This window comes from Pseudomonas sp. NY15463 (assembly GCF_048068415.1).
GTDB lineage: Bacteria > Pseudomonadota > Gammaproteobacteria > Pseudomonadales > Pseudomonadaceae > Aquipseudomonas > Aquipseudomonas mosselii_C.
The window spans coordinates 1-55,622 of sequence record NZ_JBLUQD010000011.1; the positions used below are offsets into that span (position 1 = coordinate 1).

General features: G+C 59.6%; 52 protein-coding genes, 1 other RNA gene and 3 pseudogenes (1 of these 56 running past the window's edge). 30 read left to right on the forward strand and 26 right to left on the reverse strand.

All coding sequences use genetic code 11. The features are described from left to right. The first annotated feature begins 119 nt into the window (after positions 1-119). Positions 120-599 (forward strand): NYN domain-containing protein, encoded by a 480-nt coding sequence (locus ACNFIC_RS22855; RefSeq protein ID WP_138221426.1) that lies wholly within the window; start codon positions 120-122, stop codon positions 597-599. Positions 600-603: 4 nt separating this feature from the next. Here the strand turns inward: ACNFIC_RS22855 and ACNFIC_RS22860 are convergent, their stop codons facing one another. Continuing rightward, the gene (locus ACNFIC_RS22860; RefSeq protein WP_138221427.1) at positions 604-1,071 is read right to left on the reverse strand and encodes an Lrp/AsnC family transcriptional regulator; all 468 of its coding nucleotides are present in this window, start codon (positions 1,069-1,071) and stop codon (positions 604-606) included. A 155-nt stretch (positions 1,072-1,226) separates the two neighbouring features. On the opposite strand from ACNFIC_RS22860, the gene yedA reads away from it, so the two are divergent. Further along, on the forward strand, positions 1,227-2,123 hold the full coding sequence (yedA, locus tag ACNFIC_RS22865; RefSeq protein ID WP_138221428.1) for a drug/metabolite exporter YedA: 897 nt from the start codon (positions 1,227-1,229) through the stop codon (positions 2,121-2,123). Positions 2,124-2,201: 78 nt separating this feature from the next. Beyond that, a complete protein-coding gene (locus tag ACNFIC_RS22870) occupies positions 2,202-3,527 on the forward strand; it encodes a DEAD/DEAH box helicase (protein WP_416782128.1) in 1,326 nt (441 codons plus the stop codon). Positions 3,528-3,643: 116 nt separating this feature from the next. On the opposite strand, the gene ACNFIC_RS22875 is transcribed toward ACNFIC_RS22870, so the two are convergent. The 3 genes from ACNFIC_RS22875 to ACNFIC_RS22885 form a co-directional block, all read right to left on the reverse strand. Next, positions 3,644-4,918, reverse strand: coding sequence for a TIGR03862 family flavoprotein (locus ACNFIC_RS22875; protein WP_416782130.1), 1,275 nt, complete (start codon positions 4,916-4,918; stop codon positions 3,644-3,646). 116 nt (positions 4,919-5,034) lie between these two features. Next, on the reverse strand, positions 5,035-5,949 hold the full coding sequence (locus ACNFIC_RS22880) for a histone deacetylase (RefSeq protein ID WP_138221671.1): 915 nt from the start codon (positions 5,947-5,949) through the stop codon (positions 5,035-5,037). Positions 5,950-6,126: 177 nt separating this feature from the next. Further along, complete coding sequence (locus ACNFIC_RS22885; RefSeq protein WP_416782132.1) at positions 6,127-6,813, reverse strand: histidine phosphatase family protein; 687 nt, start codon at positions 6,811-6,813, stop codon at positions 6,127-6,129. A gap of 184 nt (positions 6,814-6,997) precedes the next feature. On the opposite strand from ACNFIC_RS22885, the gene ACNFIC_RS22890 reads away from it, so the two are divergent. The 6 genes from ACNFIC_RS22890 to ACNFIC_RS22915 all read left to right on the forward strand — a co-directional run bounded on the left by ACNFIC_RS22890 (position 6,998) and on the right by ACNFIC_RS22915 (position 12,215). Further along, positions 6,998-7,567, forward strand: coding sequence for a GNAT family N-acetyltransferase (locus tag ACNFIC_RS22890; RefSeq protein ID WP_416782134.1), 570 nt, complete (start codon positions 6,998-7,000; stop codon positions 7,565-7,567). An 87-nt stretch (positions 7,568-7,654) separates the two neighbouring features. After that, complete coding sequence (tesB, locus tag ACNFIC_RS22895; RefSeq protein ID WP_138221668.1) at positions 7,655-8,524, forward strand: acyl-CoA thioesterase II; 870 nt, start codon at positions 7,655-7,657, stop codon at positions 8,522-8,524. Next, complete coding sequence (locus tag ACNFIC_RS22900) at positions 8,521-9,111, forward strand: HAD family hydrolase (protein WP_416782136.1); 591 nt, start codon at positions 8,521-8,523, stop codon at positions 9,109-9,111. The genes tesB and ACNFIC_RS22900 overlap by 4 nt, the downstream gene beginning before the upstream one ends. A 175-nt stretch (positions 9,112-9,286) precedes the next feature. Next, positions 9,287-10,399: an ABC transporter substrate-binding protein gene (locus tag ACNFIC_RS22905; protein ID WP_138221666.1), complete on the forward strand. Its 1,113-nt coding sequence runs from the start codon at positions 9,287-9,289 to the stop codon at positions 10,397-10,399. After that, entirely contained in the window at positions 10,396-11,457 is a 1,062-nt protein-coding gene (locus ACNFIC_RS22910; protein ID WP_416782137.1) for a FecCD family ABC transporter permease, read from the forward strand. The genes ACNFIC_RS22905 and ACNFIC_RS22910 overlap by 4 nt, the downstream gene beginning before the upstream one ends. Further along, complete coding sequence (locus ACNFIC_RS22915) at positions 11,454-12,215, forward strand: ABC transporter ATP-binding protein (RefSeq protein WP_416782139.1); 762 nt, start codon at positions 11,454-11,456, stop codon at positions 12,213-12,215. The genes ACNFIC_RS22910 and ACNFIC_RS22915 overlap by 4 nt, the downstream gene beginning before the upstream one ends. A 118-nt stretch (positions 12,216-12,333) precedes the next feature. Here ACNFIC_RS22915 and ACNFIC_RS22920 read toward each other — a convergent pair whose 3' ends face one another. After that, positions 12,334-13,032, reverse strand: coding sequence for a FadR/GntR family transcriptional regulator (locus ACNFIC_RS22920; RefSeq protein ID WP_138221663.1), 699 nt, complete (start codon positions 13,030-13,032; stop codon positions 12,334-12,336). 257 nt (positions 13,033-13,289) lie between these two features. On the opposite strand from ACNFIC_RS22920, the gene ACNFIC_RS22925 reads away from it, so the two are divergent. Together ACNFIC_RS22925 and gudD are read left to right on the forward strand one after the other, a co-directional pair. After that, positions 13,290-14,642, forward strand: a complete 1,353-nt coding sequence (locus ACNFIC_RS22925) for an MFS transporter (RefSeq protein WP_416782140.1) — start codon at positions 13,290-13,292, stop codon at positions 14,640-14,642. Between the two features lie 19 nt (positions 14,643-14,661). Beyond that, positions 14,662-16,017 carry a glucarate dehydratase gene (gene gudD, locus ACNFIC_RS22930; RefSeq protein WP_138221661.1) on the forward strand — a complete coding sequence of 452 codons (1,356 nt, stop codon included), beginning with the start codon at positions 14,662-14,664 and terminating at the stop codon, positions 16,015-16,017. A gap of 344 nt (positions 16,018-16,361) precedes the next feature. On the opposite strand, the gene ACNFIC_RS22935 is transcribed toward gudD, so the two are convergent. Next, entirely contained in the window at positions 16,362-17,249 is an 888-nt protein-coding gene (locus tag ACNFIC_RS22935; RefSeq protein ID WP_138221660.1) for a LysR substrate-binding domain-containing protein, read from the reverse strand. 100 nt (positions 17,250-17,349) lie between these two features. On the opposite strand from ACNFIC_RS22935, the gene ACNFIC_RS22940 reads away from it, so the two are divergent. The 3 genes from ACNFIC_RS22940 (at position 17,350) to gabP (ending at position 21,693) form a co-directional block, all read left to right on the forward strand. Continuing rightward, positions 17,350-18,300 carry a 2-hydroxyacid dehydrogenase gene (locus ACNFIC_RS22940; RefSeq protein ID WP_416782142.1) on the forward strand — a complete coding sequence of 317 codons (951 nt, stop codon included), beginning with the start codon at positions 17,350-17,352 and terminating at the stop codon, positions 18,298-18,300. A 158-nt stretch (positions 18,301-18,458) separates the two neighbouring features. Then, positions 18,459-19,802, forward strand: coding sequence for an MFS transporter (locus tag ACNFIC_RS22945; RefSeq protein ID WP_416782144.1), 1,344 nt, complete (start codon positions 18,459-18,461; stop codon positions 19,800-19,802). A gap of 499 nt (positions 19,803-20,301) precedes the next feature. Then, positions 20,302-21,693: a GABA permease gene (gabP, locus tag ACNFIC_RS22950; protein WP_138221657.1), complete on the forward strand. Its 1,392-nt coding sequence runs from the start codon at positions 20,302-20,304 to the stop codon at positions 21,691-21,693. A 66-nt stretch (positions 21,694-21,759) separates the two neighbouring features. On the opposite strand, the gene ACNFIC_RS22955 is transcribed toward gabP, so the two are convergent. Beyond that, positions 21,760-22,725 carry an alpha/beta fold hydrolase gene (locus ACNFIC_RS22955; RefSeq protein ID WP_416782145.1) on the reverse strand — a complete coding sequence of 322 codons (966 nt, stop codon included), beginning with the start codon at positions 22,723-22,725 and terminating at the stop codon, positions 21,760-21,762. Positions 22,726-23,295: 570 nt separating this feature from the next. Between ACNFIC_RS22955 and ACNFIC_RS22960 the strand changes: the two are divergent. The 9 genes and pseudogenes from ACNFIC_RS22960 to ACNFIC_RS23000 form a co-directional block, all read left to right on the forward strand. Next, positions 23,296-25,056 (forward strand): annotated as a pseudogene (locus ACNFIC_RS22960) (TonB-dependent siderophore receptor); the annotation flags it as partial. A gap of 2 nt (positions 25,057-25,058) precedes the next feature. Beyond that, a pseudogene (locus ACNFIC_RS22965) lies at positions 25,059-26,396 on the forward strand (TonB-dependent siderophore receptor); the annotation flags it as partial. Positions 26,397-26,590: 194 nt separating this feature from the next. After that, positions 26,591-26,824: pseudogene (locus ACNFIC_RS22970) on the forward strand (winged helix-turn-helix domain-containing protein); the annotation flags it as partial. A 183-nt stretch (positions 26,825-27,007) separates the two neighbouring features. Continuing rightward, positions 27,008-27,484: a restriction endonuclease gene (locus ACNFIC_RS22975; protein ID WP_416782216.1), complete on the forward strand. Its 477-nt coding sequence runs from the start codon at positions 27,008-27,010 to the stop codon at positions 27,482-27,484. 573 nt (positions 27,485-28,057) lie between these two features. Beyond that, positions 28,058-29,269 (forward strand): ImmA/IrrE family metallo-endopeptidase, encoded by a 1,212-nt coding sequence (locus ACNFIC_RS22980; protein WP_416782146.1) that lies wholly within the window; start codon positions 28,058-28,060, stop codon positions 29,267-29,269. A gap of 11 nt (positions 29,270-29,280) precedes the next feature. Next, entirely contained in the window at positions 29,281-30,411 is a 1,131-nt protein-coding gene (locus ACNFIC_RS22985; RefSeq protein ID WP_416782148.1) for a beta family protein, read from the forward strand. Positions 30,412-30,508: 97 nt separating this feature from the next. Then, positions 30,509-30,775, forward strand: a complete 267-nt coding sequence (locus tag ACNFIC_RS22990; protein WP_416782149.1) for a hypothetical protein — start codon at positions 30,509-30,511, stop codon at positions 30,773-30,775. A gap of 104 nt (positions 30,776-30,879) precedes the next feature. Further along, positions 30,880-31,050, forward strand: coding sequence for a hypothetical protein (locus tag ACNFIC_RS22995; RefSeq protein ID WP_416782151.1), 171 nt, complete (start codon positions 30,880-30,882; stop codon positions 31,048-31,050). Positions 31,051-31,117: 67 nt separating this feature from the next. Then, complete coding sequence (locus ACNFIC_RS23000; RefSeq protein WP_416782217.1) at positions 31,118-31,282, forward strand: HNH endonuclease; 165 nt, start codon at positions 31,118-31,120, stop codon at positions 31,280-31,282. A 140-nt stretch (positions 31,283-31,422) separates the two neighbouring features. On the opposite strand, the gene ACNFIC_RS23005 is transcribed toward ACNFIC_RS23000, so the two are convergent. Then, positions 31,423-31,668, reverse strand: a complete 246-nt coding sequence (locus ACNFIC_RS23005) for a helix-turn-helix domain-containing protein (protein WP_416782153.1) — start codon at positions 31,666-31,668, stop codon at positions 31,423-31,425. Between the two features lie 222 nt (positions 31,669-31,890). Here ACNFIC_RS23005 and ACNFIC_RS23010 point away from each other — a divergent pair, with 222 nt between their 5' ends. The 3 genes from ACNFIC_RS23010 to ACNFIC_RS23020 are packed head-to-tail and all read left to right on the forward strand — an operon-like array spanning position 31,891 to position 33,884. After that, complete coding sequence (locus tag ACNFIC_RS23010; protein ID WP_416782154.1) at positions 31,891-32,796, forward strand: hypothetical protein; 906 nt, start codon at positions 31,891-31,893, stop codon at positions 32,794-32,796. A 13-nt stretch (positions 32,797-32,809) separates the two neighbouring features. Then, entirely contained in the window at positions 32,810-33,271 is a 462-nt protein-coding gene (locus tag ACNFIC_RS23015) for a hypothetical protein (RefSeq protein WP_416782156.1), read from the forward strand. 13 nt (positions 33,272-33,284) lie between these two features. After that, complete coding sequence (locus ACNFIC_RS23020) at positions 33,285-33,884, forward strand: hypothetical protein (RefSeq protein ID WP_416782158.1); 600 nt, start codon at positions 33,285-33,287, stop codon at positions 33,882-33,884. Between the two features lie 41 nt (positions 33,885-33,925). Here the strand turns inward: ACNFIC_RS23020 and ACNFIC_RS23025 are convergent, their stop codons facing one another. The 3 genes from ACNFIC_RS23025 to ACNFIC_RS23035 are packed head-to-tail and all read right to left on the reverse strand — an operon-like array spanning position 33,926 to position 36,040. After that, on the reverse strand, positions 33,926-34,174 hold the full coding sequence (locus ACNFIC_RS23025; protein WP_416782159.1) for a hypothetical protein: 249 nt from the start codon (positions 34,172-34,174) through the stop codon (positions 33,926-33,928). Between the two features lie 34 nt (positions 34,175-34,208). Then, positions 34,209-35,666: a hypothetical protein gene (locus ACNFIC_RS23030; RefSeq protein ID WP_416782161.1), complete on the reverse strand. Its 1,458-nt coding sequence runs from the start codon at positions 35,664-35,666 to the stop codon at positions 34,209-34,211. Further along, the gene (locus ACNFIC_RS23035) at positions 35,666-36,040 is read right to left on the reverse strand and encodes a hypothetical protein (protein WP_416782163.1); all 375 of its coding nucleotides are present in this window, start codon (positions 36,038-36,040) and stop codon (positions 35,666-35,668) included. Before ACNFIC_RS23035 ends, ACNFIC_RS23030 begins: the two co-directional genes overlap by 1 nt. Positions 36,041-36,514: 474 nt before the next feature. Between ACNFIC_RS23035 and ACNFIC_RS23040 the strand changes: the two genes are divergently transcribed. Further along, positions 36,515-37,150 (forward strand): hypothetical protein, encoded by a 636-nt coding sequence (locus ACNFIC_RS23040; protein WP_416782165.1) that lies wholly within the window; start codon positions 36,515-36,517, stop codon positions 37,148-37,150. Between the two features lie 540 nt (positions 37,151-37,690). Here the strand turns inward: ACNFIC_RS23040 and ACNFIC_RS23045 are convergent. From ACNFIC_RS23045 to ACNFIC_RS23100, 12 genes are all read right to left on the reverse strand, one after another. Then, positions 37,691-39,520 carry a replication endonuclease gene (locus ACNFIC_RS23045; protein WP_416782166.1) on the reverse strand — a complete coding sequence of 610 codons (1,830 nt, stop codon included), beginning with the start codon at positions 39,518-39,520 and terminating at the stop codon, positions 37,691-37,693. Between the two features lie 126 nt (positions 39,521-39,646). Then, positions 39,647-41,548, reverse strand: coding sequence for a site-specific integrase (locus ACNFIC_RS23050; protein ID WP_416782167.1), 1,902 nt, complete (start codon positions 41,546-41,548; stop codon positions 39,647-39,649). A gap of 129 nt (positions 41,549-41,677) precedes the next feature. After that, positions 41,678-42,069, reverse strand: a transfer-messenger RNA (tmRNA) gene (gene ssrA, locus ACNFIC_RS23055). A gap of 99 nt (positions 42,070-42,168) precedes the next feature. Next, on the reverse strand, positions 42,169-42,459 hold the full coding sequence (locus ACNFIC_RS23060) for a hypothetical protein (RefSeq protein WP_138221872.1): 291 nt from the start codon (positions 42,457-42,459) through the stop codon (positions 42,169-42,171). Positions 42,460-42,554: 95 nt separating this feature from the next. After that, positions 42,555-42,803, reverse strand: a complete 249-nt coding sequence (locus tag ACNFIC_RS23065) for a hypothetical protein (protein ID WP_416782169.1) — start codon at positions 42,801-42,803, stop codon at positions 42,555-42,557. Between the two features lie 396 nt (positions 42,804-43,199). After that, the gene (locus ACNFIC_RS23070) at positions 43,200-43,451 is read right to left on the reverse strand and encodes a DUF3077 domain-containing protein (RefSeq protein WP_416782171.1); all 252 of its coding nucleotides are present in this window, start codon (positions 43,449-43,451) and stop codon (positions 43,200-43,202) included. Further along, the gene (locus ACNFIC_RS23075; protein WP_416782172.1) at positions 43,448-43,687 is read right to left on the reverse strand and encodes a hypothetical protein; all 240 of its coding nucleotides are present in this window, start codon (positions 43,685-43,687) and stop codon (positions 43,448-43,450) included. Before ACNFIC_RS23075 ends, ACNFIC_RS23070 begins: the two co-directional genes overlap by 4 nt. A gap of 399 nt (positions 43,688-44,086) precedes the next feature. Continuing rightward, positions 44,087-44,335: a hypothetical protein gene (locus ACNFIC_RS23080; protein WP_138221491.1), complete on the reverse strand. Its 249-nt coding sequence runs from the start codon at positions 44,333-44,335 to the stop codon at positions 44,087-44,089. A gap of 11 nt (positions 44,336-44,346) precedes the next feature. Then, positions 44,347-44,844 carry a hypothetical protein gene (locus ACNFIC_RS23085; RefSeq protein WP_416782174.1) on the reverse strand — a complete coding sequence of 166 codons (498 nt, stop codon included), beginning with the start codon at positions 44,842-44,844 and terminating at the stop codon, positions 44,347-44,349. 346 nt (positions 44,845-45,190) lie between these two features. Continuing rightward, a complete protein-coding gene (locus tag ACNFIC_RS23090; protein ID WP_416782176.1) occupies positions 45,191-48,001 on the reverse strand; it encodes an FAD-binding and (Fe-S)-binding domain-containing protein in 2,811 nt (936 codons plus the stop codon). 77 nt (positions 48,002-48,078) lie between these two features. Then, positions 48,079-49,224 (reverse strand): FMN-dependent L-lactate dehydrogenase LldD, encoded by a 1,146-nt coding sequence (lldD, locus tag ACNFIC_RS23095; RefSeq protein ID WP_138221489.1) that lies wholly within the window; start codon positions 49,222-49,224, stop codon positions 48,079-48,081. Positions 49,225-49,287: 63 nt separating this feature from the next. After that, positions 49,288-50,958: a lactate permease LctP family transporter gene (locus tag ACNFIC_RS23100; RefSeq protein WP_416782178.1), complete on the reverse strand. Its 1,671-nt coding sequence runs from the start codon at positions 50,956-50,958 to the stop codon at positions 49,288-49,290. Positions 50,959-51,216: 258 nt separating this feature from the next. On the opposite strand from ACNFIC_RS23100, the gene ACNFIC_RS23105 reads away from it, so the two are divergent. Beyond that, on the forward strand, positions 51,217-51,984 hold the full coding sequence (locus ACNFIC_RS23105) for an FCD domain-containing protein (RefSeq protein WP_416782180.1): 768 nt from the start codon (positions 51,217-51,219) through the stop codon (positions 51,982-51,984). Between the two features lie 168 nt (positions 51,985-52,152). Here ACNFIC_RS23105 and smpB read toward each other — a convergent pair whose 3' ends face one another. Further along, positions 52,153-52,635: an SsrA-binding protein SmpB gene (gene smpB, locus ACNFIC_RS23110; protein WP_011532120.1), complete on the reverse strand. Its 483-nt coding sequence runs from the start codon at positions 52,633-52,635 to the stop codon at positions 52,153-52,155. Between the two features lie 161 nt (positions 52,636-52,796). On the opposite strand from smpB, the gene ACNFIC_RS23115 reads away from it, so the two are divergent. Further along, the gene (locus ACNFIC_RS23115; RefSeq protein WP_138221486.1) at positions 52,797-53,231 is read left to right on the forward strand and encodes a type II toxin-antitoxin system RatA family toxin; all 435 of its coding nucleotides are present in this window, start codon (positions 52,797-52,799) and stop codon (positions 53,229-53,231) included. A 58-nt stretch (positions 53,232-53,289) separates the two neighbouring features. Here ACNFIC_RS23115 and ACNFIC_RS23120 read toward each other — a convergent pair whose 3' ends face one another. Next, positions 53,290-53,811: an outer membrane protein assembly factor BamE gene (locus ACNFIC_RS23120; RefSeq protein ID WP_138221485.1), complete on the reverse strand. Its 522-nt coding sequence runs from the start codon at positions 53,809-53,811 to the stop codon at positions 53,290-53,292. A gap of 97 nt (positions 53,812-53,908) precedes the next feature. On the opposite strand from ACNFIC_RS23120, the gene fur reads away from it, so the two are divergent. Further along, positions 53,909-54,313 (forward strand): ferric iron uptake transcriptional regulator, encoded by a 405-nt coding sequence (gene fur / locus ACNFIC_RS23125; RefSeq protein ID WP_138221484.1) that lies wholly within the window; start codon positions 53,909-53,911, stop codon positions 54,311-54,313. Positions 54,314-54,534: 221 nt separating this feature from the next. Here fur and recN read toward each other — a convergent pair whose 3' ends face one another. Beyond that, positions 54,535-55,622, reverse strand: the 3' portion of a protein-coding gene (gene recN, locus ACNFIC_RS23130) for a DNA repair protein RecN (RefSeq protein ID WP_138221482.1). The gene runs 586 nt beyond the window's last position; 1,088 of the gene's 1,674 nt are visible here — the last part of the coding sequence; the start codon falls outside the window, past its right edge — the gene reads right to left on this strand; it ends in the stop codon at positions 54,535-54,537.

The following is a 55,622-nucleotide window of genomic DNA, read 5'->3' on the forward strand; positions in this document are numbered from 1 at the left end:
TGGTACGACTAGTTCTTCGTTGGGCTCTGGATTAGTGGGTGTGTTGGGGGCGGGGCGCCCCGCCCCCTGTTTGGCGGGGGCTGCCCCGCGATTCATTGACCGCCAGACAGGTGCCCAAGGTGAAGAAAATCGCGCTGTTCGCCGATGTGCAGAACCTCTACTACACGGTTCGCCAAGGCCACGGCTGCCATTTCAACTATGCCGCGCTGTGGGCCGAGGTCAGCCGCGCGGGCCAGATCGTCGAGGCCAAGGCCTATGCCATCGATCGGGGTGACGCCAAGCAGCAACAGTTCCAGCAGATCCTGCGCAACCTGGGTTTCGAGGTGTGCCTCAAGCCCTATATCCAGCGCGCCGACGGCTCGGCCAAGGGCGACTGGGACGTGGGCATCACCCTGGATGTGATCGAGGCCGCCGCGCGGGTCGAGCAGATCGTTCTGGCCTCCGGTGACGGCGACTTCGACCTGCTGCTGGAGCGGGCGATGCAGCGTCATGGAGTTGAGACTGTGGTATATGGCGTGCCGGGGCTGACCGCGTTGTCGGTGATTCGCGCGGCCAGCTGCTACGTACCCATCGAGGGCAAGCTGCTGCTGCGCCATTGAGCGCTCAAGGCTTTCTCGCATTGCCCTCCAGATGCCCCAGCGGCACCCGCCGCTGTACCGCGCTGGAGAGCACGATCGAGGTCTTGGTGAAGCCCAGTTGCGCCACCCGATTGATCAACGCCTCCAGTTCCAGCATCGACACCACGGCGGCGCGGATGATCACGCAGGGGTCGCCGGTTACGCGGTGGCATTCGGTGATCTGCGGGATGCTCGCCAACTGGGCATAGGCGTGGTGGGTGTCATGGCTGCCGTGGCTGGCCAGGCGCAGCTCGATCACGCATTGGATCGGCAGGCCGATCTTTTCCAGGTCGATGTTGGCGGTGTAACCGGTGATCACGCCACTGGACTCGAGCTTGGCCACCCGTTCGGCCACCGCCGGGGCCGACAGGTTGACCTGGCGCGCCAGTTGCGCGTAGGTGGCCCGGCCGTTTTCGAGCAGGGCGGCTAGGAGCATGCGGTCGTACTTGTCCATGGTGATTCCTGGTGACTTTGTAATCGATGGCAAACCTGCTGCATAAGCATGCTTTGCAAAGTGTTCGAGTGATTTAAAGCTGTTTTGCAACTTAAGTTTGCGCAGGGGCCTTTCTAAACTAAGCCACCCGTAAACGGATTTCGAGCCCTTCTGCCATGCCTGCCTCCCGTCGCTTCCCGCTGCTGCTCATTGGATCGTTCCTCGCCTTGTACCTGGTGTGGGGTTCGACCTACCTGTTTATCCGCATTGGTGTCGAGTCCTGGCCGCCGATGCTGATGGCCGGGGTGCGCTTCATGATCGCTGGCAGCCTGTTGTACGGCTTCCTGCGCTGGCGCGGGGTCCCGGCACCGACCTGGACGCAATGGCGCGCGGCGGCGGCGATTGGTTTTCTGCTGCTCAGTTGCGGCAATGGCGGTGTAACCCTGGCCGAACATGCTGGCGTCGCCTCGGGCGTGGCGGCGTTGGCGGTCGCCACCGTGCCTCTGTTCACCTTGGTGTTCGGCCTGCTGTTCGGGCATCGCAACTCGCGCCTGGAGTGGGCGGGGATCGTGCTCGGACTGGTCGGCATCGGCCTACTCAACCTGGGTTCCAACTTGCAGGCCAGTCCAATGGGCGCGGCGCTGATCCTGTTCGCCGCAGCGGCCTGGGCCTTCGGCTCGGTGTGGAGCAAAAGTTTGCCGCTGCCCCAGGGGCCGATGGCCAGCGCCGCCGAGATGCTGGCTGGCGGCGCCGCGCTGTTGATCGGCAGCGCCCTGAGCGGCGAACGCATGACCCAAATGCCCACCGCCGCCGGTTGGGGCGCACTGGCCTACCTGGTGTTCTTCGGCTCGATCCTGGCCTTCAGCGCCTACATGTACCTGCTCAAGCACGTGCGCCCGGCGGCGGCCACCAGCTATGCCTACGTCAACCCAGCGGTGGCGGTATTGCTGGGAATTGCCTTCGCCGGTGAGCGGATTGGCGCCGAAGAGTGCATCGCCATGGGGGTGATCATCGGTGCGGTGGTGCTGATCGGCCTGCCGCAATGGCGCAAGGCGCCTGCCGCCGTCAGTTGAGGGTGCGCGCGTCGCGCCCCGGCATGCCGTGCATTGCGGTAAACTTGCTGGCTTCGCTGAACCCCTGACGGTACCACCATGAATTTCGCCAAACTCGGCCTGATCGAACCGCTGCTGCGCACCCTGCAGAAGCTGGACTACACCACCCCCACCCCGATCCAGGCCAAGGCCATCCCTGCCGTGCTTGCAGGCCGCGACCTGATGGCCGCAGCCCAGACCGGCACTGGCAAGACTGCCGGCTTCGCCTTGCCGGTGCTGCAACGCCTGGTGCTGGAGGGCGAGAAGGTCGCCAGTAACTCGGTGCGTGCGCTGGTGCTGGTGCCCACCCGGGAGTTGGCCGAGCAGGTGCACGCCAATGTGCGCGAGTACGCCGAGGACCTGCCGCTGTCGACCTATGCGGTGTATGGCGGTGTCAGCATCAATCCGCAGATGATGCGCCTGCGTCGTGGCGTGGATGTGTTGGTGGCCACTCCAGGGCGCTTGCTCGATCTGTTCCGCCAGAACGCCATCAAGTTCGGCCAGGTTCAGACCCTGGTGCTCGACGAAGCCGACCGCATGCTTGACCTGGGTTTTGCCGAAGAGCTGCAGGCGGTGTACGCGGCGCTACCGCGCAAGCGCCAGACGCTGCTGTTCTCGGCCACGTTCTCCGAGCAGATCCGCCTGCTCGCGGGGCTGGCGCTGAACGATCCGCTGAGCATCGAAGTGAGCCCGCGCAACACCACCGCGACCACGGTCAAGCAGTGGCTGGTGCCGGTGGACAAGAAGCGCAAGGCCGACCTGTTCTGCCATTTGTTGCGCAAGCAGCGCTGGAAGCAGGTGCTGGTGTTCGCCAAGACCCGCAATGGCGTGGACCAGTTGGTCGAACGCCTGCTCAGCGAGGGCATCAACGCCGATGGCATCCACGGCGATCGGCCACAGGCCACGCGCCAGCGTGCCCTGGACAGCTTCAAGGCCCGCGAGATCCAGGTGCTGGTGGCCACCGACGTGGCCGCGCGCGGCCTGGATATCGACGACCTGCCGCTGGTGGTCAACCTCGATCTGCCAATCGTCGCCGAAGACTACGTGCACCGCATTGGCCGCACGGGCCGGGCCGGCAACAAGGGCGAGGCGATCTCGCTGGTGTGCGCTGACGAGGTGAACCTGCTGGCGTCGATCGAGACGCTGATTCGCCAACAGTTGCCGCGCCATGAAGAGCCGGATTTCATCCCCGATCATCGGGTGCCGATGATCGATGCCAGCGGGCAGGTGGTAAAGAAGCCGAAGAAACCGAAAAAGCCCAAGGAGAACAGCGCCAAGCGCGGTCTGGGGCGTTGGATGGACAGCAGCGAATCGGCGGCGCCAGCGGTCAAGGCCGTACGCAAGGTGCCGAGCTTTGGCGGCAAGCCGGCCAAGCGCAAGCCGTAAAAGCCAAGACGCGTCCCCTTAGGTCAACACGGTGCCTGGCACGGGCTTCGCCCGTGTTTCGCGGTGGTCCGGCACTCCGGCAAGCCCGCTTCCACAGGGCTATGCAACGCCTGAACCTAACGGGTGCGGGTCAGCCAGTCTGCCGCAGCTTGGCCAGCTTTCAAGCCGCTGGCAAAGCACGCCGTCAGCAAATAACCCCCGGTCGGCGCCTCCCAGTCGAGCATCTCGCCGGCGCAGAACACCCCCGGCATCCCGCGTAGCATCAACCCCTCGTCCAGCCCCTCGAAACGCACCCCACCGGCACTGCTGATCGCCTCGTCCAACGGCCGTGCGCGCACCAGCTCGATTGGCATGGCCTTGATCGCGGCCGCCAGGCGCGCAGGGTCGGCGAACGTCGCTGGGTCGGTCAATTCGCGCAGCAGCGCGGCCTTGACGCCGTCGAGGCCCAGTTGGCCTTGCAGGTGCTTGGCCATCGAGCGTGACCCCCGGGGCTTGGCCAGGGCTTGGACGATGTTGTCCACAGGCCGGTCAGGCAACAGGTCGAGCAGCAGGGTGGCGCGTGCGTCGCGGTTGATCGCCTCGCGCAGCGCCGCCGACCAGGCATACACCAAGCTGCCTTCCACGCCTTGGGCGGTAAGGATGAATTCACCCTTGCGCGGCGTAGCGCCGGGCACGCTCAGGGCTATGTTCTTCACTGGCGCGCCGGCAAACTTGTCCTTGAGCAGCGTGCTCCAACCTTGCACCTCGAAGCCACAGTTACTGGCCTGCAATGGCGAGATATCCACACCCTGCGTGCCCAGCAGTGGCACCCAGGCGCCGTCCGAGCCCAGGCGCGCCCAGCTGCCGCCGCCCAGGGCCAGGATCACGGCGCTGGCCGCGACGCGCTGTTCGCCCTGTGGATAAGTGATCCGCAAGGTCCCGTCGGCGTTCCAGCCCTGCCAGCGGTGACGGGTGTGGATAACCACGCCGGCCTCACGCAGGCGCTTGAGCCAGGCGCGCAACAGTGGCGCGGCCTTCATGTCGCGGGGGAATACCCGACCGGAGGTGCCGACGAAGGTTTCGATGCCCAGGCCGTGAATCCACTGGCGCAGGGCGTCGGCATCGAAGCCTTGCAACAGCGCGTGGATCTCGCCCTGGCGCTGGCCGTAGCGGGCCACGAACGCGGGGTAGGGCTCGGCGTGAGTGATGTTCATGCCGCCGACCCCGGCCAACAGAAACTTGCGGCCCACCGATGGCATGGCGTCGAATACCTCCACGGCCACCCCGCGCTGTGCCAGGGCCTCGGCTGCCATCAGACCGGCGGGGCCGCCACCGATCACGGCAACGGGAGGGCGAGCAGGGGAGCGGGAATCGGTCATGGTGGGCAGCAGGCTGTGGAAAAGGTCGCGCATTCTACCCCAGCGCGGCACCTGGAAACACTGTGCAAAAAATAACCAGGTTCTTGCAGGTCAGGCCGTTAAAGGGCTGGAGCGGCTTTCCCGCAGGTTATCCACAGGCGGTTCCACAGTCATTGTGCACAACCGAGCACCTTGGCGGCGCTGTGGTGCAGGATGCCGTGGCGCCGGGCCAGTGCCACGCGGTCCTTGCTGTAGCCGCCACCGATCACGCCGACCACCGGGATGTCCCGGCCCAGACATTGGCGCAGTACATGCTCGTCGCGGGCGGCCAGGCCCTCATCGGTCAGTTGCAGGTAGCCGAGAGCATCGTCCTTGTGTACATCGACGCCGGCGTCGTAAAGCACCAGGTCCGGCTGGTACAGCGGCAGCAGGTAGTTCAGCGCGTCTTCGACCACCTTGAGGTAGGCCGCGTCATGCATGCCGCGGGGCAGGGGGATGTCCCAGTCGCTCTGCGCCTTGCGCGCCGGGAAGTTCTGCTCGCAGTGCAGCGATACGGTGATCGCCTCCGGCGTGTCGTGCAGGATGCGTGCGGTGCCGTCGCCTTGGTGCACGTCGCAGTCGAAGATCAGTACCCGTTGCACCCGACCGGCTTCAAGCAGGTAGCGGCTGATCACCGCCAGGTCGTTGAAGATGCAGAAGCCGGCTGGGTGATCGTAATGGGCATGGTGGGTGCCGCCGGCCAAGTGACAGGCGATGCCATCGCGCAGTGCCATTTCTGCGCTCAGCAGCGAGCCGCCGACGGCGCGCACCGTGCGCCGGGCCAGCGCCTCGCTCCAGGGTAGGCCCAGCCGGCGCTGGTCCTCGCGGGACAGTTCGCCGTGCATGTAGCGCTCGATGTAGTCGCGGTCGTGGGCCAGGGCGAGGATGTCGTTGGGACAGATCTCGGGGCGCAGCAGCGCCGCGTCGGTGGTTAGCCCGCTGTCCACCAGGTAGTCGCGCAGCAGACGGAACTTGTCCATCGGGAAGCGGTGGTCGGGCGGGAACTCGGGGCTGTAGTCGTCGTGGTAGATCAGCGGCAGGGGCATGGCGAGGTCTTGGTGAGGGCCTGCGCCGATTATGCCAGCTGTGCTGGGCCTGTCTTCCCCTGTGGACGCGGCTTTAGCCACGAAGCAAGCGACGCGGTGGATGGAACCGGCTGCGCCGGTGTTCGCGGGGCAAGCCCGCTCCTGAAAAAGCCCGCTTAGTCAGTGGCATCGCTTGGATCATTGCGCGGTCGATGCCAGCACTCGCTGCCATTGCGGCTCGTTCATGCGCCCGAGGATGCGTGCCTTGCCGTTGCCGTCCACCGACACGAACAGCGCGCTGGCGTAGTCGCTGGCACGCTCGCCCCCCGGCACCCGCTGCTGGCGCTGGAAAAAGTCGATGCAGCCGTTGTGGGTCACCAGTACCAGATTGTGCCCAGGGCGTTTGTGCGCCAGGGCCTCGGTGGCGAACTGCGGATCACAGGTCTTCAGCCAGTCCTGGCTCGCTGCCTCCTGGCCGAGCAAGAAGTGCGCGGTCTGCCGGGTGCGCAGGCGTGGGCTGCTGAATACATCGGTTTCGGCCACCCCCAGGCGCTGCAAGCCCAGGCCCACCCGCGCGGCGGCTTCGCTGCCTGCCACGGTGATGCCGCTCTTGTCGCCCAGGCACGGCCCGGGTGCGCTGTCGCAGCGTTCGGCATGCCGAATCATGACCAGCACGGCACCGTCCTTCCAGGCTTGTAGCAGGCCGCTTTTGCTCAACTGTTGTTCATTGCCAAGGTCCACGATGTGAGTCCTCGTCGCTAGCCAGACGGCCAACGCGGCCAGCACGATCAGCACGCCAAGGGCGACGCTGCGCATCCGGCGCGAAGTGCGGCGTCGCTGGGGGCGGGCCTGGCGGGCCAGGTTGTCCAGGGTGTTGGAAAACATGTGTCACTCCGATGGCAGTGCGGCGTCGACGTATGGCCGCTGTGTTTGCCGGCATTCTCGGCAGGTGCCCGTCGGAGGGCGGTGAAACCGATGTGAAAAAAGCATCAGCGCCTGACACGCGACGGTGAAATTTCCTTCATGGGCCTACGCTGTAGACTGGAAGACCGCCCATTCGGAGCCCGTGATGACCCCGATCCTCCACCTGGAAAGTGCGCGCCTGGTGCTGCGTCAGTGGCATGACGACGACCTGCGCGAGTTCGCCGCGCTGTGCGCCGACCCACAGGTGATGCGCTATTTCCCCGCGCCCATGACGCGCCTGGAGACTGCCGCGCTGATGGGCCGTATCCGCGGCCATTTCAATGAATTCGGCTACGGCCTGTGGGCCCTGGAGCGCAAGGACAGCGGGGCGTTCATCGGCATGACCGGGCTGCTCAAGGTCAACTTCGACGTACCCTTCGCACCGGCAGTGGAGATCGGCTGGCGCCTGGCCCGGCGCCACTGGGGGTTGGGTTTTGCCAGCGAGGCGGCGTGGACCTGCCTGCGTTGTGCGTTCGCCCAGTTGCGCTTGGAGGAGGTGGTGTCGTTCACCGCCGAAGGCAATTTGCCTTCGCAGAAGGTCATGCAGGCCATCGGCATGCAGCAGGATGTCGAGGGCAGCTTCGAGCACCCCAACCTGGCGCAAGGCCATCCCCTGCGCCGCCATGTGCTGTACCGCATCGACCGCCCACGCTGGGAAAGCACCCTGCGCGGATGACCGGTATGCCCCTGGACGGCGACGCTGACAAACCCTGTATCATCTGCCGGCATCACCGCGCGTATTGCCTTGCCAGGAGAAGCTTTCATGAGTCATGTGCTGGACGACCTCGTCGACCTGTTGAGCCTCGAACCGATTGAGGAAAACCTGTTCCGTGGCCGCAGCCAAGACCTGGGTTTCCGCCAGTTGTACGGCGGCCAGGTGCTTGGCCAGTCGCTGTCGGCGGCCAGCCAGACGGTCGAAGACGCCCGCCACGTACATTCGCTGCACGGCTACTTCCTGCGCCCGGGCGATGCCAGCATGCCGGTGGTCTACTCGGTGGACCGCGTGCGTGATGGCGGCAGTTTCAGCACCCGGCGCGTCACGGCGATCCAGAAAGGCCAGCCGATCTTCACTTGCAGCGCGTCGTTCCAGTACGACGAACAAGGCTACGAGCATCAGGTGCCGATGCCTGCGGTGGTGGGCCCGGAAAACCTGCCCAGCGAAGTGGAACTGGCGCGCGCGATGGCCGACAAGCTGCCCGAGCGCATCCGCGACAAGGTGCTGTGCGCCAAGCCCATCGAAATCCGCCCGGTGACCGAACGTGACCCGTTCGACCCCAAGCCGGGCGATCCGGTCAAGTACGTGTGGTTCCGCGCCGACGGCAACCTCGCGGACATTCCGGCGCTGCACAAGTACCTGCTGGCCTATGCCTCGGACTTCGGCCTGCTGACCACCTCGCTGCTGCCGCACGGCAAGTCGGTGTGGCAGAAGGACATGCAGGTCGCCAGCCTCGACCACGCGCTGTGGTTCCACCGCGACCTGCGCGCCGACGACTGGCTGCTGTATGCCACCGACAGCCCGTGGGCCGGCAACGCACGTGGTTTCTGCCGTGGCAGCATCTTCAATCGCGCCGGCCAGTTGGTCGCCTCGTCGACCCAGGAAGGGCTGATCCGCCACCGCAAGGACTGGGCATGAACCTCGCCGCGATCCGCCATTGGGTGTTCGACATGGACGGCACCCTGACCGTGGCCGTGCATGATTTTGCCGCCATCCGCCGTGCGCTGGAGATCCCCGCCGAGGACGATATCCTCACCCATCTGGCGGCGTTGCCGGTGGATGAGGCGGCGGCCAAGCATGCGTGGCTGCTGGAGCATGAGCGCGACCTGGCGCTTGCCTCGCAGGCGGCCGTAGGGGCGGTGGAACTGGTGCGCGAACTGGCGGCGCGCGGTTGCCAACTGGCGATCCTGACGCGCAATGCCCGCGAGCTGGCGCACGTCACCCTGCAGGCCATCGGCCTGGCCGATTGCTTCGCGCAGGCGCAGGTGCTCGGGCGCGACGAAGCGGCGCCGAAACCGAACCCCGATGGGCTGTTGCAAATCGCCCAGGCGTGGGGGGTGAGCCCGAGTGACATGGTGATGGTCGGCGACTACCGCTTCGACCTCGACTGCGGGCGGGCTGCTGGTGCGCGTACCGTACTGGTGAACCTGCCGGACAACCCCTGGCCGGAGCTGACCGACTGGCATGCGGCCGATTGTCGGGCGCTCAGGGCGCTGCTCGGCTGAGGCCGACAGCGCGGCCTGGCGGTCGCATGGCGTTGCGCCGTGCGTGCGCGCGCAAGATGAAAGCTTGTAATGGTTTGTGCCCGGCGTGTGACATTTGCGCACACAGCCAGGGGAGGGCGGTTGACTAAAATGCCGCGGTCAAATGCGACCAATTCTCTTCCAGAGGATACCCCCCATGTTCACCATTACCCGATCCTGGCGGCGCTTGGCTGCCTTGCTGTTGTTGGGCGCCTGGCTGGGCTTCGCGCCAAGTGCTGGCGCCGTCGAAGTCACCGATGTGCTCGGGCGCAAGGTCGAGATGGACCACGCCCCGCAGCGCATCGTGCTCGGCGAGGGCCGGCTGTTCTTCGCCCTGGCGCTGCTCGACCGCGACAACCCGTTCCAGCGCGTGGTTGGCTGGCAGAACGACATGCGTCTGCTCGACCCACACACCTACTCGGTCTACGCCAAGCGTTATCCACAGGTCAGCCAGTTGCCGCTGATCGGCCAGGCCTCCGAGCAGAGCGTCAGCGCCGAGCAGATCCTGGCCCTCAAGCCGGACCTGGCGATCTTCAGCATCGCCGGTGAAGGCCCGACCCAGCACAGCCCGGTGGCCGACTTGCTGGCCAAGGCCGGGGTGCCGGTGTTGTTCATCGATTTCCGTGTGCACCCAATCGAAAACACCCGGGTGAGCATGCGCGCATTGGGCCAGTTGCTCGGGCGTGAGCAGCAGGCCGAGCAGTACCTGAGCCTGTATGACCAGCACCTCAAGCGCGTCACCGACCAGGTGGCAGGGCTGCCCGATAGCCAGCGGCCGAAGGTCTTCCTCGAACTGTTGGCGGGTGTCTGGCAGGCGCCGGGGCATACCACCGGCAAGAGCGGGTTGGGCAGTGTGGTGACGGCAGTGGGCGGGCATAACATTGGTGCCGACGTGGTGCCGGGGGCGTTGGGCGATGTGAGCGTGGAGTACGTACTCAAGGCCGATCCGGACGTGTACATCGCCACCGGCAACCGCGCACCGGGCGTGCTGTTGGGGGCTGGCGTGTCGCAGGACACTGCGCGCCAGAGCCTGGCGAAAATCACCGCGCGGCCAGAGTTCGCGCCGCTGCGGCCGATCCAGGCTGGCCAGGCCCATGGCCTGTGGCATGACTTCTACAATTCGCCGTTCAACATACTGGCCATCGAAGCCATGGCGCGCTGGGTACATCCTGAGCGCTTCAAGGACCTCGATCCGCAGGCGACCATGGTCCAGATCAACCAGATGCTCAACGTTGGCCTGGATGGCCAGTACTGGGTCGATGCCCAGTGACCGCCCTGGTTCAGGACGGCGCCGCCGTCGCTGCCTGGCGCTACCGGCGCCTGCTGTGGCGCCGTGCGCTGTTGGTCATGGGGCTGGCGGCGGCGTTGCTGCTGTCGGTGCTCGGCGACCTGGCCAGCGGTGCCTCGGGCATGGGGCTTGGCCAATTGCTGCATGGCGTGTTCGACCCCACGGCGCTGAGTGCTACCGAGCGGGTGATCATCTGGAACGTGCGCCTGCCCTATGCGCTGATGGCGGTGCTGGTGGGCGCTGCGCTGGCCCTGGCTGGCGCCGAGATGCAGGCGATCCTCGACAATCCCCTTGCCAGCCCGTTCACCCTTGGGGTGTCGTCGGCGGCGGCGCTGGGCGCGTCGTTGGCCATCGCCTATCCGTTGGGTTTGGCGTGGCTGGCGCCAAGCGTGCAGGTGACGGTGATGGCGTTTGCGTTCGCCTGCCTGTCGGTGGTGCTGTTGCAGGCCATGGCGCGTTTGCGCGGGGCTGGTGTGGAAAGCCTGGTGTTGTTCGGCATCGCCCTGGTGTTCAGTTGCAACGCGGCAGTGTCGTTGTTGCAACTGCTGGCCACCGAGGATGTGCTGCAACAGTTGGTGTTCTGGACCCTGGGCAGCCTGGCCCGTGCAGATTGGAACAAGCTGACGATTCTGGCTTGCGTGCTGGCGTTGCTGTTGCCTTTCTCGCTGCGCGCTGCGCCGGCGATGACCTTGCTGCGCATGGGCGAGGAGCGGGCGCGCAGTTTTGGCGTGGACACCCGGCGCTTGCGCCTGGCTTCGCTGCTGCGTATCAGCCTGCTGTCGGCCACGGCGGTAGCGTTTGTCGGCACCATTGGCTTCGTCGGCCTGGTTGGTCCGCATATCGCGCGCCTGCTGGTGGGTGAGGACCAGCGCTTCCTGTTGCCGGCCAGCGCCTTGGTCGGCGCGTTGCTGCTGTCGTTGTCGTCGATTGCCAGCAAGTTGATCCTGCCTGGGGTGATCGTACCGGTGGGAATAGTCACCGCGCTGGTCGGCGTGCCGGTGTTCGTGGTGCTGGTGTTCCGGCGGGGGAGAAACCTGTGAGCCTGTTGATCGAGCGACTGTCGGTGGCCTATGGCAAGCGGCGGATCATTCATGAGGTGAGCCTGCCGAGCTTGCCGGCCGGCAGCCTGGTGGCGCTGGTGGGCCCCAACGGTGCTGGCAAGTCGACCTTGCTGCGTGCGTTGGCGGGGCTTGAGCGCATGCACGGCAGCGTGACCCTGGATGGCGAGGATGTCACCCGGCTGGGCTTTGCCGAGCGCTCCCGGCGCCTGGCCTACATGCCCCAGCAATTGCCGCCGGGCCTTGCCCTCGGCGTGCTGGAAAGCATCATCGTCGGGCTGCGCGTGGCGGGTGTGGACAACCCCTTGGGTGTTGCCTTCGAGGCACTGCGGCGGCTGGGTATCGAGCACTTGGCCGAGCAGCCGTTGGGGAGCCTGTCGGGTGGGCAGCGCCAGTTGGTGGCATTGGCCCAGTTGCTGGCGCGTAATCCGCGGGTGCTGCTGCTGGACGAGCCCACCAGCGCGCTGGACCTGCACTATCAACTGCGGGTGATGGATGCCGTGCGCGAGCGTGCCGTGGCCCATCGGTTGCTGGCGGTGGCGGTCCTGCACGATATCAACCTGGCGGCCAGCCAAGCTGACTGGCTGGTGGTGCTGAGCAAGGGGAGGGTGGTCGCCAGTGGGGCGCCGGAGCAGGTGCTGGTGCCTGGGTTGCTGGCCGAGGTGTATGGCGTCGAGGCGCGGGTGGAGCGTTGTTCGCAGGGGCGTTTGCAAGTGCTGGTGGATCGGGCGTTGGCGTGACTGTCTGCTGGCAGTGCGTCCAGGGGATTTGCGTGTCATGCACGATCGCCGGAGCCCTGTAGGAGCGGCCTTGTGTCGCGAAAGGGCCGCTCCTACAGGGGGGCGTGTTGGCGGGGGCTCAGTCGGGTACCAAACGGTCGCGGCTGTTCGACAGGTGCAGGCAGATCGCTGCGCGGGCGGCATCCGGGTCCTGGCGACGGATGGCGTTGAGGATCGCCTCGTGCTCCAGGTTGGCCAGGTACGCCTGCCGGGCCAGCCTGGCGCCGCTGCGCTCGGCCAGGGCCAGGCGGTTGCGTGGGATCAGGCCGTTGCCGAGCTGGCCCATCATTTCACTGAAATACAGATTACCGGTGGCCTCTGCGATTAGCAGGTGAAAGCGCCGGTCGGCTTCGATGCAGCTGTCGCCTGCGGCGGCCAGGTCCTGATAGTCGTCCAATGCCTGGCGCATGCGTGCCAGGTGATCGTCGCTGCGACGTACCGCCGCCAGCGCAGCCGCCTGGCCTTCCAGGCCGATACGCAGCTCCAGCAACTCGCGCACGCTCGCCGCGTTTTCAGCACCCACCCTCAGCCCGGCCTGGGTCTGGCGTTCGATCACGAAAGTGCCGATGCCGTGGCGCGGCTCAACCAAACCCGAAGCCTGCAACTTGGACAGCGCCTCGCGGACCACGGTGCGACTCACGCCATGTTCGCGCACCAAGGTGTTTTCCGAGGGCAGGCGATCACCGGCCTGGAAGGTGCCCAACAAGATCTGCTGGGTCAGGCTGGAGACCAGATCGTGCGCGCGGCTGTGGCTGCGCTTGCGGGTAGGCTCGGTCATGCGGGTTCTCTGCGATTTGTACTTGTATGACAAGTTAGCGCATCAAAGTTTTTTTTGCCGGTTTTTTCCATGCGGCTAGATATGTTGGTCTGCTTGTTATCGTGAATATCGCGTATTTTTAGCGTTTTATAAGCTTGTATTTTGTCTTTTAGCCGACATTTATGCTCTTGTCGTACAACTTCGGCAAGCCTATGCTCTGTCCCACTGCCCTGTCAGACAACCGACCCGCACAAAAACAATTAGTGGGAGATCCACCTGTGAACGACACCCTCGATCCGTCTACCCGGACCGACGGCGACGCGCTTGCCAGCGCGGTGGCCAAGGTCAAGCGGCATGTCCTGCCGCTGTTCGTCATCATGTTCATCGTCAACTACCTCGACCGCGTCAATATCGGCTTCGTGCGCCCGCACCTGGAAAGCGACCTGGGCATCAGCGCGGCCGCCTACGGTTTTGGCGCTGGCTTGTTCTTCATCGGTTACGCGCTGTTCGAAGTGCCCTCGAACATGCTCTTGCAGCGCGTCGGTGCGCGTCTGTGGCTGACCCGCATCATGTTCACCTGGGGCTTGGTGGCTACCGCCATGGCTTTCGTGCAGAACGAAACCCAGTTCTATGTGCTGCGCTTCCTGCTCGGCGTTGCTGAGGCCGGCTTCTTCCCCGGTGTGATCTACTACTTCACCCGCTGGCTGCCTGGTGCTGAGCGTGGCAAGGCAATCGCCATCTTCCTTAGCGGTTCGGCCGTGGCCTCGCTGATTTCCGGGCCGCTGGCCGGGGCGCTGATGCAGATCCAGGGCATGGGCCTGCACGGCTGGCAGTGGATGCTGTTCGTCGAAGGCATGGCCTCGGTGGTGCTGTGCTTCTTCGTGTTCTTCTGGCTCGACTCCAAGCCGCAGGACGCCAAGTGGCTGACCCAGGCCGAGCAGGACGCGCTGGTCGCGACCATCGACCGCGAACAGCGTGAGCGCGAAGCGGTGGGGGCGGTCAAAGTGTCGTCCTGGAGCCTGCTCAAGGACCGCCAGATCCTGCTGTTCTGCCTGATCTACTTCTGCATTCAACTGACCATCTACGCCGCCACCTTCTGGCTGCCGAGCATCATCAAGCGCATGGGCGACCTGAGCGACTTGCAGGTGGGCTTCTTCAACTCGATCCCGTGGCTGATCTCGATCATCGCCATGTATGCCTTCGCGGCCGGTTCGGCACGCTGGAAATTCCAGCAGGCCTGGGTGGCCGGTGCGCTGGTGGTCGCGGCGATCGGCATGTTCATGTCCACCACGGGCGGGCCGGTGTTCGCCTTCGTCGCCGTGTGCTTCGCTGCCATCGGCTTCAAGTCGGCCTCGTCGCTGTTCTGGCCGATTCCGCAGGGCTACCTGGATGCGCGCATCGCGGCTGCGGTGATTGCGTTGATCAACTCCATCGGCAACCTCGGCGGTTTCGTCGCCCCCACCACCTTCGGCTTGCTCGAACAGCAGACCGGTTCGATCCAGGGCGGCCTGTACGGCCTGGCAGTGACCTCGGTGCTGGCGGCAATCGCGGTGTTCTTCGTGCGCACCCGCCCCAAAAGCGCGCCTGCTTCCGACCTCAAGGCCGCCTCGGCCTTGGGCCAGACCCACTGATGACTGCGAGACAACAATCATGAACATGCAGACAACCCCCAGCGTTCACGCCTCAACCCCGGTGGTCACCGACCTGCGGGTGATCCCGGTGGCCGGCCACGACAGCATGCTGCTCAACCTCAGTGGCGCGCATGGCCCGTACTTCACGCGTAACGTCGTGGTGCTGCGCGACAGTGCCGGCAACACCGGTCTTGGCGAGGTGCCGGGCGGCGAAAAGATCCGCCAGACCCTCGAAGACGCCCGCAGCCTGGTGGTCGGCCAGCCGATCGGCCACTACCAGCGCGTGCTCAACGCCATGCGCCAGACCTTCGCCAATCGCGACTCGGCCGGGCGTGGCCTGCAGACCTTCGACCTGCGCATCACCGTGCACGCGGTGACCGCCATCGAATCGGCCCTGCTCGACCTGCTCGGCCAGCACCTGAACGTGCCCATGGCGGCGCTGTTGGGCGAAGGTCAGCAGCGCGACGCGGTGAAGATGCTCGGTTACCTGTTCTACATCGGCGACCGTCAGCAGACCAACCTGGCCTATCGCAATGAAGCGGACGCGGACGATGACTGGTTCCGCCTGCGCCACGAAAAGGCCCTGACCCCCGAGGCGGTGGTGCGCCTGGCCGAGGCGGCCAAGCAGCGTTATGGCTTCAGCGACTTCAAGCTCAAGGGCGGCGTGCTGCGCGGTGAAGAGGAAATGGAGGCGGTGACTGCGCTGGCCGAGCGCTTCCCCGAGGCGCGCATCACCCTCGATCCCAATGGGGCCTGGTCGCTGAAAGAGGCCATCGCCCTGTGCCGCGACAAGCATGCTGTCCTGGCCTATGCCGAAGATCCATGTGGCGCCGAGAACGGCTATTCGGGGCGTGAAGTGATGGCCGAGTTCCGCCGTGCCACCGGCCTGCCGACCGCCACCAACATGATCGCCACCGACTGGCGGCAGATGGGCCATGCAATCCAGTTGCAGTCGGTGGACATCCCGCTGGCTGACCCGCACTTCTGGACCTTGCAGGGGTCGGTGCGGGTGGCGCAGATGTGCAACGACTGGGGCCTGACCTGGGGTTCGCATTCGAACAACCACTTCGACATTTCGCTGGCGATGTTCACCCAGGTGGCTGCTGCGGCGCCGGGCGAGATCACCGCCATCGACACCCACTGGATCTGGCAGGACGGCCAGCGCCTGACCCGCGACCCGCTGCGTATCGTCGACGGCCACGTACGCGTGCCGCAGCGGCCGGGGCTGGGGGTCGAGCTGGATGAAGACCAACTGGCCAAGGCGCATGAGTGCTACCGCAACATGGGGCTGGGCGCGCGCGATGACAGCGTGGCGATGCAGTTCCTGATTCCGGGGTGGACGTTCGATAACAAGAAGCCTTGCCTGGTGCGCTGAGCAGACCTGTAGGAGCGGCCTTGTGTCGCGGCGGGCTGCGCAGCAGCCCCAGGATCTTGGCATCATGCGAGATTGCCGGGGGCTGCTGCGCAGCCCTTTCGCGGCACGAGGTCGCTCTCATAGAACTACACATAACTTGTTGATTTAGAAGGAATCTGTGGGAGCGGGCTTGCCCGCGAACACCGGCAAAGCCGGTGCCATCCACCGAGTCGCCTGCTTCGCGGGCAAGTCGGGGCGCCGAACCGCCGCTCCCACAGGGTACGCGGAGCGCTTGCGAAATCAGTTCTCTGCGCGACAGCGCAGCCCAAAGGGCTGGGTGATCACCTACAACGACTGTGTATTGCTTATCCTGCCTCGAAGAACGCCCGTGCCATCGAGACGAACGCTCCCAGCACCGGGTTGGGGTTGTCTGGGCAAAATGCCAGGAAAATCTCCGCTTCCTGGTCCGTCCCGGCCAGCGTCCTGAACACCACCTGCTGCATGTGTAGCGCCTGCGCCGAAGCCGGCACCACCGCACAACCCAGCCCGACATTCACCAGCCCCAGAATCGAGTGCGTCTGCCCCAGTTGATGCAGGTAGCGCGGTTGCACCTGATGCCGGGCGAACAGGTTGGCGATACGGTCGTGGAAGTAGCGGCCTTCATTGGCGCTGTACATCACGAACGGCTGTTCATGAAAGTCCACCGGCCGCAGCCGTTCGCGGGCGCTCAGCACGTGACCGGCGGGCAATGCCGCAAGGAACGGCTCGCGGTGCACCGGCAGGTATTCCACCCGCGCGCTGGGCAGCACCTGGCGCACCAACCCCACGTCGATCAGCCCGGCTTCGAGGTCATGCACCTGTGTGCTGGAGATCCGCTCGCTGAGCACCAGCTCGATATCGGGCAGGGTCTTGCCGGCATGTACCAACAGGCGCGGGATCATGTTGTAGGCGCCGACCGCGGTGAAACCCAGGGTCAGGCGGCCCGCCTCGCCATGCGCGATGCGCCGCGCGGCGTGGCGCGCCGATTCGCTGATCTGCAGGATGCGCCGGGCATCCTCCAGGAACGCCTGGCCGGCCAGGGTCAGGCGGGCCTGGCGGTTGTTGCGTTCGAGCAGTAATACCCCAAGGGCGTGTTCGAGCAATTGGATCTGCCGGCTCAGCGGCGGCTGGGTCATGTGCAGGCGGGTGGCAGCACGGCCGAAATGCAGCTCTTCGGCCACGGCCACGAAACAACGCAACTGGTGCAATTCCACGATTCAATTCCTGAATTATTCGATGCGGCATCTATATTAGACCTGTATCGAATGCCGGCCTAGGATCGAGTCATGAACTGAGAACTGCCGGATACCTGAGATGACCCTTCCCACTATCGACGTATTGCTGACCCAGCCCGTACCCGACGCCATCGATGCGCAACTGACCAGCGCTTATCAGGTGCATCGGCTGTACCAGCACGACGACCCGCAACGACTGCTCGCCGAGGTCGGCCCGCGTATTCGCGCGGTCGTCACCGGGGGCGCCAAGGGCCTGTCCAACGCATTGATGGACCAGTTGCCAGCACTGCAAATCATCGCCATCAGCGGCATTGGCACCGACGCTGTGGACCTGCGTCACGCCGCCAGCCGGCGCATCCAGGTCACCACCACGCCGGGCGTGCTTACCGCCGATGTGGCGGACCTGGCCATGGGCCTGATCATCAGCACCTTGCGCCGTCTGGGCGAGGGTGAGCGGCTGGTGCGCGACGGTCAGTGGGGCACGGTCAACCTACCGCTGGCGCGCAAGGTCAGTGGTATCGAACTGGGTATCATCGGCCTTGGCCAAGTGGGCAAGGCCATCGCCCGCCGCGCGGCAGCGTTCGACATGCGCATCGCCTACAACGGGCGACGCGAGCAACCTGAGAGCGGCTATCGCTACGAGCCCGACCTGATCGCGCTGGCGCGCTCGGTGGACGTGCTGGTGCTGGCCGCCTCCGCCGATGGCGGCCAGGTGCTGGTGAACGCCGAGGTGCTCGATGCGCTGGGGCCGCAGGGCTACCTGGTGAATGTGGCGCGGGGCAAGTTGGTGGACGAAGAGGCATTGGTGCAGGCGCTGCGTGAGCGGCGTATCGCTGGGGCTGGGCTGGATGTATTCGTCGATGAGCCGCATGTGCCGCCAGCCTTGCGCGACCTGGACCACGTCAGCCTACAGCCACATCGAGGCAGTGCCACCGAACAGACCCGGTTGGAGATGGGCGCCATGGTGCTGAACAACCTCAAGGCCTGTTTTGCCGGTGAGGTGCCGCCGAATCGAGTGAATCAACGCTAGGGCCCTTTCGCGGGTATGCACAGACCTTGTGAGCGCTGCCGCCCCTGTGGGAGCGGGTTTACCCGCGAATAGGCCGGTACAGGCAATAAAAGGCTTCAAAAGGCCACACCTTCTTTCCACAAGAACAATCGCTTCCATCGAGAAGCAAGAGGGTCCATATGCACAGCAAATCCGCCGTCGCCGCCACCCAGGCTGTGGCCAGGATCGGTCGCCATCGCTTTGTAGTTCTGGCGCTGATCTTCGTCATCACCGTCATCAACTATGCCGACCGCGCCACCCTGTCGATCACCGGCACCCAGGTGCTCAGCGACCTGGGCTTGGACCCGGTGATGCTCGGTATGATTTTCTCCGCGTTCGCCTGGGCCTACGCCTTGGGCCAAGTGCCCGGCGGCTGGCTACTCGACCGCTTCGGGGCGCGCCGGGTGTATGGCTATAGCCTGATCCTCTGGTCGGTGTTCACCCTGCTGCAAGGCACCGTAGGCTGGATGGGCCTGGCCGGCGTATCGGCAGCGGTGGCGCTGTTCTCGATGCGCTTTATGCTCGGCCTGGTGGAGTCGCCGGCATTCCCGGCCAACTCGCGCATCGTCAGTTGCTGGTTCCCGACCCGCGAGCGCGGCACTGCCTCGGCACTGTTCAACTCGGCGCAGTACATGGCGGTGGTGGTGTTCGCTCCGTTGATGGCGTGGATGACCCATACCTTGAGCTGGGAGCAGGTGTTCATCTGGATGGGCGTGCTCGGCCTGTTGCTGGCGGTGCTGTGGTTCCGTCTTTACCACGAGCCGCACAGCGCACCGGGGCTGAGTCGCGAAGAGTTCGACTACATGCGTGAAGGCGGCGCGTTGGTGGACCTTGAGAAAGAACGCAAGACCGCCAAGAGCAAACCCACCCGCGCCGAGCTTGCGCAACTGTTCACCAGCCGCAACCTGTGGGCGGTGTACCTGGGCCAGTACTGCATCACCGCGCTGACGTACTTCTTCATCACCTGGTTCCCGATCTACCTGATCAAGGGCCGCGGCATGAGCATCATGGAGGCGGGCTGGGTTGCCGCGCTGCCGGCGATCTGCGGCTTTACCGGCGGCATCCTCGGCGGCTTCGTTTCCGACTGCCTGATCCGCCGTGGCGTGCACCCGTCCAAAGCACGCAAGACGCCGTTCGTGATTGGCATGGGGCTGTCCACCAGCCTGGTGCTGGCCAACTACGTGGACGGCAATGCCGCAGTGATCGCGCTGATGACCTTGGCCTTCTTCGGCAAGGGCCTGGCAGCGGTGGGCTGGGCAGTGCTGTCGGATGTGGCACCGAAGAAAATGGTCGGCCTGTGCGGCGGCGTATTCAACGGGATCGGCAATATCGCCGGCATCGTCACCCCACTGGTGATCGGCTACGTGGTGGCCAGCACCGGCTCATTCCACAACGCACTTTGGTTCGTGGCCGCCCATGGCGTGCTGGGGATCTTCGCTTACCTGCTGCTGGCCCGGCGCTTCGAGCGTACTGGGCAGGCGTAGGCAGACGCCGGCAGCAGAGCCCCGGGAGACCGGGGCTTTTTTGTGGGCGGGCGAAACGACGCGGGTTTTTTGGGGGGCAGTGCCGGCCCGTTCGCGGGTAAACCCGCTCCCACAGGGCTCGCGTAGATTTCGAGCACTGCGTAGTACCTGTGGGAGCGGGTTTACCCGCGAATGCTCCGGCACTGGCAGAGCATATTCCAAGGCAAAACAAAACCCTCGAATGGAAGGCTGGCGTGATCCGGCATGCCATTCACGACATCTGGCGTGAAGCGGCATGCGTTGTCGTGATCGCGCACCTTCGAGGCGTTCTCGAATAATTTCACCGGGCCCGGCGCTGTTTGAATGAACGCCGAACTTGCCGGTGCGTTGCTCTGTGAAAGCGTGAACAAGGTCAACAACAGAGCGTGAGCGACGTATCATTCTGTTTCATTTCAAGGAGATACTGCTTCGCCTACGCCTTCTGCCCAATCCTTGTGTCAGCAAAAAGAGAACAACATCAATGAACACCGTGGGAACTGATGGCAACCTTGCACAAGGTTTCAAGCCACGTCACGTAACGATGCTGTCCATCGCCGGGATCATCGGCGCCGGACTTTTCGTGGGCTCCGGGCACGCCATCGCGGCGGCCGGTCCCGCTACCATCCTCTCCTATTTCGTGGCCGGCACACTGGTGGTGCTGGTCATGCGCATGCTCGGCGAAATGGCCGTGGCGCACCCGGACACCGGCTCCTTCTCCACCTACGCCGATCAGGCGATTGGCCGCTGGGCCGGCTACACCATTGGCTGGCTGTACTGGTGGTTTTGGGTATTGGTGATCCCGATCGAAGCATTGGCCGCAGGGCACGTGCTCAACGCCTGGTTCCCCCAGGTGGACAGCTGGATCTTCGCCCTGGCCTCGGTGCTGCTGCTGGCCTGCACCAACTTGTTCAGCGTGGCCAAGTACGGTGAGTTCGAGTTCTGGTTCGCGATTCTCAAGGTGACGGCGATCCTTGGCTTCATCGGCCTGGGCTTCGCGGCGCTGATGGGCTGGTTGCCCCAGCGCGAGGTCAGCGGCCTGAGTACCTTGATGGCCGAGCACGGCGGTTTCGTGCCCAAGGGCTGGTCGGCGGTGGTGGGGGCGTTCATCACCGTGATGTTCAGCTTCATCGGCACCGAAGCGGTGACCATTGCCGCGTCCGAATCCAGCGACCCGGCGCGCAACATCGCCAAGGCCACCCGCTCGGTGATCTGGCGCATCAGCACCTTCTACATCCTGTCGATCTTCGTGATCATCTCGGTGGTGCCGTGGAACGATCCGCAACTGGCCGTCGTGGGCTCGTACCAGCGTGCGCTGGAGATCATGAATATCCCGAATGCTGCGCTGATGGTCGACTTCGTGGTGCTGATCGCGGTGACCAGCTGCATGAACTCCTCGATCTACATCGCCTCGCGGATGATGTACTCGCTGGCCAAGCGCGGCGATGCGCCGGCGCTGCTCAAGCACACCTCCAAGGTCGGCGTACCGCGTGCGGCAGTGTTCGGCAGCACGCTGATCGGTGCGGCCATCGCCATCCTCAACTACTTCGCGCCCAAGGGCGTGTTCGAGTTCCTGTTGGCCAGCTCCGGCGCCATCGCGCTGCTGGTGTACCTGGTGATCGCCATTTCGCAATTGCGCATGCGCGCTCGGCTGGAGCGTGAAAACGCCAACCTGAAGTTCCGCATGTGGCTGTTCCCGTACCTGACCTGGGCGGTGATCCTGTTCATCAGCGCGGCGTTGGCGGTCATGATGTTCACCGAGGAGCACCGCGCCGAGGTCAGTGCAACGCTGAGCCTGGCAATCGTGATTTCGTTCCTGGGGATCGTGACCACGCGTGGACACAAGCGCGCGGTGGCGGCCAGCTCGGTGGGCTGAGCGAATCGTGTGACGGGAGGGAGGGGCGCCGCGAGGTGCCCCTTTTTCGTTACGTGCGCAATGGCCTCAGAACAGCTGATGGGCAACCGCTGGCGCTGCGAACAATTGCGCAGCACTGTGCCCCACACCCGGCACCAGGAATTGACGATGGGCAATGGCCACGCCCCAGGCTTGTGACAGGAAAGCCTCGTAGCGCATATAGCCAAGCTGGCGCTCGACCCGATTGCGCCCCTGGACTTGCGCGCCGCAGCGATGGTCCATGACCTTGCTGTCGGCGTGGGTGTCGCGGGCGCCGACCAGGTAGGTCACGTCACGCGCGGCGTAGCGTTGGAGCAATTGGCGCGCATCTAGCCCCTGCCGCGTGAGATAGGCCGGTGGCTGTTCAAGGCCATAGCGATAGCGGTTGTAGCCGGCACACAGGCCGTTGTCGGTGAAGCCATCGCCCTGGGGCCGGTGAGGATCCAGGTACAGGTACGACGATGGACTTGAAACCCCATAGCGCACCTTGATACCCAAGGCTTGCAGGCGTTGATCGCCCGTACCCAGCAGCGCATAGCGCTGCATCAGCTGGGCGCCGGCCGAATGGCCAATCAGCACGATTTCCTTCAAGTGCGGGTAACACTGCCGGTCGGCCAGGTAAGCCAACAGGTCGTCCAGCACGCTGAAGGCGGCAATGCCGCGCTGGCCAGCGCTCGATTCGCTGCCCTGCATCCAGCCATCTTTGGGCCACAACGGCATGCTGTCGCGGGCGAGGGGGTCTTGGGTGGTGAGGAAGTTGGGGGCCAGCAGCAGGGTGGTCGAGCGCTCCAGGCCGGCGTTGTGCAGCAGCACTTCGCCGCTGCGGTAGTAATCCTCGGCATTGCGCCGCACGCCATGCACGATGATCACCGCGCGCGTGGCCTGTGGCTGGGCGAGGTTGGCGTAGGCGAGCAGGTCGTAACCTCGGCCTTGCCCAAGGTGCAGGATGTGCGGGGCGGCGTTGGCGCTGCTGGCGAGCAGGCACACGCAGAGGGTTATCCACAGGCGTGACATGCGAGCGTTTCTCCCCGGCGCCCTGGTGGGCAGGTGAACGTCAGCTTACCCGCCCAGGGCTCTGGCCAGCATGAAATACCGCGCTTGGGCGTAATACTGTTCATTTAGGGCTGTTTTGCAGCCCATCGCGGCGCAAGGCCGCTCTCATAGAACTACACATAACTTGTTGATTTAGAAGGAATCTGTGGGAGCGGGCTTGCCCGCGAGCACCGGCAAAGCCGGTGCCATCCACCGAGTCGCCTGCTTCGCGGGCAAGTCGGGGCGCCGAACCGCCGCTCCCACAGGGTACGCGGAGCGCTTGCGAAATCAGTTCTCTGCGCGACAGCGCAGCCCAAAGGGCTGGGTGATCTCCTACACGACCGCGCAAGCCAACATTTATAGGCTAGCGCGAAATTTGAGCGGCCTTGCCGGAGCGCCGGACCAGCCGGAAAAGGCCGCTCCTGCACGACCCTCGTAACGCAGCGGCGACACATCAATAAAAATAAATGAGGTGATTTCTCATTCTCGTTCGGCATCTAGGAAAGGCCGGAATACAGGCCAGTCTGCCGATCCCATTTACGGAGCGAGAAAATGAGTTCGTCCCCGGTTCCACAGCGCCACCCCCTGAGCCGTGCCATCCAGGCGGCCGCCTTGGGCCTGATCGTCGCCAGCCATGCGCTACCGTCGCTGGCGCAAACCACGTCCGCCGAACACCGCCAGCAGGCCCAGTCGTGGAGCATCCCTGCCGGCGCGCTGGGCCCGGCGCTCGACCGCTTTGCGCGCGAGGCAGGCATCAGCTTGTCGTTCGACGCGGCCAGCGTGGCGAACCGCACCACGCGCGGGGTGAGTGGCACCTTCGATACCGCGAGCGCCCTCTCGACCCTGTTGCAGGGCAGCGACCTGCAAGCCGAGCAACAGGCGCCGCAGGCCTACCTGCTGGTGCCGCGAAAAAAGCCTGAAGGCCCCCTCGAGATCGGCGCTACCGAGGACTACCGCCTGGCCCCGGTGATCATCAACGCCAAGGTCAAGGTCGATGCCGGCGACGACATCAACTCGGTGGTGGCCAAGGAGCTGTGGGTCGGCGGCAAGGTCGCGACCAGCATCCTCAACACCCCGGCCTCGGTCTCGGTGGTGACCCGCAAGGAGCTTGAGCAGCGCAGCGTCAGCACCACCGAAGAAGCGTTGCAGTACACCCCAGGCGTGGTCAGCGACTACTACGGCACGGACGACCGCAACGACTACTTCCAGATCCGCGGCTTCCAGGCCACCACTTACCGTGACGGCCTGACCCTGAGTTCGATGCGCGGTGTGCGCGAAGACCCGTTCGCCTACGAGCGCATCGAAATCCTGCGCGGCGCCAACTCCACCTTGTTCGGCCCCGCCGACCCAGGCGGCTCGGTGAACTTCGTCACCAAGCAGCCGCGCTTCGAGCAATTCGGCCAGGGCTACGTCACCTACGGCTCGTACAACCACCGCGAAACCGGCATCGACGTGGGCGATGCGCTGAACGATGACAAGACCCTCGCCGGCCGCCTGACCGCCAAGCTGCAGAACAGCGACCGCGAGTACGAGCACTCCCAGGACGACAACCGCTTCATCATGGGCGGCCTGACCTGGGCGCCGACCGACTACACCTCGGCCACCGTGGTACTCGACTACCTCAAGACCAACAGCTCGCCCAACAGCGGCGGCTACCCGCTGGACAAGGAATACGACCGCGACAAGTTCTACGGCGAGCCCAGCTACAACTACCACGACGTTGAGCGCACCAGCCTCAGCGGCAACATCACCCACGACTTCGACAACGGCTTCGTGCTGCGCAGCAACCTGCGCTACAGCGAGCTGACCGACAACTACGGCTATGTGTACCTGAGCGACTCCGCCGGGCGCGTGGGCAGCAGCATCCCGCGTTACCTGCTGGGCACCGACAGTGACGCCAACCAGTTCAACGGCAACCTGATGCTGCAATACGACGCGCAGTTCGAGCACGTCGACAGCAGCACCCTGGTGGGCGTGGAGTACCTCAACTCCGCGACCAAGGAAACCTCGGTGTACGACAGCGTGTCGCCGATCGACATCGCCAACCCGGTGTTCACCGGCGTACCCGCCACCCTCACGCCCTATACCGCGACCAAGAACGACGTCTCGACCAAGGCCGTGTTCTTGCAGCAGAACCTGTCGTTCTACGACCGCTTCATCGTCACCGGTGGCGTGCGCAACGACGCGATGGACCTGACCAGCAAAGGCTACAACCTGTTCTCCACGCCGACCCAGATCGATGAGCGCGACCACTTCAACGAAACCTCGTATCGCGGTGCGCTGACGTACATCGTCAACGATGAAGTGTCCACCTCCTCAAGACCAACAGCTCGCCCAACAGCGGCGGCTACCCGCTGGACAAGGAATACGACCGCGACAAGTTCTACGGCGAGCCCAGCTACAACTACCACGACGTTGAGCGCACCAGCCTCAGCGGCAACATCACCCACGACTTCGACAACGGCTTCGTGCTGCGCAGCAACCTGCGCTACAGCGAGCTGACCGACAACTACGGCTATGTGTACCTGAGCGACTCCGCCGGGCGCGTGGGCAGCAGCATCCCGCGTTACCTGCTGGGCACCGACAGTGACGCCAACCAGTTCAACGGCAACCTGATGCTGCAATACGACGCGCAGTTCGAGCACGTCGACAGCAGCACCCTGGTGGGCGTGGAGTACCTCAACTCCGCGACCAAGGAAACCTCGGTGTACGACAGCGTGTCGCCGATCGACATCGCCAACCCGGTGTTCACCGGCGTACCCGCCACCCTCACGCCCTATACCGCGACCAAGAACGACGTCTCGACCAAGGCCGTGTTCTTGCAGCAGAACCTGTCGTTCTACGACCGCTTCATCGTCACCGGTGGCGTGCGCAACGACGCGATGGACCTGACCAGCAAAGGCTACAACCTGTTCTCCACGCCGACCCAGATCGATGAGCGCGACCACTTCAACGAAACCTCGTATCGCGGTGCGCTGACGTACATCGTCAACGATGAAGTGTCCACCTACGTGAGCATGGTCGAGTCCGTCTCGCCGCCCCAAGTGGGCGTGACCCCGCAGACCGGGCGGCAATACGAAGTCGGTGTGAAGTACTCGCCGATGAGCATGGACGCGATGTTCTCGGCCTCGGTGTACGACCTGACCCAGGAGAACGTGAGCATTGCCGTGGTACTGCCGAGCGGCATCATCGAGCAGCAGACCGTGGGCGAGTCGCGCGCACGCGGCCTGGACCTGGAGGCCAAGGCGCAACTGACCTCGCAGCTCAGCCTGGTGGGTGGCTATTCGTACATGGACTCCGAGGTGATCCGCGGGTCGCTGTATGACGGCAGCTCGCTCAAAGGCAACGAGCTGACCACCGCACCGAAGCATTCGGCGTCGTTGTGGACCTATTACGATGTGCCGGGGACCGACGTGAGCGTCGGGCTGGGTGCGCGGTATGTGGGGGCGTACTTCATGGACGCCGCCAATACCAAGCGTACGGATGGGACCACGCTGTTTGATGCGGCGTTCAACTACAAGATTGCCAAGGGGACGGACTTGGCGATCAACGTGAGTAACTTGTTGAATGAGCAACATGTGGTGGGGTCGGGGACGGCGAACTACTACAACCCGGCGCGGGAGGTTACGGCTAAGGTGAGTTATAGCTGGTAAGGGTTGGGTGTGATTTGGTGAGAGGGGAGGTGCCCGCTGAGAAGCGGGCACTTTGCGTTTTGGGAGGGGGCATTTTGCGCGAAGCCATCGATGCGGCATCATGCTGCCTGGACTGCGCGCCAGAGGAGCGTTTCTGGCAGTGTCGCGCAAATTGAAGAGGAAGCACGATGTCGATCCCGGATTTTCAAAGTGTCATGCGCCCAGTGCTGGAGGTTGTTCGCGACGGTGCCGTGATACCGCTTAGCGCGCTGCGTGAGGCCATCGCTGATGTGTTCCAACTCTCCGAGGAGGAACGCAAATAGCAACTGCCATCTGGGCATCAAACGGTGATCAATAACCGTGTGGGTTGGTCCAGGACATATCTCAACAAAGCAGGGTTGTTGACTATCCCGAGCAAGGGCATGGTGCAGATCACTGACCGAGGTCGCCAAGCGCTAGCCAACGGCCCAGCACGCATTACCGTGGCGTGGCTCAAGCAGTTTCCAGAGTTCGCCGATTTTCATACCAGCAGGCCCCAGGTTACCGAGGGGCAGGGTGTGATGGGCCGTGCAGTTATCGAAAGCACCGAAGCGACCCCTGACGAGCAACTGGCGGATGCTCACCAAGCGTTGATGCAGTCACTCGCTGAAGACCTGTTGGCACAGGTGAGGGCTGCCAGCCCGATTTTCTTTGAACAGTTGGTAGTCGACTTGATGTTGGCCATGGGCTACGGCGGTTCACGCAAAGAGGCGGGCAAGGCCACCCAGGCGACCAATGATGATGGCATCGACGGGATTATCAACGAGGACAAGCTTGGGTTGGATGTGATTTACCTGCAGGCCAAGCGCTGGAGCAACACGGTGCACCGGCCAGAGATCGACAAGTTTATCGGTGCATTGACCCGGCAGCGGGCGCGCAAGGGTGTGTTTATCACGACCTCGGATTTTTCTGTGGGGGCGAGGGAGGCGGCATTGGGGTTGGATATTAAGGTGGTGCTGATTGATGGGGTGGAGCTGGCTCGGTTGATGGTTGAGCACAACTTGGGGGTTAGTATTAAGCAGGTATATGAGGTGAAGCAGGTGGATAGTGATTATTTTGCTGGGGAGTGAGCCGGGGGGAGGTGAACCCGACACAATCTAAAAATAAAAGCCTTAAAAACCAATGACTTGCGTAAAGATTGGTTGAGCAGCTGCCGCCCATTCCTTGCAGATTTTGCCGCCCTGACGCGTCCGCGAAAAGAGGCTGCATTATCGCCAGTATCTTCTCGGAAAGATAGAAATTCAGTGCGTCGCATGACCCCTCGTCTTCCATATAGGAAGGCATGTGTGCAGGGCGGCTGGTGTTCACGATTTGGGAACACTCTCTTGACGTGGGATGGGGGGTGAGGTAGCTTGTTCCCAAATTGGGAACAAAGCGACGATCATGAGATTGCTTGGTAGAGAGAAACTGCCTCCTCTCCAGGGGGAAAGCGAGCATATCCGCAAATGGATTTGTGTATGGGTGAGTGAGATCGGTCACGCAAAGTGGAAGGTCCCCGCTGAGCTACTCGAACAGTACCCTAATGCGCTTTCTACCTCCGAAGATACCTTTCTCTTCTCTGTCTGTGAGTCCAACACATTCTTAGAGTTGAAGGTCGCTTTTGCCCAGGGAATTGCAATAATCACTGCAATAGTGAAAAAACTATGAATATCTTGAGCCCTAAAATTATCAAAACAGAGGAACAATACCTCGAATACTTTAATGAGGTGCATTCGCTGATAATTTCTTCTCCGAGGCTTGGTTCGGAGGAGAGCGATAGGCTCGAACTGCTTTCGATGCTCATAGAAGACTATGAGAAGCAAAAATATCCAGTAGAGGCTCCTGATCCAATTGATGCTATTCTTTTTCGTATGACCGAAAAAGGGTTGAAACAGGCTGACTTGGTTCCTTATTTTGGAACACGAAGTAGAGTATCTGAAGTGCTGGCGAGAAAACGCCCTCTTACAGTACCTATGATTAGAGCTTTAGCGGTGGGTCTTGGAATCTCAGCGGACACATTGGTGGGGCTTGACGAGGTAGGTAATAGCCCTAATAAAGCTAATGTGGACTGGTCCAAATTTCCAGTTAAGGAAATGGTGGCTAGAGGCTGGATTGATAGCATAACAAGTAAGGCGAAAAAGACTGTTGAAGAGATAGTGCAGGGCTTTATTTCTGAAATGGGGTTGCAGGAGAGTGGTGCTTCTTTTCGCCGTACCCTTTCTGGCGACTCGCCAACGCCGACAACGACATATGCTTTGTATGCATGGCTAGCCCGAGTCATTCAGAGGACTCGGGAGCTTAAAAGCCAATTGCCTGAGTATGATAAGGCAAAGATAGGCGATGCGCTAATTAAAGAGGTAGCGCAGCTCAGCCGCTTCGAGGAAGGTCCGCGAATGGCGGTGGAGTTGCTCAAAAGTTACGGCATAGCTGTAATTATTGAGCCACAGCTGAAAGGTACTATGCTTGATGGTGCAGCGCTTAAAGAAATAGATGGAACACCTATTATTGCGCTTACACTTAGGTATGACAGAGTTGACAACTTCTGGTTTACCTTGGTACATGAATTGGTTCACGTCTGGAAGCATATTGATGACTCCAGTGAAGCTATTCTTGATGATTTGGAACACGCGACCACAGATAAAAGAGAGTCTGAGGCTAACAGAATCGCACGAGATGCATTTATTCCTCGATCTATTTGGAAACGCACTGATGCATATTTGAAACCTAGTAGGGAGACAATTGTTGAGCTTGCAAAAGAATTAAAAATTCATCCGGCGATAATTGCTGGGCGCCTTAGAAAAGAAGCGGGTAATTATAACCAGTTTACAGATCTAGTCGGCCAGGGAATGGTTAGGGCTCAACTTGAAAATCTATAGGGTATAAGAATATGAACAGTCAGTACTTCCCAGTTGTTAGGGCTAAGGCCGGCGAAATCGAAGCTTTGAAAAATTTAAGCAAGCTAGATAAGGCTTCCTTGGAGCGGTGTACGCCTATATTTGAGATAACAAAGCTCGAAGGAAAGTCTCTGGAGGCTGCTAGAAAAAGAAGTAACACCCCGTTTGAAGATTACTTGGATGCGCGAGCACACCAAATAGCTGAAATTTTCAGAGGAAAGCATGTCATTTTGGATGTGTCTCAATGGCCCATCGGATTCAGTACCGAAGGTGGTGAGCAGATCCTTAGCTATATTTGCAATAGTTTGAGTGAGCTGGGTGTATTGGTCTGTCCAGTAATCGGGTATGACAGATGGGAGGCCGTAGAATATCGAGAAACGATAAAGTCCATGGTGCTTCCTGAAAAAGCTTTCTATTGTATAAGATTGGATAGCTTGGCAATTGAAGATCTAGGTGATGTAGATCACTTAGATGAAATCATAGAGGATATGGTTTCGAGTGCTGGGCTTAATGAAAGAAGTACACCAGTCCTTATTGATATTGGGGATGTAACAAAGCTACCAATGCAAGATGTAATGGAAACCGTAGAAACCGCATATGGACATATGAAGGGTCTAGGGTTTGAGTACATTATCATGGCGGCTAGTTCAATACCTGACTCAATTGATAAGGCTGTGAAAGACCGTGACTCAAGCAATTTGGTGCAAAGAAAGGAAATGATCGTTTGGAAAGGATTCTTGTCTGCGAACCCCACTGCATCGCTTTACTTTGGTGACTATGGTGTAAGGAATCCACGTTCCTCGGATGCTATAGCCACAAATATGAATGTGAAGATTAGATATACTGTGAATAATGCTTTTTTTGTGGTTCGGGGGCACTCGGTTAAAGGCGAGGATGGCTTTGCACAAAGTCAAAAGCTCTCCAAAAAAATTGTTGAGTCGATTCACTATAGAGGGGCTGGTTTTAGCTGGGGTGACGCAAAAATTATGCAGTGCAGCCTGGGTAAACTGGTTGGCAGTCCCACGAACTGGATCGCTTATGACACTAATCACCATCTGAAGACAGTGGTTGGTGAGATCCATGAGTTCACGACCCAGCTGGCGGCAGTTGCGGAGCGCGTGTAAAGCGGAAAGTCGTTCTGGTGTAGGCTGACCCTGGCGTTGTAGAATTTCTCGGTGTAGAAACTGGCACATCATCACTAGGATTTAGATAGGGGGAGAAATGAGTGATCAAGTTGAAGTCGAAATAAAAATACTCAAAGATGGGGATGAGATAATTGGTCTTTGGGAAAATAGAGTTCTGATTAAGCACAGTGATGGTAGCGCTGAATTCTTCATTCTAGAAATTGATGATGACGGTTACCCACGGCTCAACAATAAAACATGGAAGATTACAAAAGGTGACGGAGAAATTCATATAGCGCCAAAGAAAGCGCCTAATGAGAGGTCGTCAAAAAAGAAACTACCACCTAAAATAATTACGTTCTAGGGGGCGCCATGGCTTGTTCAAATTGCGGAAAATCCGGGCATAATGCAAGGTCATGCCAAGAAGCTAATGGAGCGCAGAATTCGGTGGTCGGAGGTCGGGACCGGATGATTATTGCCATTGACAACACTGATGAAGAAAGCTTGCACAAAATTGCCACCGCGGTGATGGAGGCTAAACGAAAAATAGCTCCTAACGCTCGCGGAACGATTGTGATTGGCGACGAGAAATCACTACCTCACAAAGTGCTAGAGCTTTTAAATAATAAGGAGGGCTAATGTGAGTGCGCAAAGGCCGTCGAGCCATATTAAAGCCCAGAAAGAAGTTAAGGAACGTGAAGGCTACATGTGTCTACGGTGCGGGGGCGTTTATAAAGATGCTCACGGACACCATCTTTTATATTACAGTGAAGGAGGTCCGGCTAATTATCATACGATGACAACTCAATGTCCTAACTGTCACAGGCTGTATCATGCAAAAAAAGCAAATGTGGATATTATTCGCTTTTAGTTTTTAAGTGTGCAGCTTTATAGTGAGTGCAAGATGGCTTTTTGCCGGATTTAGTTAATTTCTAAGTTCTCTTGTTATATCATGCTGCGGGTTCCAGGCGACTGGTCAACCACCCCTGTCGTGCAGCTTGCCATCGAAGCTTAAAGCCCTGCTATCTCTAATAGGGTTGAGGGCTTTATGTTTAGCGCTTCGGCGATCTTGATCACGTTCAAAATTGTGACGTTCCGCTCGCCACGCTCGATTTTCCCCATGTGTGATCGGTCAATCTCAGCCGCATCAGCCAGCGCCTCTTGAGACATTCCTAGCCCCTTTCTACGGGCACGCACGGACGCTCCTAGCCTGAGGAGGTCGCCGTGTTTATCTGACTCCGCTGAGATTCTTGCCATGCCGCTAATCTGGCGGTTATGATGTCTTTATGGCCACGGTATTTACGACCCATTTTCTGCGGTTCAACCGGTTAGCAATACTGGCTGTAGTAGGGCGTCTTATCGTGTCGTGGGGCGTCAAATTTCACACGCTGTACGATTGATAGCGTGATGGCTAAAAGACATTATTCCGCAGATTTGCTCACAGAGTTTTTTAAAGCCTTAACTAAAGGGATGTTCTAGATGTCGAGTCCTAAGCCTGATTTTGTGCGCTCCATCGCACTCGCCTCTGCCATTGCTAGCGCGATCCTGCTAGTAGGCTGTAAAGATGAAAACGAGGCGCCAAAAGAGCCAAAAAAGCAGGTTGAGGCTACCGCTGCCAAAAGCGATGAGCCCACGTTTGAGAGCTTGAACAACACCCTGGTAGCTAAATTCAGCAATCCAGGGGAAGGCCAGCCAGAGGCCTATCTAGATATCCTGTATCCCGCCACTGCTTTCCGTCTTTATAACAACTATCGCACGTGGGATGAGACTGGCCAGGATATCGCAGAACTCCTCAGAACCTCTGTACCAGCTGACGCCACGACTGCTGAAGTATTCCAATTGGGGCGGGAATACGGTGACACTACAGATGAATTTAAAAAGCGCGATCTGAGCGAGAAAATTTCAGCGCAGACCAAAGTCGAAGCAGAAAAAATCAATGGCAATCGGCTGGTTAAATTTTTGAGTGTGCCGACTAATCCAGTCTACTTGGAGCTGGGTAAATATAATTTCGATGAAAAAAGCTTCAAGATTGATCATTGCTTGTTCTCAGATAAACTGAAGTACACGAAAGAAGAGGCGCGATTCGCTCAAAGTATGAAAGGAGCGGATCAAGAACGGTGCTATTTCAGAACCACGAATACCGAACTACGAGTTGGATTTGTCGGCGGGTCTGATGTGCGTTTTAAAGTTGAAGACTCAGATCTGGCGAGAAAAATTGAAGGTGAACGCGGCAATCTGAAAATCGAAGTGTTCGGATATGTTGACTCCGTTGAACGTGAGCGCGTCGGTGGAAATCTCGTGAAGGAACGGACGGTACTCATTGCACCTCAGAAGCTTGTGCTAATCGACTCACGCAATCAAGTTTTGTTCGAGACTAAGATTTAACCGGTGAATAGAAATGGAAAAGCTTAAGAAGGGGCTAGTCAGGATTGCTGGTCAGGTGTCTAGCCTTCACGGTAGTGTGCACACGTCAGGCAATGTGAAAACTGGAGCATTTACCGGTAATGTCTCCGGTACGATTACGAGCAGCGACCAGTTTACGTTCAGAGTGGGCACTACCCCCGCGATGTTTAAATACGAAGGCGGCGTTAGTATTCGAGAGGGCGATGAAATCGTAGTCGTGGGGCGTATGAGGAAAGGACAGCTAGAGACATACGCTTTAAAAAATCTCTCTACCGGAGCGACTTACGATCACTTTAACTCTTTCATATATTACAGTCTGTGGGTGCTCCTGCCGGTAAGTATCGGCCTCATCATTATGGTTTTCGGTATTTTATTAACGCCTGTTTGCCTATTCCTTCTCAATCTTTACCACACCATGAAGTATTCAGCATATATGGTTGAGTCTTATAGTAATTGATGGCGGGAGAGCTATGGGTAAGCGAAGTTTGAGCTGGCTCAAAATATCAGTCATTGCGTCGGGGATGATTCCTGCAATGGCTAGTGCGGACTTTTGCGACATTCTTGCGAAAGGATCTGCTGAAAGCTGTCGCGTTAATGTACGCGGGATGGGAGCGACAGTTTTCGGAAACTGGCTGCGATTGAAGCCCGAGATTGCTAGTCAACCTAGTACAGGGTCAACGGGACGCTTCGTCTCAGGCACTACACCTGCTATCGGCACGCTTGGTGTACCGCATCAAGGTAAGCTCAAGCTCACAATAGATTGCTTTGCCAGTAAGCGCTCTATGAGAATCGATGCTTTGCCTTACATGCTTGGCCTATCAAATGGCGCTAACAAAACATTTGATCTAACTTTCAAAATTGATAACAGACCACCGTTCTCCGAGACCTGGCGACTTGACTGGCAGCGTGCGGAGCTAAAAGCACCAAGCGGTAGTCGGTTGGCAAATGAACTTCAGCGATCCGAAAAACTTGTTGTTACTACCGAAGGGATTGTGGGTCGTAAGTCACCAGTAGGCTATGTGTATAGCACATCGGGATTCGATGAAATGAATGCCGGTTTTTGTAAGTGAGATTCATGCCTCGTTTTATTCGAGGCATTTTATTTTTCTAGTCACGGTGAAAAAGAATCCGTGGTGGTTGTGTTTTTGTGAATCGATCTTCCGCTTGTCACGGACTTACTATTTACGCCTAGTTCTGTAAGGGTTAAGTCCGGGAGTTGGTGCTCGGTGAGTAGATGTTCTGTTAAGGCTTTGAACATTTCCAGTAGTTTTGTTTGTAATTCTAATTGTTTTTCTAGTATTTCATAAGACTCGCGAGCAAAGTCTATTACATCTTGTTCAAGTGCTGTGCGTTGTTGCATTCGTTTCTCTCCAGTTTATAATTTTGGTCATGATTCATATGCTCAGGTCGTCATCAGTTGTCCGTTGATTACGTAAAGCGTCTTGCTTCGCTCTCGTGGCAGACCGTTGTGCTGATTCGACAGCCTCCTGCCGTTTCGCGGTCAGAATTCGGTCGCTGTCAGCATCCCCCGTATCCGCACTAGCGATTCCCCCAGCGACATCGCTGATAGCGAGCCCAGCGGTGCCCACGCTCGCCAGGGGAGCACTGCGTGGGGTCTCATACTGGGATCTCACAGTTGGGTTTGTAGCTCTTGTAGGTACTGATTGAGCAACTTTAGTTCCCGCCTCAAGGATTCGACTTGCTGTAGTAGCTGATTGTTGAGTGTTGTAGATAACTCGCTCTGCTCGTGCAATAGCTGCATCAGCTTCTTTTCCAAAATCGTCATTTCTGATTACCTCATTGTTATTGTTAGTAGGTGGATTGCCAAGCTTATCAGCGAAATTGCGAGAACGATTTTCACGGATTTTGATGATGTCGCCGCGTTTTGTGTTGTTGAATTTCTGTGTTTCCGAATAGTTTTTTCCAGTTCTAACAACGCCAAGTATTTTTTCGAAACGTTTTTCGATAAAGTTTCGACGCTCTCGTACTGCTTGTTTATATCGTTCAGCAACTGCTGGTTTTGCGAGATAAGCTGCTCGTTCTGCACTCTTTGTTTTTGTGTCTGTAAGCTCAGCTGAGCTAGTGAATTGTCTGTCATAAATTTCTCCTTTCATTCTTATTGCTTTATCAACTCCAGGCGGTTTCATCGATACGTAATTATCGCCAATTCGAGTTATTTCAAAGCCCGCTATTTTCGCTAAGTCAATCAATTGCTCGCGGTTATTAATCACACCATCTATAACAGCTTCTTTGAAAAAGTCATTAAGTGTTTCGCGTGTCGCTTTTTTCCCAGCTGGCTCCCATTCGATTTCCTTCGTCGCTCTAGCACGCAATGGATCACGTGGATCGTCTAAGCCATACTTCACATTAATAAAATCCACCAGAGCGTCCATCTGCCTAAATTTTGCTTCGCCTGGAGGTGCAGGATTCCAGGCTCTGTCTACTTCATAGTTGTGTCTAGGCAGCACGTAATGCAGCTCAAGCCGATCCAGATGGCTCTGCTTTACGATCAAGATATGCTGGTGTTCTGGTGCAATACCGGCAAATAGCATTTCTTTAAGCCGACCGTTAATGTCCGCAATCGCTTCACTGAGTCCAGATAGCTTTAGCTTTTCGGTGTCACCATGGGTGAACGACAGCACGCCAGATGTGTATTTATGTTTGTGGTCGAGCGCATCGATCATCTGCACCATTAGCGCCGGATCACCCTCTATGACTTCTGGCAGCGGATCGCGTGGCTGCCATATGCTTTCTTCTTTGTCGAAATACTGCTCATCAGTGAAGTAATCGACAGGCCCGCTACCGCCACCTCCGGCGCTGCCTGAGTGGCTACTAAATCCGTGCATAGCCATCAGACCTCTCCCAACGTTTCGGCTTTCAGCTCTGCAACAGAGCGCTCGATGTCGATCAAGGCTGTGAGAATTTTTACGCTATCGCTGTTGGCCTTGAATGTATTGCAGTGCTTCGCAATCATGTTCAGCTGTGCGCCAAATTTGTTGTAAGCAGCGGTCATCGCCAGCAGCTCTTTCGAGTTCTTTGGCGCCTCTACGCACTTAATCGTAATGGTTGATTTTCTGGCAGATTGCAGAAGGAGCTGTGACAAAGACATGAAGCTATCAGCTGCTTTTTTCTCAAGTTCGGCTTTGAGTTCTTTCCTCAACTTTACGTGTATGCGCGTAGTTGATAGTGTTTTTTTAGCACTTGGTGCGTTTTCTTGTTCGCTCATATAACACTCATTCTTGTTGTTTTTATTTTCTGGGGTGTGGGGGGACCCCACTCGTTCTAGGGTTCTAGGGTGGAACCCTAGCAAGGTTCAGGGTGTGTACGAAGTACGCACCCTGAGTAGCCTTGTTCTTAGTTAGTTTCGTTACGCAGTTTTTTATTGGCACGATACCGTCGCGCCCTTTGAGCGGCAGACATGGGCTGCTCAAATAGAGGTTTACGTCCACGTTTCTGTATTGGATATACAGCGTCAAACATGTCGGGAGTAGTGTGGTCTTTTAGATCTTTAGCCATTGCAGTGTCCTTTATTATTGTTATTTTATTTATTATATCACGTATTTCGTTATTTTAATTCCGCATAAAAGTTTGTGTTATTGACATAGAAGTTGTCGATTGGTTGTTCCTGTGACTATAGTTATTATTTATTTTTAGATTTGTAATCTCTCAGTTATGGTGGGCGCATTCAAGTGGAGGGCGTATGCTTTGTAAGGTGCCGGGAATAGCCATAAAACTTACTGCTGATCACCGTGCCTGTATATATTCAGTTGCGGAAGAGTTGTTCTTGTTGGCAGGGAATTTGCTCTGCCTTAAAAAATATTGCGCTACCTTAATTCAGGAATCGGTAAAGTTTGAGCAATTGCCTGGCGCGCTCAAAACAGAAGTCGCGATCTTTTCATGTCGTATTCGAGCGTTAGAAGAGATTTACTCCAGAAGATTGCGTGAATTGCGTCTTGTAGACCAACCCGGCTCGAATGTTATTTCGCTCAAACCACGCAGCGCGGTCAGCGTCGTTCCGTGCCAAATGTCATTAGCACAGCGACGGCAGAAGGCCTTCAAGACCAGGGAAGAGGTTTATGTGTTCGTGCTCGGAATGTGCGGCGTAGGCCTCCATCGCTACTGTGAGGCACATACGGTTGATTTGGACGCTGTCTACAAGCCTATTGAGGACTGGTGGCGGCAAGTGTTGGTTGCTCAGGAACTCTGTACCCGTCTCCTAGCGCACGTCTCGGCAGGTCCTGGACGGCTATGGCCAGGTGATTGGGTGTCAGATCTAGAGGGGCTTAATCGTGAGCTTACACGGGCTGTGTGGCGATACCGGAGCAAGCGGGCTTGAATGAAGTGGAGCAGGTCAAGGCAAGGCAGCCGCTGTTGGCTGCCTTGCCTTGCCCTGCTGATCGGGGGAAAGGGGGGAACCCCCTACAAAGGAGCAATAGGGTTGGTCAATTGTTTGTGTGATTGACATAGAAAAAGACTATCAAATTCGGGTTTTTTGATCCAGATATACAATTGGCGGTTGTGAAAATGGTTCGTTAATATGAAGCCATCCAAAGCAGCGAGGCATATTAAGAAAGTGATTGGCCGCTAGATCAATTGATCTAAACCTACTGCTGAATAAGCAGCTTAGAAAAACCAATAGTGAATCCATTAATGAGATGTAAATCTGATCATTAAGCGATCGCTTGAGTGAGCCAATCACTTTCTTAATTTTCCTTGCCTGTTAAGCGCAAATCTTCAAAAGACTGCGCTTTTTGTGCATGTTTCTCTGATGAACTTGGACGCGTCTATGGTGAGCCGTTGTCTAGACCGCCCGCTCCGCTGGTCGAATTCGCCAGCGTAGCAGGCGGTCGAAAGTCAATGGAGCTGACAGTGTTTGTCAGGTTGTCAATAATTCGATGATCTCATGCGTATTTAGTGGTGGGTCCGCTTCGTTTTTTGTCTGAATGTCAGTGTATTTGACATAGAAACGCTTTGGCTGCTCATGTTTGATGAGGTCTATCAGTTGAGATGCGGTCGGTCTTGGATAACTATAAATAACTGTAACCGTCTCTGGCTCTTTAAAAAGTTCATCCCATGAGGTGTCAATGTCTGACGCCGTATTCGTTATAAACGTATCGCGTTCGAGCTGATCAAGCTCTTCATCATTTGCCCAGTACTGAACCTCTTCCAGCAAGTCTTCAAGATTTCGGCTGATTTCGTATTCTGGAAGATAGTAAGCGAATCCGCAACTAAATAGAATGCCCGTTATTCGTGATGACGGTTCGCCAAAACGGTTTAAGTATGGTTCCTTGATCAGCTCAAATGAATCAGTGAATTTTGTGATTAGATTCTTGAAGCCTATCAGGTTTCTATCGCTCTTATCCTTTTTGCCGTTGTTGTACATTCTGCATGCTAAAAGCGATTGCCGTACTGAATCACTAACGAACTCGTTGATGCTTTCTTCGATTTTGTTAATGATGCGGTATTTAGTGAGGGTGTTGCTGATGCCGAAACATTGGAACTGTCTAATGCGCTGAGCCCGCAGAGTCGCAGTCACTCGGTCAACATGCTTTAAGCTCGCTTGGTCGTTTTCTAACCGGCTCTCGTCTTCTTCATCGGGTAGGAGTCGAGCATCCTCAAATTTCGAGCTGTTAACTGTTTTTGCTACGTATTTGAATAGGTAGCTGCTGGCTTCGCCGCGTGTTCGGTCAACCTGTTCATAATCCCACTGTCTGCGCGCTGGGAAGTATTCATTCGCCAAATTTTGGAAGATTGAAAATCGCTCGGGTGTAGTGAAGAACAACAAATGCCAATGCGCGCAGCCATCTTTATGTGCTTCTACGAAGCGCATGCCGAAAAAAGTGTCAACAGATAATGAGCATTTTAGTTTTGCCAGCCGCGCTCTGATTAGTTTCCACCGGTCTTGAATGTACTCGTGCCCACTCCGCAAGCGCGCTTGGTCATAGCTGCATTTGCCTAGGGCTGGATTAGGGTGATAATTTCCGGGGGCCGTGAGCGTCACAAAATACCCTTCGAAATCCGCATCGTCAGCAACTGATTGGAGATTTTTAGATATGTGAAATAACTGGTTAAATCTGCGTTGTTCTTGGCCTTTGGCAATGTCTGCTAAAGTGGTGATTTGACCGGAGCCGACTCTAGAAACATAGACGCCTTCTAGCGTTTTTTGGCTGATTTCTTCCTGAGTCTTTCTGAATGTTAGGGTATCATCTGAGCAGTATGGCTGATCAGTTTTGCCGCCGACCCGACGCCTCTTTGCCTCGGTGTTGATCCGCTCATCATTAGCAATTTTGACCAGTTGCTTTTTAATGGAGCGGTAGTCGCAGGCACGCACCAAAGATTTTTCTAAAGGCAACCCAAAATTAATTGGTATCCACAGGTTGTCCTCTTCAAGAATGGCCATGCTGTCGATGAGCAGTTTTTGCTGAGCGACAAGTTCCTCGCTACTGATATACCCCATCGTTTCTAGGATAGTTAGTCGATTGACTGAAAGAGAGTGGATATGGGCTAAATCCTTTGCTACTCCAGAGATTTGCCCTGGTGTTGCATTCTTTAGATTCAGCGCACGATTGAGTGCGATGGGGGCTGGAATGTTTCCTGTCGAAAGCAGTTCAAGCTCGTCATCATCAAAGTATGAAAGAGCTTTCAGGAAATATTTGAACTCTGGATGTAGAGTTTTGGGTTCAGTAGTTAGAGTGTTTTTGTTCATGGTGTTTGTTTTTTGTTATTATTATTGTAACGCAAATTGTGTCGTTTTTTACGCGACCTGACAAAATAAAAAAAGGTGCTAGATAAGCACCTTTGTATTGAGCTTAGTGATCACGAGTGTGTCTTTCTACGAGGTGTGATTCGCCTGTTTGCTATGCTCTTTGGCGAATGCTCGCTCCGAACGAGCCAAGGCAGCACGATTAGACGCTTTAAAGGCCTCGTAGTCGATGTGCGACAGATCCAGCTCATAGAAAACGCGATTGACCTTTTCCGCCTTCTCTCTGAGTTCAGGGCCATCGCCGTAGCGGTCAGCTTCGCTGACATTTTCTTTTTCGTGGCCTGTGATGGCCTCGATGTCATAGCCGCTGTCCACCCCGCACGCGCGCATGCGGTCAATGAACGTATGCCTAAAGGCGTGATAATCCCGTCCATCATGCTTTTCTCGATGGATACCCACGTCGTACAGGTAGCCAGTGCCAGGAGACGTGGGAGACGGCAAGCGAGTAAAGAAGCGCGTGGCGGTGTTGCCCCAGCCATTCTTGTTGTAGTGCAGGCCGTCGAACAGCATCTTGGCTTTTTTCTTCCTACGCTCTTCTACATAGTCGATGAAGCCGAGTTCGATCAGGTGCCGGTGTACAGGCACCCGCCGCTTCGACGCTTTGTTTTTTAGCTTCCGATTGAGCGCTGGTTCTTCTTCGATCTTGAAGTGCCAGATACCCGAGGTGCTGCGCTCCACGGCTCGCGTGGACAAGCCGCAAACTTCATCAATCCGCATGCCGCTGTAGATCCCAATCAGCGGTAGCCAAAACTGGTAGGGATGGATCTCCTTGCGTGGGCTTAGTTTGCTCGGGTGATAGAGGTAGCCATCGAAAATGGCCTGAAGCTCATCGAGGCGATAGGACTTGGCTTTGGTCTGATCCAGAGGCGTAGATTTCTTTTGCTTGTTGGAAATCTTGCTGAAACGAGGCTTGTCGATTTTGTCGGGGTGTATCGCCGTGTACCCTTTCCTGTAGGCGAACAGATGCAGGGTATGCAGACGGATCGAGTAGGCACTCGCCGTCTCGACACTAATGGCGGTGTAGTCCGCGTCCTCAGGTATCAGATCCCTACGTCCCGCCTTGTCGCGATCCAAACCCCGTACTGCGCCCAGCTTGATTCTTAGCACGGCTCTGTGGAGCTGCTCAAAATCGACTTGTGTGAATTCATGGATGAGTTTGCGTTCGCTGAGTACGGTCAGCACACGGGACTGGCGCTCATATTCTGTGCGGGTGTTTTTGGTTAGTGGCCCCTCCAGCTCCTCAGCATCTACTTGTTGGAGTTCATGCAAGGCTAGCAGGGTTACTGGTGGGGTTAGGGGAGTGGGAGCAAGGGCTGATGGTGAAGGCGCTCGCTCGTCCTGGGCGGGGGCTTTCGTGACGCCTCGGAGACTTTCGGACATCTCTTCATGCTTGCTGTAGATCGCCTGTTTAAACGCCCCTTTTGCGACCTCCAGCGCGGATCGGCTAATCGTGCCGTCCGCCTGCCGAGCGCCGTTGATTTCCAGATCGGTGTTTTCTGCAAAAGTCAGTAGGTCGTTCAGGATTGAGTACTGATCCTGAGCAGTGCCGTGCAGGGGGAGCGCTGTGCCCTCCAGTTGCAGAGTGATGTAGCGCATGGCCTCTTCGACGAACACATTGCGCAGGCGCAGTTCAAGCGCGAGCCTCACCGCATTCGAGCTGTCAGGAAGCCGTGCCGCTTGCTGCAACGCCTGGTCAAGCTTATGGTTTTCAGTTTGAAAGTCCCGCGCCATTTCTTCTTTGAGTGCTTGGTACTCGGCGATAGAGGTTGGGATCGGGTCAGTCATTGTCGGGCTCAGGCTCAGGCTCAGGTACAGGTTGAGACTGCTTATATGCCGACCGGCGCGCTGGATAGCAAGCCTTTTGCTGTGGGTGTGCAGGGACACGCGCTTGCCCTGGTTGAGGTGGGCAAGGTGTTTGGGCAATCGAAGGTAATAGAGGCCGTGACGGCTTCGTTCGATGTAGCGAGGCATGGCGCACTCCTGGTGAGTGCGTCAAGAGTGGCATGCCGCCCATTCCTACCGCCTTTTGCCGCCCCAAGATGTAATCTTGGAATACTGCTTTGGAAAAAAGCCTTAGAAATGAACGACTTACAAGAAAATTGGTGGAGCCGGGGGGATTTGAACCCCCGTCCGCCAGTACTCCGCTGTCGGTACTACATGCTTAGCCGTGTCTACTGAGTTAATCCGCAGCCGCCCGACGGGCAGGGTGCTTTGGACGAGTTGGGTAAGTTTTAGTCGCTTCGCCCCCAACGTGCTGCACGACGATCCTGTTCTGTATGACAATCACTTCGGGTTTACAGGCATCCCCTGGTGATTGCTGGAGCCGAAGCTACCAGGAGAGCGGGCTCAGCTGCTTACGCAGCGAGAGCGTAGCCCTCGTAGTTTTCGTCATTGGCAACTATAGAAAGTTGCAACAGTGGATTTACGAGTTCTGTTACCAACTCGGCATGCACCTAGAGTTTCGCTACCGGCGTCGAATCCTAATCGGCCCCACACTCAGCTCTAGCTGGCGCACCTTTATGGGGTGTGCAGAGCGGAGTATACGCCTTTGCGCGGGCGGCGTCGACAGCCGGTGCGCCGCCCGCCTGGGCTTACGTACCGCTGCCGGACGCGCTGCCGCCTTTCTCGGTTTTTTCCAGGCGCTCCAGCACCTTGCTGGTGATGGCGATGCACTCCTTGGTATCGCCCTTGGCCTGGGCGGCCTTGGCTTGGTCGACGTGCTCGGTCACGGCCTTGTCCAGGCCTTCGGAGGTGGCGCCAGCGGTGGCCATGCTGTCGTTGATCTTCTGCAGGTTCATCGCACACAGGTCGTCGGCGGCGAATACAGGCGAGGCCAGCAGGGTGGCGGCCGCGAACAGGGCGGATAGCGCAGTACCTTTCATGGGTGTCTCCTCGTGAGGCCTCTGGAGGGTGGGCCTGTTTGGTGGACTGCTGGCGGTTGGCGAGGGTTCAATCGGCGTGATGCGGGCGAACGGAGTCAGTCTTCGCGTGTTCGGCTGTAATTCCACCGTTTGAAGAGCAAGCGCAAGCCCGCCATGGTCAACAGCATGCTCCACATGCCGCCATCAAGGTGCATGACTTCGCGGGTGCCAAGCTGGGAGCATGTGGTGATGCCGATGGCCGTTAGCACCACATACATGGACCTCCTGAGCATTTCCGAGCGAAATGTCCAGTCCAGCACGGTGCCCAAAAACAACACGCAAAGGGAGAATGTGATTGCTTCCATGCTGGTCTCGCTAAGTCGTACAGGTGAGGATTGCGGTTTTGTTTCGCCCTTGCCTTTCACGCGAGGCGAAGGGTGGCAGCCATACCCGGAAAGTGAACCGAGGCGGAGGGGGAAAACTCGGCCAGACCGAAGTCTGCCCGGGTACGGCTGCCTTAACAGAGATGCCGAAAAATTTGCTGCTAGGGGGCTCACTCCTGGTCGCCAAACATGGCGGTCCCCTGAAGTTAGGCCTGGGGTTCTAGCCCGGCAACGTGGCTATTTCCGACACTCGCGTAGGACGGGTCTGACGGCTCCTTTGGCGGAAGCACTTTGTTGCAAATTCAGAATGGTCATACGGATTCGAGGGCGTCATCGCGGGCAAGCCCGCTCCCACAGAGGGAGCGGGTGGACGCGGCATCAGGTTTTGCGCTGTATACCGATTTCCATGTCATCAATCAGTGCCTTGGCCAGGGCGCTGAGAATCCGGGCTGAGCTGCCGGCGATCAGGTCGCTTTCCATTTCGGCTTCGCGGGTGAGGTGGCGGACGCAGCCGAGCAGGGCCGACAACTCGCTGAAAGCATGCTCGAAAGGGATACCGGGCTGGATGCGGCAAAACTCCAGACAGGCGGTGACGCCTGCGGTTTGCCAATGTTGGGGTTGCTGGGTCATGGCTGGGCTCCTGCTGCATGGCGGGTTAGGTGTTGCAGGAGCTGGCTGAGGTAAAGGCTGGTGTTGATGAGTGTTTGGCGCTTGTCTTGGTCGCTACTGTCGAAGTACAGGTCGAGGATCTGATGCAGGCAGATCATTAGGGCTTCGGCTTCGGTGCTCGCATCTTCGGGGGAGAAGTCGGAGGACAGCGTGAAGTAACGAAGCAGGTATGGTGGGTCTGGAACGATCTTCTTCATGGTCAACACTTCCGCAGAGTTTGTGGAAGCTGCCGCTCATGCCTTTCTCACGGGACGAAGGGTGGCAGCCGTACACGGGGTGAGAAACCGAGGCGGAAGTAAAGCTCGGCCAGACCGAAGTCTGCCCGGGCACGGCTGCCATAACAGGGATGCCGAAAACTTTCGCTACGGGTTCTCACGCCCGGTCACCTTTCGTGGCGACCCGGTGAAGTTATTCCTGAGGTTCTTGCCCGGCAACGTAGCTGCTTCCGACAGTTGCGTAGGATAGGTCTGAAGGTGCTTTTGGCAGAAGCATCTGCTCGTACGTTCGGAAATGTCTTACGAGTTTTGGAGCCTCTTCGCAGGGCAAGCAGGGGCTCGCGATAACCGGGCGGGATCAGGTAGTGATGGTTGGTTGGCTCAGTCTTCGCCGTCACGCCAATAGCGCGAGCGTTTGAACAGCAGGCGCTGGCCCGCAAGCGCGAACAGCAAAGCCCATTGCCCGCCATCGAGTTGCAGTACTTGCCGTTCGCCCAGTTGGTTGCAACTTGTGATGGCAATGGCCATGAAGGCGACGTACAGCGTTCTGCGCAACGCTATCGAGCGGCATAGCCAGTCGAGTAGGACGGCTGTGGCCAATAGGTAACCGATCAGGTAAAGCTCTGGCATGTGCGTTTCCTTCATAAGATGAGCAGCAGCGTGGATGTTTGTGGGCCGATGCCGCCACTCACCTGGGCTGACAAAAGCACTAATACATCGCCGACGTGGAACGTAGGCAGACGTGCCTTGGCTGCCCGATTTACGTAAGAACCAGCAGCGGTGCCTGCAATCAGGCTGCCGACCAAGCCTGCTGGGCCCCCCAGCACGGATGCAGTGGCTTTGCCTGCCAGGGCGCCGACAAGGTCGCTGACGCTTTGGCGCTGCTCATTGAGTAGGTCGCCTTGTTGTCGAGTGAGTGGGCGAGATACTGCGACTTGCATGAGGCAGGGCAGGTCGCCTGCCTGCATTCGGTCGTAGAGCTCAGCGATCTTTTCAATGATCTGATAGTGGTGTTTGTGCACAAAGGGCAGAGCCATGCTTCGCAGGTGGCAGCAGTGCTCCGATGTTATGAGGAGTTCGTTTACGTCGAAGACAACACCATGCTGCGTCACGCGTTGGTACGTTTTCTCGATTTGCATGGTGGAGTCCGTTTCCCTGGCTTGAGAGCCCGATTCATAGTCCTGCGCACGATGCCTTCCGGGGCAAGCGGGGCATATTCGGCTCGGTCTGAGATTTTGGTGGGAAAGGTCTGTTGCTTTGCGCCGTGTGAGTGCTGTCGATCATTCGCCGGGAGCCGGCTTTCATAGCGCTGCACACCACTTTCTGATTTGGCAGGGGACTGTGGGAGCGGGCTTGCCCGCGAATCAAGCAGCGCGGTGGATGGCATCGGCTGCGCCGATGTTCGCGGGCAAGCCCGCTCCTACACGAGGCGTGGCGGGTTCTCGGGATCATTTGCCGGGCCGCCGCGTGGGCGGCCCGGATGCTTTAGAGGCTGCGCGCGCGGGTCGCGCGGTCTACCAGGTACACCAGGCCGTGGTAGTCGATCCCGCTATGGCTCGACAAGCCGATCTCGCACGTGCGGCTGGTGGAAATCCCTTCGCTGCAATACTGCACCGCATCCTTCAGCGTGCGCAGCGAGTGCGCATTGAGCTCCGGCGTGGTGAAGCCTTTGTCGCCGGCAAACCCACAGCAGTGGATGCCTTCGGGGATCACCACCTGCTTGCTGCAACGGCGCGCGAGGTCGATCAGGGCCTGGCTTTCGCCCAGGTGCTGGGTGCTACAGGTCACATGCACGGCCACCGGTTCCTCCTGCGGGGTGAACTCCAGCTTGTCGACCAGGTGGGTGCGGATGAAGCGCACCGGGTCGTACAGGTCGAGCCGGGTTTCGCCCAGGTCTTGCACCAGGCGTAGGGTGCAGGGGCTGGTGTCGCAGTAGATCGGGTCGAGGCCGCCGCGGCTGGCGTGCAGCAGCGCGGCGATCAGCTCCTGGCGCTTGTGCTCGGCCTGCTCGGGGTAACCCTTGGAGGCGAACGGTTGGCCGCAGCACAGGCTGTCGGCGTTGCCGGGGAACACCACTTGGTAGCCGGCCTTTTCCAGCAGGGCGCGGGTCTTGTCCAGCAGCGAGCTTTGCTCGCGGTCGGCGTAGGCCGGGCCCATCACGCGCGAGACGCAGGCGGCCAGGTAGACCACGCGCGGGCGCGCGTCGTTGCTCGCGGGGCCGAAGTCGATGGGCTTGAGGGGTTGCGGCAGCGCCGGGGTCCACTGTGGCAGGCGGCTGTTGCTGGCTTTGCTCAGGCTGGCGCTCAGGCGCGCCAGGCGTGGGGCGCCGAGCAGCTTGCGCGCGCCGTTGGCGGCGGCCAGGGTCAGGCGCGCGCCACGCAGGGTGGTGGGGAAGTGCTCGGCCAGCCAGTCGGCGGTCTTGAGGTGCGTGGCGGCCTGGCTGCGCAATTTCTTCACCAGCTCGCCGGTGTTGATGCCTACCGGGCAGCGCTGGGCGCACAGGCCGGTCGCGGCGCAGGTGTCGATGCCCTGGTATTGGTAGGTCTGCATCAGCTCGCGGGTGTCGAGGCCGGCGCGGGTCTTGGCCTGGATGTCGCGCCACATCACGATGCGCTGGCGTGGGCTCAGGGTCAGGCCTTTGGACGGGCATACCGGCTCGCAGAAGCCGCACTCGATGCACTTGTCGACGATTTCGTCGGCGGCGGGCAGCGGCTTGAGGTGCTTGAGGTGGACGTCCGGGTCGCTGCTCAGCACCACGTCGGGGTTGAGGATGCTGTGGGGGTCGAGCAGACGCTTGAGCGTCCACATCAGTTGGTAGGCGTCCTGGCCCCACTCCAGCTCGACGAACGGCGCCATGTTACGCCCGGTGCCGTGCTCGGCCTTGAGCGAGCCGCCGAACTCCACCGCCACCAGTTGCGCCACGTCATCCATGAAGGCCTGGTAACGCGCGATTTCTGCGGCGCTGTTGAAGCCTTGGGTGAAGACGAAATGCAGGTTGCCTTCCAGGGCGTGGCCGAAAATGATCGCTTCGTCGTAGCGGTGCTTGTCGAACAGCTGGATCAGGCGGTTGACGCCTTCGGCCAGTTGCTCGACGGGGAAGGTGACGTCCTCGATGATCACCGTGGTGCCTGTCTGGCGCACGGCGCCGACGGCGGGGAAGGTGTCCTTGCGGATTTTCCAGAGCTGGTTGTACACCGCCGGGTCTTCGCTGAAGTCGACCTTTTGCTCCAGCGGGTAGTCGGCGATGGCGGCCATCACCTGTTCGAGCTGTTCGTGCAGCAGGCTCTGGCTGGCGGCGCGGGATTCGATCAGCAGCGCGCAGACGTTGTCCGACAGGCCTTTTACCCAGGTCGGCATGCCGGGCATCGCTTGCACCGAACGCATGCTGCGCCGGTCGAGCAGTTCCACCGCCGAGACGGGCTGGCGCTTGAGCACGGTCACCGCGCGGCAGCAGCTTTCGACACTGGGGAACACCAGCAGGGCGCTGGCCTTGTGCGGGTGGTCGGGCACGGTGTTGTAGGTGACGGCGCTGATGAAGCCCAGCGTGCCTTCGGAGCCGACTAGCAGGTGTTGCAGGATATCCAGCGGCTGGTCGTAGTCCACCAGGGCGTTGAGCGACAGGCCGGTGGTGTTTTTTAGCCGGTACTTGTGGCGGATGCGCTCGGCAAGTTCCGTGTTGGCGCGGGTTTCGCGCCCCAGGCGGGCGAGTTCGTCGAGCAGGCTGGCGTGGCTGCGTTCGAAGGCGGCCACGCTGGCGGGGTCTTCGCTGTCCAGGCGGGTGCCGTCGGCCAGCACCAGGCGCAGGCCGGCCAGGGTGTGGTAGGTGTTCTGCGCGGTGCCGCAGCACATGCCGCTGGCGTTGTTGGCGACGATGCCGCCGATCTTGCAGGCGTTGATCGAGGCCGGGTCTGGGCCGATCTTGCGCCCGTAGGGGGCCAGCCAGGCGTTGGCTTGGGCGCCGATTACGCCGGGTTGCAGGCGGATCTGCTCGCCCTCGGCGCGGATTTCCTTGCCGCCCCAGTTGTCGCCCAGCACGATCAGCACCGAATCGCTGATGGCCTGGCCGCTGAGGCTGGTGCCGGCGGCGCGGAAGGTCACCGGCACGCGGTCGCGCTGGGCCAATTGCAGCAGCGCGACCACTTCATCCTCGGACTCGACCCGCACCACCAGCTTGGGGATCAGCCGGTAGAAGCTGGCGTCGGTGCCGAAGGCCAGGGTCGAGGTGGGGTCGTCGAAGCGGCGTTCGGCGGGGATCAGGCGCTGGGCATCGCGCAGGAACGCGGCGGGCAGGCTCATGCAGTCTCCTCGCGGGGGCGCGGCGTCTGGTGCGCGGCGTACCCCGGTCATTCAGGCGGAATCAGGTGGGGGCGCGCTCAGGCGCCCAGTTCGCGGACCAGCGAGTCGCGGGTGATCTCGCTGATGGATTTGGCGCCGGTCAGCACCATGGCCACGCGCATTTCTTTTTCGAACAGCTCCAGCAGGTTCTTTACCCCGGCTTCGCCGTGGGTGGCCAGGGCATACAGGAAGGCGCGGCCGATCAGCACGCTGTCGGCGCCCAGGGCGATCATGCGCACCACGTCCAGGCCACTGCGGATGCCCGAGTCGGCGAGGATCTTGATGTCGCCCTTGACCGCATCGGCGATGGCCGGCAGCGCGCGGGCACTGGACAGCACGCCGTCGAGCTGACGCCCGCCGTGGTTGGAGACGACGATGCCGTCGGCGCCGAACTTGACCGCGTCGCGGGCGTCGTCGGCATCCAGAATGCCTTTGATGATCATCGGGCCGTCCCAGAATTCGCGGATCCACTCCAGGTCTTTCCACGAGATCGACGGGTCGAAGTTGGCTCCCAGCCAGCCGATGTAGTCAGCCAGCCCGGTGGGGTTACCACGGTATTTGGAGATGTTGCCCAGATCGTGGGGGCGGCCCATGACGCCGACATCCCAGGCCCATTCGGGGTGGGTCATGGCTTGCAGCACGCGGCGCAGCGGGCCGTGCTTGCCGCTCATGCCGGAGTGGGCGTCGCGGTAGCGCGCGCCGGGCACGGGCATGTCGACGGTGAACACCAGGGTCTTCACTCCGGCGGCCTTGGCGCGCTCCAGGGCGTTGCGCATGAAACCGCGGTCCTTGAGCACGTAAAGCTGGAACCACATCGGCCGGTCGATGGCCGGGGCGACTTCCTCGATTGGGCAGACCGAGACCGTGGACATCGTGAACGGAATGCCGTGGGCCGCTGCTGCACGGGCCGCCTGCACTTCGCCACGCCGGGCGTACATGCCGGTGAGGCCGACCGGGGCGAGGGCCACGGGCATGCTCAGGGTTTCGTCGAACAGGCGGGTTTCGAGGCTCAGTTCCGACATGTTCTTCAGCACGCGCTGACGCAGGGCGATGCTGGCCAGGTCGGAAACGTTGTGGCGCAGGGTGTGTTCGGCGTAGGCGCCGCCGTCGGCGTAATGGAACAGGAAAGGAGGCAGCTTGCGTTGGGCCGCGGCGCGATAGTCGGTGGAGGCGGAAATAATCATGGATTCTCGCAGCGTGGGTTGAAGGTGATGCCGGGCGCCTCTGGGCGCCCGGCCCCTTTCACTTTAGTGATGAACCAGCATGCCGGTGAGCCAGTAGGCTTGGATCAGGGTGATCAGGCCGACGATGGTGGCGAAGAACAGGCTGTGCTTGACGGTGAAGCGGAACAGATCCGACTCCTTGCCGACCAGGCCGGTGGCGGCGCAGGCCACGGCGATCGACTGCGGCGAAATCATCTTGCCGGTCACGCCGCCGCTGGTATTGGCGGCGACCAGCAGGGTGTCGTTGACCCCGATCTGGTGCGCGGTGGTGGCTTGCAGCGAGCTGAACAGGGCGTTGGACGAGGTGTCGGAGCCGGTCAGGAACACGCCCAGCCAGCCGAGGAACGGCGAGAAGAACGGGAACGCAGCGCCGGTGCCGGCCAGGACCAGGGCCAGGGTCGAGGACATGCCTGAGTAGTTAGTGACGAAGGCGAAGGCCAGCACCATGCCAATCGACAGGATCGGCCAGCGCAGTTCCCAGAGGGTTTCCTTGAAAGTGGTAAGACCAGTTTTGATGTTGATCTTCAGCACCAGCATCGACAGCAGCGCTGAGAGGAAAATCGCCGTGCCGGTGGCCGAGAACGGGTCGAGCTTGAACACCGCAGGCATGGCGGTGGGGGCGGCGACGATCGGCGCGGTCTTGATCACCAGTTGGTCGAGGTGCGGGATGGCGAAGTTGAAGACGAAGTTGTACATCGCGCCGCCTGGAGCGAACGCGGCCTTGAACGGCTTGAGGGTCCAGAGGGTGACCAGCACGGTGAGGATCAGGAACGGCGACCAGGCCTTGAAGATCTCGCCGAAGCTGTACGGGGTCGGCTGGCTGCCGCCCGATTGCACCACGGCGGCGCCCACACTGCCGTGGGCCTCGCTGAAGGCGCGCTTGGGCTGCCAGACCTTGAGGAACAGGGTCAGGGCGATCAGGCTGGCCAGTGCCGAGGTGATGTCCGGCAGCTCTGGGCCGATGAAGTTCGAGGTGAAGTACTGGGTGACGGCGAAGCTCAGGCCGGCGACCAGGGCGGCAGGCCAGGTTTCCTTGACGCCGCGCAGGCCGTCCATCATGAACACCAGCCAGAACGGCACGAACAGCGACAGCAGCGGCAGTTGGCGGCCGGTCATGGCGCCGATGTGGAAGGCGTCGATGCCGGTGACCTGGCCGGCCACGATGATCGGGATGCCGAGGGCGCCGAAGGCCACCGGGGCGGTGTTGGCGATCAGGCACAGGCCGGCGGCGTACAGTGGGTTGAAGCCCAGGCCCACCAGCAGTGCGGCGGTGATCGCCACGGGCGCGCCGAAGCCGGCTGCGCCTTCGAGGAAGGCGCCGAAGCAGAAGCCGATCAGCAGCACTTGCAGGCGTTGGTCGTCGGTGATCGACAGCACCGAGCTGCGGATCACTTCGAACTGGCCGCTCTTGACCGTGAGTTTGTACAGGAACACCGCGGCAACGATGATCCAGGCGATTGGCCACAGGCCGTAGAGGAAGCCATAGCCTGCGGCAGCGAAGGCCATGTCGACCGGCATGTGGAAGGCGAAGATCGCCACTAGGATGGACAGTGCAAGGGTAATGCTGCCTGCGACGTGGCCCTTGAGGCGGAACACGGCGAGGGCGAGGAAGAAGAACACGATAGGAATGACCGCCGCCAGTGCGGACAGGCCGAGACTACCGAGTGGGGTATAGAGTTGTTGCCAGGTTTGCATACGGGTGGCCCCTAATTGTTGTTGGTCAAGGCACTGGCATTGGATAATTGGTAAGACCAATTTACAATGTCTGGGCGCTAGGTTAAAAGCCACTTCATGGGTGTGTCAATTTGTCCGAGGGAAAACTTTGGTCGCAGGCCGATGAGTGGGCGACTGAGGGGTGGTGAAAAACGCCATCTGATGGGTGTCGGGAGGGGCCGGTTAGGCGCAGAATAGGCGCCCCGGCTCAGCACCTCCGGGGTTCGTGGAGAGCATGTGATGGTTTTTGATCAGGTCCGCCAACGGCGCCTGTCCGACGATATCGTCGATCGCTTGGAAGGGATGATTCTCGAAGGCACGTTGACGTCTGGTCAGCGCCTGCCGGCTGAGCGCACCTTGGCTGAACAGTTCGGCGTGTCCCGCCCGTCGTTGCGTGAGGCGATCCAGAAGCTGGTGGCTAAAGGCTTGCTGGTCAGTCGCCAGGGCGGCGGTAACTACGTGGCCGACTCGCTGGGTTCGACCTTCAGCGATCCGCTGCTCAAGCTGCTCGAAGGCAGCCCCGAGGCGCAGCGCGACCTGCTGGAGTTTCGTCATACCCTCGAAGCGTCCTGCGCCTACTACGCGGCGCAGCGCGCCACTGCGCCGGACCGCGAACGCCTGAAGGTGGCGTTCGATGCGTTGCAGGATTGCTATAACCGGGTAGGTGAAGTCGACCGGGCAGAGGAGGGCGCGGCCGATGCGCGTTTCCATTTGGCTATCGCCGAGGCCAGCCACAATGCCGTGTTGTTGCACACCATTCGTGGGCTGTTCGATCTGCTCAAGCGTAACGTGGTCACCAATATCGGCGGCATGTACCAGCAGCGTTCAGAGACGCGCGACATGTTGATCAGTCAGCACCGTGAGCTGTACGAGGCAATCGTCGAGGGGCGTGCCGAGGCAGCGCGGGAGGTGTCCAGCCGGCACATTCTGTATGTGCAGGAGGTGCTGGAGGAGGCGCAGCAAGAGGCTCAGCGAGTGGCGCGGGCGGAGCGGCGCAGCGGGCGTTGAGTGCTCGCCCGCTTGCGGCTTGCGCGATTTTTGTAGGAGCGGCCTTGTGTCGCGAAAAGGGCGCGCAGTGCCCTCGAGATATCTGCATCACTCAAGATCGTCGGGGGCTGCTTTGCAGCCCTTTCGCGACACAAGGCCGCTCCTACACGCGACCGCGTGGGCAGGACGTTACTCTTCCTTGCCCTTGTTGCGCATGGTGCGCTGCAGCTCGCGGTTGGAGTCGCGTTCGCGCACGGTGTCGCGCTTGTCGAACTCCTTCTTGCCCTTGCCGAGCGCGATTTCGCACTTGATCAGGTGCTTGCTCCAGTACAGCGACATCGCCACGCAGGTGTAGCCTTTTTGCGCCACGGCCGCTTCCAGGCGCTCGAGCTCGCGCTTGTTCAGCAGCAGCTTGCGGGTGCGGATGGGATCGGCGATGACGTGGGTGCTGGCGGTGGTCAGCGGTGTGATGTGGCTGCCGAACAGCCAGGCTTCGCCATCCTTCAGCAATACGTAGCTGTCGGTCAGGTGTGCCTTGCCGGCCCGCAGGCTTTTTACTTCCCAGCCGGACAGGACCAGCCCGGCCTCGAACTTGTGTTCGATGAAGTAATCGTGTCGCGCTTTTTTGTTTTGCGCGATGGTCCCGGTCGGATGTTTCTTTTGCTTAGCCATAGGGGCGGCATTATAGGCAGTCGCTGCGTCCTCGGCTATGGGGTTTAGGTGTGCTTGAGCCTGTAGGACTAATCCCGGACAATGCAGGGGCTGTTCCGTTGAACGGAATCGATTTTCCGGCGCTGCGATGCGCCACCGCCCAGTTTGGAAGTGACGCCTGGATGACTACCCATATTCAACGCTCGGCCCTGCTGCCTTACCCCGCCCAGGCGCTCTACGACTTGGTCAATGATGTGGCCAGCTACCCGGCGTTCTTGCCGTGGTGCTCGGCGTCGACGGTGATCGAGGCCAGTGACACGCAGATGCGCGCCAAGCTCGAAGTGGCCAAGGGCGGGATGAGCCAGCAGTTCGTGACGCGTAATGTGCTGGTGCCGGGGCAGTCCATCGAGATGAACCTGGAGGAGGGGCCGTTCACCCAGTTGCATGGGGTGTGGGTGTTCAAGCCTTTGGGCGAGAAAGCCTGCAAGATCAGCCTGGACTTGTCGTTCGATTATGCCGGTGCCCTGGTCCGTGCAACGCTCGGGCCGTTGTTCAACCAAGCGGCCAATACGATGGTCGATGCCTTCTGCCAGCGCGCCAAGCAACTTTATAGCTGACGAAGGCGCGCATAAAAAAGCCCGGATAATGTCCGGGCTTTTTCGTCTACGCCTGTGGTTACTGAGGCGAGGTTTCCAGCGGGGCTGGGGTCGGAACCGGGGTCGTTTGGATGGTGTCGATCTCTTTCTGGATCGACTCTTCCAGCGAGCCTGCCTTGGCCGGTTTCTCAGCGGGTTGGCCAGGCTGTTGGGCCGGGCTGACGCGGGTATCGCCGCTGCCACCAAGGATTTCCTGGTCGCGGCTCACGCCTGGCATGAAGTCGCCGGCCAGGCTGACCAGTTGGTCGTTGTCGTTGAAGAAGATGCTCATGCGCTCTTGCTGGCGCCGGCCACCACCGGGCTGAAGGCTATACAGATAGTCCCAGCGGTTGGTGTGGAAGGTGTCCTGGAGCAGGGGGTTGCCCATGATAAACCTTACTTGCCGACGGGTCATTCCGGGGCGCAATTGGTCTATCATGTCCTGCGTGACGACATTGCCCTGCTGGATGTCGATTTTGTAAACCCCGGGAAACGAGCAACCGGCGAGTGCGAGCAGTCCCACGAGGGTGAGGCTGGTTAGCAAGAGCTTGGTGTTTTGCATCGGTGGGCGACTTCCACTATCTTGGCTGGACAACGTAAACCCCGATCATACCCGTATTAAGAGAAGCTGCGAAGCAGCATCGGCGAGAAAGCTGACCATGGTTGAAAATAGCGAATTACGCAAAGCCGGCCTCAAGGTGACCCTGCCTCGAGTCAAGATTCTTCAGATGCTCGACTCTGCCGAGCAGCGCCACATGAGTGCCGAGGACGTCTACAAGGCGCTGATGGAGGCTGGCGAGGACGTCGGTCTGGCGACCGTGTATCGCGTACTGACCCAATTCGAGGCTGCGGGTCTGGTGGTTCGCCACAACTTCGACGGCGGTCATGCGGTATTCGAACTGGCTGACGGTGGTCATCACGACCACATGGTCAACGTGGATAGCGGCGAAGTAATCGAGTTCGTCGACACCGAGATCGAGAAGCGCCAGAAGGAAATCGTGGCCGAGCACGGCTACGAGTTGGTGGACCACAACCTGGTCCTCTACGTGCGCAAGAAAAAGTAACGATTTCGATCGTTATGAATGACAAAGGCGACCTTCGGGTCGCCTTTGTGCTTTGTGCCTGAAAAACGCATTCCCCTGTGGGGGCGGCCTTGCCGGTGCGCTGGATCGGCCGGAAAGGGCTGCGAAGCAGCCCCGACGATCTTGGATAACGCCAAAATCCTGGGGCCGCTTCGCAGCCCTTTCGCGGCGCAAGGCCGCTCCTACAGGGAGTGCGGTCAGTCTTAAGCCTTGCTGCTGACTACCATCTTGCGCGCATGGGCCAGGGATTCCTTGGTCAGGTCGATGCCGCCGAGCATGCGTGCCACTTCCTCGACGCGCTCGCGTTTGCCCAGGTTGGCCACCGCCGTGTGGGTGGTGTCGCTGTTGCGCACTTTATGCACGAACAGGTGATGATGGCCCTGTGCGGCGACTTGGGGCAGGTGGGTGACGGTGAGTACCTGGCCGCGCTCGCCGAGTCGGCGCAGTAACTGGCCGACGATTTCGGCGGTGGGGCCGCCGATGCCCACGTCCACTTCGTCGAACACCAGGGTGGGAATGCGTGAGGTCTGTGCGGTGATCACCTGAATCGCCAGGCTGATGCGTGACAGCTCGCCCCCCGATGCCACCTTGGCCAGCCCCTTGAGGGGTTGGCCGGGGTTGGCGCTGACTAGCAGTTCGATCTGCTCCAGGCCGTGGGGTGAGAGTTCGTCGTTGTTGAAAGGCGAAAGCGCGATGCAGAAGCGTCCGCCGGGCATGCCCAGGCGCTGGATCTCCAGTTCGACCGCGCTTGCCAGTTGCGTCGCGGCCTGTTGGCGCAGGGCGCTCAGCTCGGTTGCCTTCTCTTTATAGTGCTGCGCAAAGGCTTTCAGCTCTTCGCCCAGTCGTTCGAGGGACTCGTCGCTGGCGTTCAGCCCTTCTAGCTCCTCCATCAACTGTTGTTGCAGGTGGGGCAGCTCGGTGGGGTGGACGCGGTGTTTACGGGCCAGCGTGTAGAGGGTGTCGAGCCGCTCTTCAAGGGCCTGCAGGCGCAGTGGGTCGGCATCGAAATGGTCGAGGAAGCGGTTGAGTTCGCCTACGGCCTCCTCGATTTGGATTTGCGCGCTGGCGATCAGATTGACGGCCTCGTGCAGGGCCTTGGGGGCGTTGCTGACGGCAGTCAGGCGATTGAGGCTGACAGTCAGTGCGCTGAGCACGTTCCCCGAATCGCTTTCGCTGCACTGGTCGATGACCTGGCGGCAGATGCCGAACAATGCCTCGGCATTGGTCAGGTTCTTGTGCTCTTGCTCGAGTTGCTCCAGCTCGTTTTCACCCAGGCCGAGGTTGTCCAGTT

Bases quoted from the DNA above. Each gene is read 5' to 3' on its own strand.
- ACNFIC_RS22860 (WP_138221427.1), bottom strand. From the start codon at position 1,071: ATGGACAAGTACGACCGCATGCTCCTAGCCGCCCTGCTCGAAAACGGC.
- yedA (WP_138221428.1), top strand. From the start codon at position 1,227: ATGCCTGCCTCCCGTCGCTTCCCGCTGCTGCTCATTGGATCGTTCCTC.
- ACNFIC_RS22870 (WP_416782128.1), top strand. From the start codon at position 2,202: ATGAATTTCGCCAAACTCGGCCTGATCGAACCGCTGCTGCGCACCCTG.
- ACNFIC_RS22875 (WP_416782130.1), bottom strand. From the start codon at position 4,918: ATGCGCGACCTTTTCCACAGCCTGCTGCCCACCATGACCGATTCCCGC.
- ACNFIC_RS22880 (WP_138221671.1), bottom strand. From the start codon at position 5,949: ATGCCCCTGCCGCTGATCTACCACGACGACTACAGCCCCGAGTTCCCG.
- ACNFIC_RS22885 (WP_416782132.1), bottom strand. From the start codon at position 6,813: ATGTTTTCCAACACCCTGGACAACCTGGCCCGCCAGGCCCGCCCCCAG.
- ACNFIC_RS22890 (WP_416782134.1), top strand. From the start codon at position 6,998: ATGACCCCGATCCTCCACCTGGAAAGTGCGCGCCTGGTGCTGCGTCAG.
- tesB (WP_138221668.1), top strand. From the start codon at position 7,655: ATGAGTCATGTGCTGGACGACCTCGTCGACCTGTTGAGCCTCGAACCG.
- ACNFIC_RS22900 (WP_416782136.1), top strand. From the start codon at position 8,521: ATGAACCTCGCCGCGATCCGCCATTGGGTGTTCGACATGGACGGCACC.
- ACNFIC_RS22905 (WP_138221666.1), top strand. From the start codon at position 9,287: ATGTTCACCATTACCCGATCCTGGCGGCGCTTGGCTGCCTTGCTGTTG.
- ACNFIC_RS22920 (WP_138221663.1), bottom strand. From the start codon at position 13,032: ATGACCGAGCCTACCCGCAAGCGCAGCCACAGCCGCGCGCACGATCTG.
- gudD (WP_138221661.1), top strand. From the start codon at position 14,662: ATGAACATGCAGACAACCCCCAGCGTTCACGCCTCAACCCCGGTGGTC.
- ACNFIC_RS22940 (WP_416782142.1), top strand. From the start codon at position 17,350: ATGACCCTTCCCACTATCGACGTATTGCTGACCCAGCCCGTACCCGAC.
- ACNFIC_RS22945 (WP_416782144.1), top strand. From the start codon at position 18,459: ATGCACAGCAAATCCGCCGTCGCCGCCACCCAGGCTGTGGCCAGGATC.
- gabP (WP_138221657.1), top strand. From the start codon at position 20,302: ATGAACACCGTGGGAACTGATGGCAACCTTGCACAAGGTTTCAAGCCA.
- ACNFIC_RS22955 (WP_416782145.1), bottom strand. From the start codon at position 22,725: ATGTCACGCCTGTGGATAACCCTCTGCGTGTGCCTGCTCGCCAGCAGC.
- ACNFIC_RS22975 (WP_416782216.1), top strand. From the start codon at position 27,008: ATGCAGTCACTCGCTGAAGACCTGTTGGCACAGGTGAGGGCTGCCAGC.
- ACNFIC_RS22980 (WP_416782146.1), top strand. From the start codon at position 28,058: ATGAATATCTTGAGCCCTAAAATTATCAAAACAGAGGAACAATACCTC.
- ACNFIC_RS22985 (WP_416782148.1), top strand. From the start codon at position 29,281: ATGAACAGTCAGTACTTCCCAGTTGTTAGGGCTAAGGCCGGCGAAATC.
- ACNFIC_RS22990 (WP_416782149.1), top strand. From the start codon at position 30,509: ATGAGTGATCAAGTTGAAGTCGAAATAAAAATACTCAAAGATGGGGAT.
- ACNFIC_RS22995 (WP_416782151.1), top strand. From the start codon at position 30,880: ATGATTATTGCCATTGACAACACTGATGAAGAAAGCTTGCACAAAATT.
- ACNFIC_RS23000 (WP_416782217.1), top strand. From the start codon at position 31,118: ATGTGTCTACGGTGCGGGGGCGTTTATAAAGATGCTCACGGACACCAT.
- ACNFIC_RS23005 (WP_416782153.1), bottom strand. From the start codon at position 31,668: ATGGCAAGAATCTCAGCGGAGTCAGATAAACACGGCGACCTCCTCAGG.
- ACNFIC_RS23010 (WP_416782154.1), top strand. From the start codon at position 31,891: ATGTCGAGTCCTAAGCCTGATTTTGTGCGCTCCATCGCACTCGCCTCT.
- ACNFIC_RS23015 (WP_416782156.1), top strand. From the start codon at position 32,810: ATGGAAAAGCTTAAGAAGGGGCTAGTCAGGATTGCTGGTCAGGTGTCT.
- ACNFIC_RS23020 (WP_416782158.1), top strand. From the start codon at position 33,285: ATGGGTAAGCGAAGTTTGAGCTGGCTCAAAATATCAGTCATTGCGTCG.
- ACNFIC_RS23025 (WP_416782159.1), bottom strand. From the start codon at position 34,174: ATGCAACAACGCACAGCACTTGAACAAGATGTAATAGACTTTGCTCGC.
- ACNFIC_RS23030 (WP_416782161.1), bottom strand. From the start codon at position 35,666: ATGGCTATGCACGGATTTAGTAGCCACTCAGGCAGCGCCGGAGGTGGC.
- ACNFIC_RS23035 (WP_416782163.1), bottom strand. From the start codon at position 36,040: ATGAGCGAACAAGAAAACGCACCAAGTGCTAAAAAAACACTATCAACT.
- ACNFIC_RS23040 (WP_416782165.1), top strand. From the start codon at position 36,515: ATGCTTTGTAAGGTGCCGGGAATAGCCATAAAACTTACTGCTGATCAC.
- ACNFIC_RS23045 (WP_416782166.1), bottom strand. From the start codon at position 39,520: ATGAACAAAAACACTCTAACTACTGAACCCAAAACTCTACATCCAGAG.
- ACNFIC_RS23050 (WP_416782167.1), bottom strand. From the start codon at position 41,548: ATGCCTCGCTACATCGAACGAAGCCGTCACGGCCTCTATTACCTTCGA.
- ACNFIC_RS23060 (WP_138221872.1), bottom strand. From the start codon at position 42,459: ATGAAAGGTACTGCGCTATCCGCCCTGTTCGCGGCCGCCACCCTGCTG.
- ACNFIC_RS23065 (WP_416782169.1), bottom strand. From the start codon at position 42,803: ATGGAAGCAATCACATTCTCCCTTTGCGTGTTGTTTTTGGGCACCGTG.
- ACNFIC_RS23070 (WP_416782171.1), bottom strand. From the start codon at position 43,451: ATGACCCAGCAACCCCAACATTGGCAAACCGCAGGCGTCACCGCCTGT.
- ACNFIC_RS23075 (WP_416782172.1), bottom strand. From the start codon at position 43,687: ATGAAGAAGATCGTTCCAGACCCACCATACCTGCTTCGTTACTTCACG.
- ACNFIC_RS23080 (WP_138221491.1), bottom strand. From the start codon at position 44,335: ATGCCAGAGCTTTACCTGATCGGTTACCTATTGGCCACAGCCGTCCTA.
- ACNFIC_RS23085 (WP_416782174.1), bottom strand. From the start codon at position 44,844: ATGCAAATCGAGAAAACGTACCAACGCGTGACGCAGCATGGTGTTGTC.
- ACNFIC_RS23090 (WP_416782176.1), bottom strand. From the start codon at position 48,001: ATGAGCCTGCCCGCCGCGTTCCTGCGCGATGCCCAGCGCCTGATCCCC.
- lldD (WP_138221489.1), bottom strand. From the start codon at position 49,224: ATGATTATTTCCGCCTCCACCGACTATCGCGCCGCGGCCCAACGCAAG.
- ACNFIC_RS23100 (WP_416782178.1), bottom strand. From the start codon at position 50,958: ATGCAAACCTGGCAACAACTCTATACCCCACTCGGTAGTCTCGGCCTG.
- ACNFIC_RS23105 (WP_416782180.1), top strand. From the start codon at position 51,217: ATGGTTTTTGATCAGGTCCGCCAACGGCGCCTGTCCGACGATATCGTC.
- smpB (WP_011532120.1), bottom strand. From the start codon at position 52,635: ATGGCTAAGCAAAAGAAACATCCGACCGGGACCATCGCGCAAAACAAA.
- ACNFIC_RS23115 (WP_138221486.1), top strand. From the start codon at position 52,797: ATGACTACCCATATTCAACGCTCGGCCCTGCTGCCTTACCCCGCCCAG.
- ACNFIC_RS23120 (WP_138221485.1), bottom strand. From the start codon at position 53,811: ATGCAAAACACCAAGCTCTTGCTAACCAGCCTCACCCTCGTGGGACTG.
- fur (WP_138221484.1), top strand. From the start codon at position 53,909: ATGGTTGAAAATAGCGAATTACGCAAAGCCGGCCTCAAGGTGACCCTG.